The 40873-nt window shown below is 51.4% G+C and carries 36 protein-coding genes and 1 rRNA gene; 23 read left to right on the forward strand and 14 right to left on the reverse strand.

Annotated features, from left to right (window positions below; genetic code table 11):
• Positions 1 to 317 precede the first annotated feature (317 nt).
• Together argR and yhcN are read left to right on the forward strand one after the other, a co-directional pair.
• The gene (gene argR, locus OGY18_RS14780) at positions 318 to 788 is read left to right on the forward strand and encodes a transcriptional regulator ArgR (RefSeq protein WP_003025162.1); all 471 of its coding nucleotides are present in this window, start codon (positions 318 to 320) and stop codon (positions 786 to 788) included.
• 376 nt (positions 789 to 1164) lie between these two features.
• A complete protein-coding gene (yhcN, locus tag OGY18_RS14785) occupies positions 1165 to 1431 on the forward strand; it encodes a peroxide/acid stress response protein YhcN (RefSeq protein ID WP_003828812.1) in 267 nt (88 codons plus the stop codon).
• A 57-nt stretch (positions 1432 to 1488) separates the two neighbouring features.
• On the opposite strand, the gene OGY18_RS14790 is transcribed toward yhcN, so the two are convergent.
• The 4 genes from OGY18_RS14790 to aaeX all read right to left on the reverse strand — a co-directional run bounded on the left by OGY18_RS14790 (position 1489) and on the right by aaeX (position 5003).
• Positions 1489 to 1767, reverse strand: coding sequence for a barstar family protein (locus OGY18_RS14790; protein ID WP_003025168.1), 279 nt, complete (start codon positions 1765 to 1767; stop codon positions 1489 to 1491).
• Positions 1768 to 1886: 119 nt separating this feature from the next.
• Positions 1887 to 3854, reverse strand: coding sequence for a p-hydroxybenzoic acid efflux pump subunit AaeB (aaeB, locus tag OGY18_RS14795; protein WP_003828813.1), 1968 nt, complete (start codon positions 3852 to 3854; stop codon positions 1887 to 1889).
• A gap of 5 nt (positions 3855 to 3859) precedes the next feature.
• Positions 3860 to 4792, reverse strand: a complete 933-nt coding sequence (gene aaeA, locus OGY18_RS14800) for a p-hydroxybenzoic acid efflux pump subunit AaeA (RefSeq protein ID WP_003828814.1) — start codon at positions 4790 to 4792, stop codon at positions 3860 to 3862.
• Between the two features lie 7 nt (positions 4793 to 4799).
• Entirely contained in the window at positions 4800 to 5003 is a 204-nt protein-coding gene (gene aaeX, locus OGY18_RS14805) for a p-hydroxybenzoic acid efflux pump operon protein AaeX (RefSeq protein ID WP_003828816.1), read from the reverse strand.
• Positions 5004 to 5187: 184 nt separating this feature from the next.
• Here aaeX and aaeR point away from each other — a divergent pair, with 184 nt between their 5' ends.
• A complete protein-coding gene (gene aaeR, locus OGY18_RS14810; RefSeq protein WP_008785957.1) occupies positions 5188 to 6117 on the forward strand; it encodes an HTH-type transcriptional activator AaeR in 930 nt (309 codons plus the stop codon).
• Between the two features lie 86 nt (positions 6118 to 6203).
• Here the strand turns inward: aaeR and tldD are convergent, their stop codons facing one another.
• From tldD to csrD, 8 genes are all read right to left on the reverse strand, one after another.
• A complete protein-coding gene (gene tldD, locus OGY18_RS14815) occupies positions 6204 to 7649 on the reverse strand; it encodes a metalloprotease TldD (RefSeq protein ID WP_003025183.1) in 1446 nt (481 codons plus the stop codon).
• Between the two features lie 163 nt (positions 7650 to 7812).
• Positions 7813 to 11613 carry an AsmA2 domain-containing protein YhdP gene (gene yhdP / locus OGY18_RS14820; RefSeq protein WP_286553477.1) on the reverse strand — a complete coding sequence of 1267 codons (3801 nt, stop codon included), beginning with the start codon at positions 11611 to 11613 and terminating at the stop codon, positions 7813 to 7815.
• Positions 11614 to 11724: 111 nt separating this feature from the next.
• Positions 11725 to 13194 carry a ribonuclease G gene (gene rng / locus OGY18_RS14825; protein ID WP_003828822.1) on the reverse strand — a complete coding sequence of 490 codons (1470 nt, stop codon included), beginning with the start codon at positions 13192 to 13194 and terminating at the stop codon, positions 11725 to 11727.
• The gene (locus tag OGY18_RS14830) at positions 13184 to 13777 is read right to left on the reverse strand and encodes a Maf family protein (protein WP_048225746.1); all 594 of its coding nucleotides are present in this window, start codon (positions 13775 to 13777) and stop codon (positions 13184 to 13186) included. The genes rng and OGY18_RS14830 overlap by 11 nt, the downstream gene beginning before the upstream one ends.
• Positions 13778 to 13784: 7 nt before the next feature.
• Positions 13785 to 14273 carry a rod shape-determining protein MreD gene (gene mreD / locus OGY18_RS14835; protein WP_003025196.1) on the reverse strand — a complete coding sequence of 163 codons (489 nt, stop codon included), beginning with the start codon at positions 14271 to 14273 and terminating at the stop codon, positions 13785 to 13787.
• Entirely contained in the window at positions 14274 to 15296 is a 1023-nt protein-coding gene (mreC, locus tag OGY18_RS14840) for a rod shape-determining protein MreC (protein WP_003828827.1), read from the reverse strand. It abuts the gene before it with no gap.
• A 66-nt stretch (positions 15297 to 15362) separates the two neighbouring features.
• Positions 15363 to 16406 carry a rod shape-determining protein MreB gene (gene mreB / locus OGY18_RS14845; RefSeq protein WP_000913396.1) on the reverse strand — a complete coding sequence of 348 codons (1044 nt, stop codon included), beginning with the start codon at positions 16404 to 16406 and terminating at the stop codon, positions 15363 to 15365.
• A gap of 306 nt (positions 16407 to 16712) precedes the next feature.
• A complete protein-coding gene (csrD, locus tag OGY18_RS14850) occupies positions 16713 to 18653 on the reverse strand; it encodes an RNase E specificity factor CsrD (RefSeq protein ID WP_003828829.1) in 1941 nt (646 codons plus the stop codon).
• A 225-nt stretch (positions 18654 to 18878) separates the two neighbouring features.
• Between csrD and acuI the strand changes: the two genes are divergently transcribed.
• The 13 genes from acuI (at position 18879) to OGY18_RS14915 (ending at position 30195) form a co-directional block, all read left to right on the forward strand.
• Entirely contained in the window at positions 18879 to 19853 is a 975-nt protein-coding gene (gene acuI / locus OGY18_RS14855; protein ID WP_003828832.1) for an acrylyl-CoA reductase (NADPH), read from the forward strand.
• 119 nt (positions 19854 to 19972) lie between these two features.
• On the forward strand, positions 19973 to 20977 hold the full coding sequence (msrP, locus tag OGY18_RS14860) for a protein-methionine-sulfoxide reductase catalytic subunit MsrP (protein ID WP_003828834.1): 1005 nt from the start codon (positions 19973 to 19975) through the stop codon (positions 20975 to 20977).
• Positions 20978 to 21577, forward strand: a complete 600-nt coding sequence (msrQ, locus tag OGY18_RS14865) for a protein-methionine-sulfoxide reductase heme-binding subunit MsrQ (protein WP_126317327.1) — start codon at positions 20978 to 20980, stop codon at positions 21575 to 21577. It abuts the gene before it with no gap.
• A gap of 392 nt (positions 21578 to 21969) precedes the next feature.
• Complete coding sequence (gene accB, locus OGY18_RS14870; RefSeq protein WP_003025210.1) at positions 21970 to 22440, forward strand: acetyl-CoA carboxylase biotin carboxyl carrier protein; 471 nt, start codon at positions 21970 to 21972, stop codon at positions 22438 to 22440.
• Between the two features lie 10 nt (positions 22441 to 22450).
• Complete coding sequence (gene accC, locus OGY18_RS14875) at positions 22451 to 23800, forward strand: acetyl-CoA carboxylase biotin carboxylase subunit (RefSeq protein WP_003828838.1); 1350 nt, start codon at positions 22451 to 22453, stop codon at positions 23798 to 23800.
• Between the two features lie 107 nt (positions 23801 to 23907).
• Positions 23908 to 24150: a YhdT family protein gene (locus OGY18_RS14880; protein WP_016154721.1), complete on the forward strand. Its 243-nt coding sequence runs from the start codon at positions 23908 to 23910 to the stop codon at positions 24148 to 24150.
• A complete protein-coding gene (panF, locus tag OGY18_RS14885; protein ID WP_148361415.1) occupies positions 24140 to 25591 on the forward strand; it encodes a sodium/pantothenate symporter in 1452 nt (483 codons plus the stop codon). The genes OGY18_RS14880 and panF overlap by 11 nt, the downstream gene beginning before the upstream one ends.
• 11 nt (positions 25592 to 25602) lie before the next feature.
• Positions 25603 to 26484 (forward strand): 50S ribosomal protein L11 methyltransferase, encoded by an 882-nt coding sequence (gene prmA / locus OGY18_RS14890; RefSeq protein WP_003025221.1) that lies wholly within the window; start codon positions 25603 to 25605, stop codon positions 26482 to 26484.
• A 170-nt stretch (positions 26485 to 26654) separates the two neighbouring features.
• A complete protein-coding gene (locus tag OGY18_RS14895) occupies positions 26655 to 27389 on the forward strand; it encodes a carbonic anhydrase (protein WP_226804259.1) in 735 nt (244 codons plus the stop codon).
• A 298-nt stretch (positions 27390 to 27687) separates the two neighbouring features.
• A complete protein-coding gene (gene dusB / locus OGY18_RS14900) occupies positions 27688 to 28653 on the forward strand; it encodes a tRNA dihydrouridine synthase DusB (RefSeq protein WP_286553481.1) in 966 nt (321 codons plus the stop codon).
• Between the two features lie 25 nt (positions 28654 to 28678).
• Positions 28679 to 28975, forward strand: a complete 297-nt coding sequence (gene fis / locus OGY18_RS14905) for a DNA-binding transcriptional regulator Fis (protein WP_000462905.1) — start codon at positions 28679 to 28681, stop codon at positions 28973 to 28975.
• Between the two features lie 88 nt (positions 28976 to 29063).
• Complete coding sequence (gene yhdJ, locus OGY18_RS14910) at positions 29064 to 29948, forward strand: adenine-specific DNA-methyltransferase (protein ID WP_008785971.1); 885 nt, start codon at positions 29064 to 29066, stop codon at positions 29946 to 29948.
• An 82-nt stretch (positions 29949 to 30030) separates the two neighbouring features.
• Positions 30031 to 30195: a DUF2556 family protein gene (locus OGY18_RS14915; protein WP_003025279.1), complete on the forward strand. Its 165-nt coding sequence runs from the start codon at positions 30031 to 30033 to the stop codon at positions 30193 to 30195.
• A gap of 46 nt (positions 30196 to 30241) precedes the next feature.
• On the opposite strand, the gene envR is transcribed toward OGY18_RS14915, so the two are convergent.
• Complete coding sequence (envR, locus tag OGY18_RS14920; RefSeq protein ID WP_048225757.1) at positions 30242 to 30898, reverse strand: acrEF/envCD operon transcriptional regulator; 657 nt, start codon at positions 30896 to 30898, stop codon at positions 30242 to 30244.
• A gap of 412 nt (positions 30899 to 31310) precedes the next feature.
• On the opposite strand from envR, the gene OGY18_RS14925 reads away from it, so the two are divergent.
• The 7 genes from OGY18_RS14925 to OGY18_RS14955 all read left to right on the forward strand — a co-directional run bounded on the left by OGY18_RS14925 (position 31311) and on the right by OGY18_RS14955 (position 40704).
• Entirely contained in the window at positions 31311 to 32471 is a 1161-nt protein-coding gene (locus OGY18_RS14925) for an efflux RND transporter periplasmic adaptor subunit (protein WP_286553483.1), read from the forward strand.
• 11 nt (positions 32472 to 32482) lie between these two features.
• Positions 32483 to 35596 carry an efflux RND transporter permease subunit gene (locus tag OGY18_RS14930; RefSeq protein WP_286553484.1) on the forward strand — a complete coding sequence of 1038 codons (3114 nt, stop codon included), beginning with the start codon at positions 32483 to 32485 and terminating at the stop codon, positions 35594 to 35596.
• A gap of 270 nt (positions 35597 to 35866) precedes the next feature.
• A complete protein-coding gene (locus OGY18_RS14935; RefSeq protein ID WP_003025292.1) occupies positions 35867 to 36088 on the forward strand; it encodes a lipoprotein in 222 nt (73 codons plus the stop codon).
• A 460-nt stretch (positions 36089 to 36548) separates the two neighbouring features.
• A complete protein-coding gene (locus OGY18_RS14940) occupies positions 36549 to 37574 on the forward strand; it encodes an amino acid ABC transporter substrate-binding protein (RefSeq protein ID WP_286548217.1) in 1026 nt (341 codons plus the stop codon).
• Between the two features lie 69 nt (positions 37575 to 37643).
• The gene (locus OGY18_RS14945) at positions 37644 to 38825 is read left to right on the forward strand and encodes an amino acid ABC transporter permease (protein WP_148361412.1); all 1182 of its coding nucleotides are present in this window, start codon (positions 37644 to 37646) and stop codon (positions 38823 to 38825) included.
• Positions 38826 to 38834: 9 nt separating this feature from the next.
• Positions 38835 to 39938, forward strand: a complete 1104-nt coding sequence (locus OGY18_RS14950) for an amino acid ABC transporter permease (RefSeq protein WP_126319745.1) — start codon at positions 38835 to 38837, stop codon at positions 39936 to 39938.
• Between the two features lie 7 nt (positions 39939 to 39945).
• Positions 39946 to 40704 carry an amino acid ABC transporter ATP-binding protein gene (locus tag OGY18_RS14955; protein ID WP_126317321.1) on the forward strand — a complete coding sequence of 253 codons (759 nt, stop codon included), beginning with the start codon at positions 39946 to 39948 and terminating at the stop codon, positions 40702 to 40704.
• Between the two features lie 87 nt (positions 40705 to 40791).
• Here the strand turns inward: OGY18_RS14955 and rrf are convergent.
• Positions 40792 to 40873, reverse strand: a 5S ribosomal RNA gene (gene rrf / locus OGY18_RS27560); the annotation flags it as partial.

A 40873-nucleotide genomic window follows, 5' to 3' on the forward strand; every position in this document is an offset into this window, starting at 1 on the left:
GCTTTTATGCATTTAACTTACGTAAAATAAAACCTAAGTTACGTAATTCAAAACCACCCACACAGTAGAGCAACTTTCCAACAGGTGCTGACAATATACCCTACCCACCTCTCAAAACAACATCAATTTGATAACATTTAATTTACTTTTAACCTTATTTGCGAGCCGTGACACAGGCATGTTTCTTGATAACGAAATTTGATAAAATTCCGCTCTTTCATAACATTATTTCAGCCTTGAACAAGGCAGACTGTTTGCATAAAAATTCATCTGTATGCACAATAATGTTGTTTCTACCGCCATATTACGGGTGACTTATGCGAAGCTCGGCAAAACAAGAAGAATTAGTAAAGGCGTTTAAAGCGCTGCTTAAAGAAGAAAAGTTCAGCTCTCAAGGCGAAATCGTCCTCGCGTTGCAGGATCAGGGCTTTGATAATATCAATCAGTCCAAGGTTTCACGCATGCTGACCAAATTTGGCGCCGTGCGTACCCGCAATGCGAAAATGGAAATGGTGTATTGCCTTCCGGCTGAGCTGGGCGTACCCACGACCTCCAGTCCGCTGAAAAATCTGGTGCTGGATATCGACTATAACGATGCGGTTGTGGTTATTCATACCAGCCCCGGCGCTGCTCAGTTGATTGCACGTCTGCTGGACTCATTGGGGAAAGCGGAAGGTATCCTGGGTACGATTGCCGGTGACGATACCATCTTCACCACCCCAGCTAAGGGTTTTACGGTAAAAGATCTGTACGAAGCCATTCTGGAACTGTTCGAACAAGAACTGTAATACCGCCTCCCCGCCGCCTCGCGGCGGGGGAAAACACTCTCTTTTCATCCCCCTCCTTCTCTTTTCCACTGCTATTGATTTAACAAATGGTGCGTTTAACCATCAAAATACATTCACATGGTGAATATGCAGCCTTAAAAACGCACATTTTGCAAAATCAAGTATCTGCATGATTTAATTAAATTTAATTTGTACAAGCTGTTTAAAATACTCTTTTTAATTCCATTGAGTTATAAGAAATCATTTTCTTAATACTCAAAACCCAATGAAACAATTAGCGTGGTATTAATTTATCGGGTGATTAGTGTATACTTGATTTTGTGATGAGGGTCACGAAACATAGACCCCAATAAAAGAATTCGACGAGGTAAATATCATGAAAATCAAAACTACTATTGCAACCTTAAGCCTTCTTTCTGTTCTCTCCTTCGGTGCAAGCGCCGCGGTTACTCAGGTGAACTCACAAGAAGCACAGAATCTGCAATCCATCGGTAGCGTCTCCGTCTCTCAGATCGGTAGTTCACCAATGGACATGCGCCAGGCCATCGCCGCTAAAGCTGAAAAAGCAGGCGCCAGCAGCTATCGCGTCACCGAACTCCGTGAAGGTGCTCACTGGCACGCTACTGCAGAACTCTACAAATAAACCCTCGTCGTCTGAGTCCGACGACTTGCCCCCGCCTGCCGGGGGCTTTTTTATGTCTTACATTGAGTGACGCACGTTAAAACGCAACTGCCCTTCCAGCTCTTCTTCCGCTTCATCGAACAGTAAAATCAATGCGCCGTATCGCCTGCGTAGTTTGTCAGGCAAATGGACAAATTCAATTTCCAGCGGCAGCGGCAAGACTTCCCCGATCACCACCTCCCACAGAGAATCCAAATCAACCACCTTTTCCCGCGCCAGACCGAACGTGCGCGTGAACTCGCGATAGAAATCGCCCTGATCTTCTATCTCGTCAAAATCAAATGTATAGATGTTCATCTATAGCCACCATCCCGACGCCAGCTACTCTACAGACCGCCAATATTCAGGGGTCTCTCGCATTTTCAGGTAAGTATAGCCATAAAAAAACCGACGCTTTTAGCGTCGGTTTTCAACTCTTAATTACTGACCAGCGCATGCTGGTATTTGTGCAGCATCCCGCTGAGTCGTTTTACTGGCTCGGTAACCTGCGGTGGTGCTTGCCAGATAATTAATTTTTCCTGGTAGATATCAAGCTCCTCCAGTAACTGGCTAAAGTAGCGTCGGCGCTTGTCGTCATTTCCTGCTGAAATTACGTGATCGGCAGTTCGACGAAGCTGGCGATGGAATGCGGATAGATCCTCGTTTACCGGTACCGGCGCATCACGCAGGCGCTGGTGCGCGATGATCATCGTCAGCGCCAGGCGAAACTTAGCCAGATCGCCGGGAAACTTGTTCATCAGCAAAAAAAGCTGCTGATAAAGTGCCGGAAGATGATTTTCTTTACGACGGACTACGTTGGTGGTCATCGCTGAAACCGCCGCCGAGACAAACTGGTTGAGCAACACGCGGCCCGTTCTGTCACGAGAGTTATCACGCACCAGCAGAATGACGATAAACGCCAACACGCAGCCAACAATTTGCCCCAACGCACTGTCAAGGAACTGGCTAAAGTGAAAGGTCATCGGGTTATCCAGCACAATGATATTAATAGTGCTGGCCAGCGCCCCCATCGATCCCAGACGTCGTTTCTGTACCTCAATCCCCAGAAAGAATCCCAGCACCGCCAGGCTCAGGCACAGTAGGAACATACTTTGTTGCGTATTGGGGATAATCACCAGGAAATAGAGCGCTCCGAGCGGTAACGCTGCCAACGTCCCATAGATAAAGTCTATCGCCACCATGCGAGGATTTGGCAAACGCATTGCCAGCGAGGTGACGACCGCAATCATCACCATTGCGCCGCTGCCGGAGGTCCATCCGGTCCACAACCAGAATAAGGTTCCCAGCACACAAGAAAGCGTGGTACGCCAGAAGTTAACCATCGCATGATGACGCTCGGCAGACTCCACTTTCACCACCGGCTCACCTTGCAGGATCTCTTCTTCCGTAGCGCTAATCTTGGTATTACTCACCACACCACGTTTGAGCAGCAGGTAGCGCGTCGCAGCCCCCGCCCAGCTGTATATGGTGACCGGCGTTTCGCGCTCGCCAGTCCAGGCAATCACCCGACGCATCCGCTTCAGCTGTTTATGGACATCCTGCGCCGTTTCAACCGACGTATCGAACAACTCGCGGAAAGTATCAGTAATCAGTTCCGGTCGGGTGTTCTGAATAAGATAGGTTTCACAGGACTGCGTGATGAGCGTGAGCGACAGCGTGTTCAATGCTTTAAGCCTGCGGTTAGCACGCCCCCAGCGTGAAGACTCCATATTCAGGTTACTGCGCATACCTTCCAGCGCTGCCGTACGACGGACTAAATCGCCCCAGGCTTTATCCACAACCTCGCTGTCGCCGTGCTTAATGCACAACTGCATCAGTTGATATTGCGCCACCAGCAGGCTGTCCAGCTCAACATCAATCTCTTGTTTTATCGAACGGGGAGAGAAAAGCAGATCGGCCACAATGGCACAGACAATCCCCATCACAATTTCACTGCAACGTTCGAGCGCAAATTGTGGCGTCAGCAGCGGTTCAGCCTGAATGGTAATGACGATGATCAGCGCTGTATAGCCCGAAAGCCCCCAGGCATAGGAGTTCTCGATCTTCACCAGTGACGAGATCCAGGTACAAAAACCGGCCCAGATACAGCACACCAGTATCATCAATAACGGAGCGCGGATCATACTGATGATAATGATCAGTCCGGCAATACAACCGATAAATGTCCCGACAATACGCAGCATGCCGCGATAGCGAATAGCCCCTGAATAGGGTTCCCCACCCGCAGCAAAGGCCGGGCCTGCCGCCACAATAGCTGCAGTCAGCACCGCCCAACGCGGAGTCTCAAGTTGGAAGTGAAAACCAACGAACAGCGCCAGTACAATCGCGCATGCCAGTTTTACTGCAAAGCGGATATGCTGGTTGGCAATGGAGAAAATACCCATCGCGATTAACCAAACTCACGCAGGCGGTGCGCCATTTTACGGAAGAAGGACTCCTGGCTTGCATCACGGTCCTGCTTACCGGTAATGACAACGGTAGCCGTCGTCCCGGCAGGCCACAGAGTTCCCTGCTGCTCATCAAGGCGGATTCGCACCGGTACACGCTGCGCCAGGCGCACCCATTCCAGATTTGAATCAATGGTCGCCATACCTTTTGCATCCTGCGTACTGCTGGCATTTGTTACCCCCGCCGCCACGCTATCAACGGTGCCTTTTAAGACATTATTACTGCCAAGCGGGGTGATCTCAGCTCGATATCCAGGGCGAACGCCTTCCAGTTTGGTTTCTTCCATATAGGCCAGCACATAGAAAGAATGCTGTTTGACCAGTGCCACCGCTGTGGAACCACGCGTAATAAATTCGCCGCTATAGACGTTCAGGTTAGTGACCCAACCGTCAGCCGGTGCGCGAATGACGGTACGTTCCAGATCTAATTTTGCCAGGTCGCGGGTCGCTTGTGCTTTCGCAAGCTGGTGTAATACGGTTTGCAGGACGTTGTTTGACTGGTCAATCTCTTCACGAGACATGGCCTGCACGCCCAGGCGGTTACGACGGCCAGCCTCCTGGCGTTTTTCCTGGGCCAGAACCTGATAATAAGAAACATCAGCTTCGGCCTGCTCAAGGGCTTTCTTATAGCGTGGCTGATCGATGGTGAACAGAATCTGATCCTTTTTCACCAGTTGGTTATCATGGACGTTAACGTTGGAAATAAGACCCGCAACATCCGGCGCAATAGCGACAACTTCCGCGCTGAAACGCGCATCACGTGTCCATGGCGACTCGGTGTAATACACCCATGCGCGAAAAATAGCGATGAAGGCCAGAATGACCAGTACGAGAGTCGTGGCCGTACGGGAGAGTTTTTTTGTTAGTGTTTTCACTTCAACCTCAAACGAACAGGCGCGTTATTAAATAGAACAGGCAGCAATACAGCGCGGTGTTAAACAGAGCCGGATGCCAGACAAAATCATAGATGCCGGTTGGAACCAGCATCCGGCGCACCAGCCAGAAAATCGCCAGTGACAAAAGTAATTCGAAAAAAATCGGTGGGAAGGACAAACCAAACACCACGATAACGGGAAACAGACTCATGTTGACCTTGGTAACTTAAGAGAGTGCAGGTGATAGATTTTCTAGCGTATGTCACCGCAGAGAAGGGCAAGGATGAGCCAGGCGAGAGCGACATAGCTGTTATTTGAATAATAATATATTAACGTAACTGTTATGCTGTTATCTATATTATGTGATCTAAATCACTTTTAAGCCAGAGTGAACAATGGAACGATTAAAACGTATGTCGGTGTTCGCCAAAGTCGTCGAACTGGGCTCCTTCACCGCCGCCGCAAGACAGCTACAAATGAGCGTTTCATCGATAAGCCAGACGGTCTCCAAACTGGAAGATGAGCTACAGGTTAAGCTGCTAAACCGCAGTACACGCAGCATTGGGCTGACCGAAGCCGGTAAAATTTACTACCAGGGCTGCCGGAGAATGCTGCACGAAGCGCAGGATGTTCACGAGCAGCTTTATGCCTTTAACAACACGCCCATCGGCACACTGCGCATTGGTTGTTCTTCAACCATGGCACAAAATGTCCTCGCCGGATTGACCGCGACAATGCTGAAGGAATACCCCGGTCTGACGGTAAATCTGGTAACAGGCATCCCGGCCCCGGATTTAATCGCCGATGGTCTGGACGTGGTTATCCGCGTCGGTGCGTTGCAGGACTCCAGTCTGTTCTCGCGTCGCCTGGGCGCCATGCCGATGGTAGTCTGCGCGGCTAAAAGCTATCTCGCACAGTTTGGTGCCCCGGAGAAACCCGCCGATCTCAGCAACCACTCGTGGCTGGAATACAGCGTGCGCCCGGATAATGAATTCGAGCTTATCGCTCCGGAAGGAATTTCCACCCGTCTGATACCAGAGGGGCGTTTTGTGACTAACGATCCGATGACATTGGTGCGCTGGCTGGCTGCGGGTGCGGGCATTGCCTATGTGCCGCTAATGTGGGTGATCAATGAGATCAATCGTGGCGAAGTGGAGATCCTCCTTCCCCGCTACCAGTCGGATCCGCGTCCGGTCTATGCGCTATATACCGAAAAAGACAAACTGCCGCTCAAGGTCCAGGTGGTGATTAACTATCTGACGGAGTATTTTGTTGATGTAGCGCAGCTTTTTCAGGGGATGTACGGCCGGGGAAAAGAGAAATAAAAAGAGTATTGGCCGGATAAGGCGTTGACGCCGCGTCCGGAAAGATGCCCGATAGCACTAGTGCTTATCGGGCATACATCATGATGTTATGCAGTACCACCCACCGTCAGGTTATCCACCTTCAGCGTCGGCTGGCCCACGCCCACCGGCAGGCTCTGCCCTTCTTTACCGCACACACCAACCCCGTTATCCAGCTTCAGGTCGTTACCTACCATTGAAATCTGCTGCATCGCTTCGATACCAGACCCAATCAGCGTCGCGCCTTTCACCGGTTTGGTTACTTTACCGTTTTCAATCAGATACGCTTCAGACGTCGAGAACACAAATTTCCCGGAGGTGATATCCACCTGGCCGCCGCCGAAGTTAGGCGCATAAATGCCGTATTCAACGGATTCGATGATTTCCTGCGGCGTGGATTTCCCCGGCAGCATGTAGGTGTTGGTCATACGTGGCATCGGCAGGTGCGCGTAAGATTCACGGCGACCGTTACCCGTTGGCGCGACGCCCATCAGGCGTGCATTCAGTTTGTCCTGCATGTAGCCTTTCAGAATACCGTTTTCGATCAGCACGTTGTACTGACCCGGTGTGCCTTCATCATCAATAGCCACAGAGCCACGACGGTCCGCCATTGTGCCATCATCCACAACGGTACACAGTTCCGACGCCACCAGCTCACCCATGTGACCGCTGAAAACCGAGGTACCACGGCGGTTAAAGTCACCTTCCAGACCATGACCGACCGCTTCATGCAGCAGAACGCCAGGCCAGCCAGCGCCGAGTACTACCGGCAGCGTACCAGCAGGCGCTGCTACCGCGGACAAATTAACTAACGCCATGCGTACGGCTTCTTTCGCCCAAGCGTCAGCACGGACTTCACCATCAAGGTCGCCAAGGAAATAGTCATAGCCAAAACGACCGCCACCACCGCTGGCACCGCGCTCGCGCTTACCGTCCTCTTCGACCTGTACGCTTACGGACAGGCGTACCAGCGGACGAACGTCAGCGGCCAACGTACCGTCGGTCGCTGCTACCAGGATCAGTTCATAAACACCGGTCAGGCTGGCGGTGACTTCCTGGACGCGTTTGTCGGCGGCACGGGCCACGCTATCAACGCGACGCAGAATATCCAGTTTCTCTTCGCGGCTCATGCTCTGTAACGGATCAACCGAAGTGTAAAGCGCCTGATGCTCAACCGCTCCCAGCGTTTTTACTTTGCCGTCACCGCTGTCACGCACGATAGTACGGGCAGCATGAGCACTTTGCTCCAACGCCAGCAGGCTGATCTGGTCTGCATAGGCAAACCCTGTTTTTTCGCCGCTGATGGCGCGCACGCCAACACCCTGATCGATATTGTAAGAGCCGTCTTTAATGATGCGGTCTTCTAAAACCCAGGATTCGTGATAGCTCGACTGAAAGTAGAGATCGCCGTAGTCAAGACGGCGTTCGGCCAGTTGGCCCAGAATGGCGAACAGATCCTGATGTTTCAGGCCATTCGCCGCTAGCAATTGTTCACTTACCAGGTTCAGACTCATCGTTTTGGTACTCATTAGTTTCTGTTGTAGGCCTGATAAAACGCGCCAGCGTCGCCATCAGGCACTTCAATGCCGGATGGCGGCGTGAACGCCTTTTCCGGCCTACGGACTGCGGTAGAAGATCACTGTACTGAGATTGGGGCAATAACTCGCCCCCGTCAAATCATTGCTGGCTTTCTTTGCGCGGCTGACGCAGAACTTCGTTAATCTGCGGTTTATCGACCGGACCGGTGATGCGATAGCGCAGAATCGAAACTTTGCTCCACAATGGCCCCAGAACCTTACTGGCAGCAAACACCGCCGCGCCGACAATCGGGTTGACAGCAAACGCAGCGGCAACCCCTACGGTGGCAGAAATTTCAGGCGCGACAATGGCTTCCATATCCAGCTCCCGACGGACCAGGTTCACTGAGCCTTTCATCGCAATGTCTGCCTCCAGACCGTCCACCAGCGTGTCGTCGGTATGCATCACGCCATCTTTGATCCACGCCGTACTGCGAATCGAGTCGAAATAGAAACCTTCACTGAAGGTATCGCTAAAATCAAAACGCAGTTTACGTAGCAACGCATCAAAGCTCAGCAGTCGCAATAGTTGCCCCGCATGTCCGGTGCTGAGTTCAGTAAGCTCACCTTTGCCCAACCGGGTACGCAAAATCCCATTCAGCGAAGCTTCATCCGGATCCCATGGCGGGTTACGCCAGTGCAGGTCATACTCCACGTTGAACGAAGAGTTACGAATCGGGGTCGATACGCCAAAGAAACTGGCAGCGGAGTCAATTTTATTACCGCTCAGTTTACCCTTCAGTGACGTTCGTTCTTTGCCCGGCGCATTCACCCACACGCCATCGGTGGTCAGTCTGGCAAATCCCGTATCCAACAGACCGTTGCTCAGCGTTAGCGTGTCGCCTTTAATTGCTACATCGGCGTCAATACGCCCATATTTCTGTCCCCACATCCAGCACTCGGCACAGCGTAACTGAAGGTCCGGCCAGCCGCGGAAGCTGAAGTTGTCCACGGCGGAAAACGGCGAGGCTGGTGTGTTGCCCGGTGACGCTTTCGCCGCGCTGGGGTTGTAATAAAGATACTTAATATTGGCCAACCATGGCGCATTATTGCGCATCGCCAGCGTGGCGTTAATTTCACGACCCTGCGCCTGTACGATAGAGCCATTGCTCGCAGGCTCAGACACAATACTCAAATTATTCCACTGCTGACCGCCCAGGGATAACGATGGCGTACGCACGGTGATGCGTTGTGGGAAGTTGGCATTAGTGCCAACGTTATCCGCTGCGCCTTTTTGGAACAATGCCAGCCATTGCGCACCATCCATAGGGGGAAGATTAAGCTCAATGCCTTGCTGATCGGGTAACGCGGGCACAGTGCGGCTTTCCGACGTCCAGATAGCGCGGTCAAGCGTCAGTTTCTGATTCAGCAACCAGCGGCTGTTAAAGTGGTTCTTACTGCCAGCATTACCGGTCAGTTCAAAGCTGCGCAGATTGCCGTTAGCCTTAACGTTTACCGGCAACGCCTCACCGGCCGCTTTATTCAGCGGAGCAGGTAAGTGACTACTTACATTCTTCAGGTCACCCTTTAGCTCAATGTCGTAGGTCGGCCCGGCATGATACGGAAGATCGATACCCACCTTGCCATTCCACGCCATGCTGCCGCTTAAGGCATCGTTGACCTGCACCGGTAAAATCCCCATGCGGGTTGGCTGCCAGACGCCTTGCAGGTTCACGGCTACCTGATAGGCTTTCGCCCCTTCGGTGGTGGAGAAGTCGACGTTCAGCGGCTGATTAAACCAGTTCGCCGTCATCGGCTCGCTCTTCAGATCGCCGTTGATAAAGCTGAATTTACCATTCAAATTCTTCAGCGTGCTGTCGAGCGGTTTAATAAACAGGCTGTTATTACGCAGGTTGACGTCGCCTTTGGCGGTAACCAACGAGCCGTCTAGCGGAATATCAAGATGTAAGCGAGCATTCACATCACCGTCAATTTGCAACTGTTCCAGCGTGGCGCCGAGAGAATCCTTCAATGGTGTCTCATCAAAATAAGGTCCAACCGCCTTGCCTGGCCCATTGATATCGGCATCAATCAGCAGCTTTTCTTTTGCATAGTCGGGAATATTGGCCGTCAGGTTACTGGCCTTCACGCCGCCCAGATTGACGCTATCCGTCTTCATCCACAGGCCATCGTTAATGAAGTTTAGTTCGATATTAAGATCGGTTAGCGCAGGCCAGTCGGGCTGGAAAGCAAATTTCGCATTGCGTAGCGGCACCAGGACCTGAAACTGCCCTTCGTTGTGCAGATACGGGAACAGATTCGGGTTACCGCCATACACCAGCGTGGCGTTATCCGCCTCGCCGCCCTGAATAGCGCCGCTGAGGTAGTCAACCAGCTCTTTGCCCATCAGGTTTTCCGGGAAGTAGCGCCAGGCCTGAGAGCCATCGTCGGTGCTGATGCCTGCCAGAATGCCCAACCATGGCTCATCATCAGCCGGTTGCAGATAGCGAAAACCACCGTGCGCATGTACCGCTTTCGCTTTAACATCAATGTTGCGCCCGTCTAACTGGAAGCCTTTATCATTCTTCAGCCAGCTTAGCGTCGCCACGCCGTTCTCTATTTCCAGCGGCGCGCGGAAGACGGTTTCATACGGCATTTTTGCTTGTTTCATGGAGGCGGTAAGCGCACCATTTTCAACGCTTCCCGCAAGCGTACCGGAGAAATGTTCTGCCCCCGGCAGCAGCTTCCACTGTTTCCAGGCCAAATCGGTCCACGAGGACAGGAAGCGGGTTTTTTCTGTCGCCTGTAACGGGATATCCAGCGCAAGCACATCTATTTTGCCGCTGGGTTGCGTGGCCCGCCAGATATCACCCAGCGCAGGCGATAGCCTGGACACCATCGGACGCAGTCCTTCTAACCCGGCCAGTTCCAGATTACTGGCACGAATGCGTAGCTCATCACTGCGTTTGTTATTCTCGCCACCGACTTCCTGCTCAGGGATCCAGGCCAGCGTTAATGCCCCGCTCGGCCAGGGTTTATCATCCATGGTGATACGGGTATCGGGAATAGAGAATTGCCAGCCCGCCTCTTCACGGCTGATGTGCGCCGTCAGATTATCGACGGAGAGCGTGTGCTTACGATTTTCACCCAGCCAACTTGCCCCGCCTTTTTTTAGCCAGACATCGCCACCAGAAACGACGCCTTTGCTGATCGTCATCCATGCTTCCAGGCTAAAACGCGCGGTTTGCAGCGCGACATTATCCTGCATCCATTTGCCCAACCACGGTTTGACGTCGATGTCGTCTGCCTGCAGCCAGACCCGACCGTTATTCAACAGCCCTTCGTCATCACGCAGATCCATACGCACCTGCATAACGCCGTGCTGTCCGGTCAGGCTGGAGAGGCTGACCTGACCCTCGGCGCGATGCCGATTTTTACCGTTCAGCCAGGTAAGCTGTGGGATCGCCAGTTCAGCACGTTGACCTGAGAGGGTTATAAAGCTGATATGGCTGTCGCGTAGATCGAAATGATCAAACTGACGCAGGAAGAGATCGCTGAGATGGCCGGTTTCAATCCCATCTCCGCCCTCGCTGCGCTGGATAGGAGTATTGGTGCGCAACTGAAGTTGCCAGAAGGTGAGATCGCGAAACTGCCAGCGCATGTGCAGCAAACTTTGCCAGACATCCAGCGCCAGCGTGACGCGTTTTACCGAAAATTCTCCCCCATCTTTCAGCTGCGCATGGATATTACGCGCTTCAAGCGTAGGACCGAAATTTTGCCAGCTGGCAGAAAGCTGGCTGGCGGAAACAGGCAGACCTGTGGCGGATTCAATCTTGCCAAGAATGGCCGGACGCCAGCTATCAAGATGAGGTAACGCAAGGCGCAGTCCACTGACCAACAGCGCTGCGATGACAACGAATGCGGCTCCAGTGAGCAGTAAAATCCCCGGCAATCGCCTCACGCGCCTCTCCTTGTCTACCAAAAAATATGACTCACACCCCTTGAGTGAATATTGCCGGATAATGGCGCTTGCGCCTTATCCGGCTTACATACGCGGGTGCCACTACACGATTTACATCATGACGACGTCGAACTGCTCCTGGTTATACAGCGGTTCGACTTGTACTTTGACCTGTTTGCCGACAAAGATCTCAACTTCCGCCAACGCGTGTGACTCTTCACCTTTCAGGGTTTCAGCCACTGCCGGAGAGGCATAAACCAGGAAACGGTCAGAGTCATATGCATGGTGTACGCGCACGATTTCGCGCATGATTTCATAGCATACGGTTTCCACCGTTTTCACCGTACCACGCCCATGGCAGGTCGGACACTCGTTGCACAGTACATGCTCCACGCTTTCACGTGTGCGCTTGCGTGTCATCTCCACCAGGCCCAGCTGTGAAAAACCGTTAATGCTGGTTTTTACGCGATCCTTGCTCAGAGCCTGCTCCAGGGAGTGCAGCACCCGGCGACGGTGATCTTCATTATTCATGTCGATAAAATCGATAATGATAATACCGCCGAGGTTACGCAGACGCAGCTGACGAGCAATGGCCTGCGTTGCTTCAATATTAGTATTAAAGATAGTGTCGTCGAGATTACGATGCCCAACAAACGCGCCGGTATTGATATCGACCGTGGTCATCGCTTCGGTTTGATCGATTATCAGATAACCGCCGGACTTCAGCTCAACTTTGCGTTCCAGCGCGCGCTGGATTTCATTCTCTACGTCAAAGAGATCAAAAATAGGCTGGCGCCCGCTGTAATGTTCCAGCTTGCTGGTCATCTCGGGGATATATTCCGCCGTAAATTCCAGTAACGCCTCATAGGTCAGACGGGAGTCGACGCGGATGCGGTCAAGCTGCGCATCGGCAAAGTCACGCAACACGCGCTGTGCCAGTGCCAGTTCACCGTACATCTGGTAGCGCGTTTGTGGGCGCTTTTTACGCTCCATGACTTTCGTCCAGACGCGCTTCAGGTAGGCAGCATCCGAGGCAAGATCCTCTTCACATACGCCTTCCGCCGCCGTGCGAATGATGAATCCACCCTGCTCATCGCAGTAATCCGCCACCACTTTTTTCAGGCGTTCGCGTTCGGTTTCGCTTTCAATACGTTGGGATACGCCAACGTGCGAAGCACCCGGCATAAAGACGAGATAACGGGAAGGCAGCGTGATGTCCGTCGTCAGGCGTGCGCCTTTAGTTCCCAACGGATCTTTTACCACCTGCACCATCAGATCCTGACCCTGGCGCACCAGTTCAGAAATGTCGCGTACAGTGAACTGTTTTTGTTCTTCACCCGCCACGCATTCGGTGTGCGGCATGATGTCAGAAGCGTGAAGAAATGCGGCTTTATCCAGTCCAATATCTACAAAAGCCGCCTGCATACCCGGAAGTACACGACTTACACGACCTTTGTAGATATTGCCTACGATTCCGCGTCGCGCCTCACGTTCAATATGAATTTCCTGCAGAATACCGCCATCAATGTAAGCCACCCGAGTTTCCGATGGCGTTACGTTTACCAACAATTCAGCCGTCATGTTTATCCCTTTTCTCACGCAGTGCGTTAAAATTGGTCAGCAACTCATACGTTTCTACCAGCGGTAAGCCGACTACGGCGTGATAGCTGCCATTTATCTTCCTGACAAAACAGCCACCCAACCCTTGAATACCGTATGCACCTGCTTTATCCATTGGTTCACCGCTGGCAACATAGCCCGCGATGTCCTCATCGGTTAGTGCTCTGAATGTCACTTCCGTCACTACCAGGCAGTCCAGACTGTGCTGGCGATCTGCCAGTGCCACGGCCGTCATAACTTGATGCGTTTTGCCCGACAGTTTGCGCAGCATTGCTGCGGCATGGGCGGCGTCGTGCGGTTTTTCCAACACTTCGCCATTAAGGATAACGATGGTATCCGCACCCAATACCGGCAAATCGCGCTGTGCCAGTACTACGCCAGCCTGCGCTTTTTCGCGCGCCAGACGGGAAACGTACTGCTGCGCGCTTTCCTGCGGGTGCCGCTGTTCTTCAATCCCAGGGACCAGTCGTTCAAACGTAACACCAAGCTGAGCGAGCAACTCCTGACGACGTGGAGAACCTGAAGCAAGATACAGAGTATTCATATCAACCTTATTGCACCGCAAACTGCTGACGGACTTTACGCATCAGTAAGAATAGCCATGGCCAAAGCACACCATTCACTACACTACTCCAGAACACTTCAGGTCTGAAAGAGACGTTGATCACTAAAAACTCGGCCCAGAAAACAATAATATCCACGACCAGTGATAACAACATGACCACCAGCGCCTGTTGCCAGAGCGCGAGGTTTCGGAATAGCTGGAATTTCAGCGCGACCAGATAAGCAATGATACTCATCGACAATGCGCGCACGCCAAGCGTGGAGCCGCTGATGAGATCCAGTATGGCACCCACCACAAATCCCGTGCCCACATTTACGCGATGCGGCAGCGCCAGGATCCAATACAACAAGATGAGCAGCACCCAGTTTGGCCGGAAAACCAGAATGTCATCCGGCCAGGGCATGACTTGCAGCAACAGTGCAATAAGGAACGAGAGCCAAATCACCCAACGTCCCTGGCTACGATAGCTTGCCACTTACTGTCCTCCCGGCTTACGCGGAGCAGGTTGTGGCGGCGTGGTATCTGCGGGCGCTGGAGCCACGCCTGTTGCAGGTGCTGGCATCGGCGCAGGCGGTCCCATGGTATCTGGTGCAGGCAGAACTTGCGGCATCATTTGCATCAGACGTTCATTAGCAACGCGGTGTACTTCTTCCGGCGTCATCGGGTTTGCGCCATTACGATCGGCACCCCACAACAGCAGCAGATAGCGCAGACGCTGCAGACCCGCAGTCGGGCGAGCCTGAATCACAGTATAAGCGCGCTGAGTGTCCAGCTTAACGGAAGAAACAACAGCAACCGGATAACCTTCAGGGAAACGTCCACCCAGACCCGAGGTGACCAGCACATCGCCAACGCGAATGTCGGTGTTGGCCGGCAGGTGTTCGAGCTGAAGATCGTCGGTGCAACCGTTACCCGCAGCGATTACGCGGATATCATTACGCAGTACCTGAATAGGCAGCGCATGCGTCGCATCGCAAATCAGCAGCACGCGGCTGGTCAATTTAGCCACCGCCACGACCTGACCTACTACGCCTTTGTCGCTAATAACCGGCTGGCCTTCGTAGACGCCGTTAACGCTCCCTTTGTCGATCACGACCTGATCGCTGTAAGGGTCATTAACCGTTGAGATGACCTGCGTCACCATCTTTTGTTCGTCCTGACGCAATGGCGATCCCAGCAGCTCACGCAAACGCGCGTTCTCCTGTTTGTATTGCCCCAGCATCAGCAGTTCGCTGTTTTTCAGCAGCAGTTCCTGACGCAACGCCCGGTTTTCAAGTTCGAGTTGGTCACGCGAAGCCAGCGTTTGCGACACGCCGTCGAGTAATTCACGAGGACCATTTGAGATAAAGTAGAAAGGACTGACGGCGGTATCCATGTACGTTCGGATTTGACTAAACGTACCCAGGCGGCTGTCGGCAATAATAACGCCGAGCGCCACCAACACCGCCAGAATAAGGCGAATCTGTAGCGACGGGCCACGGCTAAAAATTGGCTTCATAGTCTATGCGTATTCTCGTATCAGAGCGGAAGGGCAACCCGCGGGGGCTACCCAACCTGCATCCGATTACTCTTCGCTGAACAGGTCGCCGCCGTGCATGTCGATCATTTCCAGCGCCTTGCCGCCGCCGCGCGCCACGCAGGTCAGCGGATCTTCAGCAACAACAACTGGAATACCGGTTTCTTCCATTAACAGACGGTCAAGGTTACGCAGCAGCGCACCACCACCGGTCAGCACCATACCGCGTTCGGAGATGTCAGACGCCAGTTCCGGCGGGCACTGTTCCAGTGCAACCATTACTGCGCTCACGATACCGGTCAGCGGTTCCTGCAGGGCTTCCAGAATCTCGTTGGAGTTCAGGGTAAAGCCGCGCGGAACGCCTTCAGCCAGGTTACGACCGCGAACTTCGATTTCGCGCACTTCGTCACCCGGATAAGCGGAACCGATCTCGTGTTTAATACGTTCTGCGGTCGCTTCACCGATCAGGGAACCGTAGTTACGACGAACATAATTAATGATGGCTTCATCGAAGCGGTCGCCGCCAATACGGACAGAAGAGGAGTAAACCACGCCATTCAGGGAGATAACGGCAACTTCAGTGGTACCGCCACCGATATCCACAACCATTGAACCGGTTGCTTCAGAAACTGGCAGACCCGCACCGATCGCGGCCGCCATCGGCTCTTCGATCAGGAAGACTTCACGAGCACCTGCGCCCTGAGCTGATTCACGGATCGCACGGCGTTCAACCTGAGTTGCTCCAACCGGTACACACACCAGTACGCGCGGGCTTGGGCGCATGAAGCTATTGCTGTGCACTTGCTTGATAAAGTGCTGGAGCATTTTTTCAGTCACGAAGAAGTCAGCGATAACGCCGTCTTTCATTGGGCGAATTGCAGCGATATTGCCCGGCGTACGACCCAGCATCTGCTTCGCATCATGACCTACTGCAGCCACGCTTTTCGGCGAACCGGCACGATCCTGACGAATGGCCACAACAGAAGGCTCATTCAATACGATGCCTTGTCCTTTTACATAAATAAGGGTATTCGCGGTACCCAGGTCAATGGACAGGTCATTGGAAAACATGCCACGAAATTTTTTCAACATACTAAGGGATAATCCTGAAAGCTGGGGCGGAAAACAAAATCCGCTTACTTTACCAACCACACGCAGCAGCGACAAGGCGCAAAAATCATCTGCTACGGTGAAAATTAGTGCAGTTCGTTTCCTTTGTTACAAAACCGGCCTGAGTCCATCAGGGCTGAATAAATCAGCAGCACTCCTCGCTTTTGTTTGCAACCTGTCAAAGGTCATTCACCTGCATGTTTGCTGTTACAACCTGGCGAGCAGGCAAGCACACCCCCAGAAGGCACAGCGCGCGTTATTCTACGTGAAAACAAATTAAACGGCAGGTTAAACCGAGTATCTTTGCGAATATTTTTTCACGTTAGTGTCAAGTGGTTGTGATGCGGCAAAAAAATCCCCTTGCCCACCTGCAACTCCGCGTTCTGTCAGCGTATGCCACTCACTACGCGAACGTACGCCCGTGGCGTAAACCTGCGTGGGTGTTCCCGAACAGGCCTCCACCAGGCTTTGAACCAGAAGCTGATTTTCCGTTCGCTTATCAATGTTCCTCACCAGACTTGGATGCAGCTTCAATAACTCAACGTTAAGCTCTTTGATCCAACTGGTGCTCACCAGCGTTAACCCCGCCTGCGTAACGGCAATACGCACGCCCAGCGCATTCATCAATCTGATGACGGGCTGTAACCGGCTGATATGTTGACAGACATCTGCCTCAGCAAGTTCAATAATTATGCGTTTGCGTAATGATTTTTCGCACTGCATCAGCGTATCACGCAGCCAGCGCTGAAAACGTGGACGAATAAGCGATTCAACCGTTGTCTGCATCGCCAGATTTTCCTGCGGCCAGTAGCCCAAAAGCAGGATCAGACGGCTTATCTGCAAACGGTCATATTCTTCTGCCAGACCAAATTGCAGGACCATCGGCATATATTCCGCCGAAATGACCTCTTCGTTGCCATCAAAAATACGGCACATCAACTCCCGATGGTGCACCCGGCCTTCACGCGTTACGGCAGGCTTTTGATAAATTCTCGGCCCGCCCCGGCTAAGCATCTGTTCGATAAGCGTTCGCCAGCGTACGTTGCCCCGACCTTTTTCCGGCAGCGAGTCATCATAGACCGACCAGCTATTTCCGCCCTGCAATACCGAATTCCGGGTGGCGGCTTCAGCATGATCCATCACTTGCTCCGGCGACTGACCGCTGCGGCAAACGCAAATGCCAATATGAACCATATCGGCACGATCGATCATTTTATTAGCCGGAAGTGCATCTACCGCTTTTAATAATTGCCCGGCAATGCTTTCCGCCTCTTTCAACGTGCGGTGTGGCAGCAGGATAGCAAAATCGCTACGGTGGTAGCGCGCCAGCAACGCGCCCGGATATCGCGTCATAAAAGTCGACAACAAATTGATCAGCGTCGAGATTTGTTCTTCTGCGAGGGTGATTCCCCAGCTATCGCGCAGCAGCGTAAAATCCGGCAGGCGCACCATCATCACGACTCCATGCGAGCCTACTTTTTCCTGATCTTCCAGCAGCGTGGCCAGTTGGTTATCAAAGAACAAGCGGTTGCTTAGCCCGGTTTTTGTATCCTGCGCGACATAGGAACGAATCAGCGTATCCAGGCGGCTGCGTTGCTCGCGGGCATTTTGAATTTCAGTCAGCAGCATATCGAGCGCACTGCTGGTACGCGCAGGCCATTCATAGACCGTTCCCCGCACGTTCGGTCCACGCTCGCCGTTCAGAATACGTGTGGAACGAATCTCCAGCAGTTCCTGACCTGAAAGCTGGCGCTGAAGCCAGCGCACAGACAAAAAGAGCATCAGAATAATGAAAGCAATGGCTATCGTGAGCGGTGCGGTGGTCAGTAGCGAATGGAAATAGTTACCCATTGGATCCTGATAAACCAGACGCAATGACATACCCGGATGCTTGACCAACGGTACGGTAATCTCGCGGTAGAGATTGTTCGTCCCTGCCGGTCGGTAGCTGCTGGTGCGTGAGTGGTCATACACCACATTTCCGCCCTGCAACAGTTCGATGCGCACGATATCAACAGAAACCATCAGCTCATCGATTTGCGGGGTTAACGTAACGACATCTCTGGAGACCAGATGCGTATCAATCGCCGTCGCGACCGCATGAACGCGCGTGGTGAACTTATATTGAATAGCGTTGTAGAAACTCAGCGAACAGCCGATCAGAGTCACGAAGATCGTTAACCCAGTAAGCAGCGTGACAAAAGCTGAAAATTTCGTCGTTAATCGCATCCTTGTGTTAACTCCGACAGTTATGAAACAGGCCTGAAAGTAATAAATCGACTCTAAAATGCAAAACTGAAGGCAAAATCCGTCAATTTATACAAACTGTGAGGGCATACTACCAAATCAGGTATATCTGGCAATTTATTGCGCAGAATCGGCATCATGTTTTGATTAGCGAGTATAGTCTTCATTATTAATTTTCCAATCCACTATACGAATTGAGGACAGGTTATGCAGGCTTTGATCTTAGAACAGCAGGACGGAAAAACCCTCGCATCCGTTCAACCCCTCGACGAAAATCAGCTACCGGAAGGCGATGTGACGGTGGATGTCCACTGGTCAAGCCTGAACTATAAAGACGCCCTGGCTATCACCGGCAAGGGAAAAATCATTCGTAATTTTCCGATGATTCCTGGTATCGATTTCGCCGGTACCGTGCGCGCAAGCGAAGATCCCCGTTTTCATGCGGGTCAGGAGGTTTTACTGACCGGTTGGGGCGTAGGTGAAAATCATTGGGGTGGACTGGCAGAACGCGCACGCGTGAAAGGCGACTGGCTGGTTGCGCTGCCAAAAGGGCTGGATGGACGTAAAGCCATGGTCATCGGTACCGCTGGCTTTACCGCCATGCTTTGCGTCATGGCGCTTGAAGATGCAGGAATTCGTCCGCAAGACGGTGAGATTGTCGTCACAGGCGCCAGCGGAGGCGTGGGCAGCACGGCCGTTGCGTTACTGCATAAGCTGGGTTATCAGGTTGCGGCGGTTTCGGGCCGTGAAAGCACCCACGACTACCTGAAAAGCCTGGGCGCAAACCGTATTCTTGGTCGCGATGAGTTTGCCGAGTCTCGTCCGCTGGAAAAACAGCTGTGGGCTGGCGCGGTGGATACCGTTGGCGACAAAGTTCTGGCGAAAGTCCTCGCGCAGATGAACTACGGCGGCTGTGTTGCCGCCTGCGGTCTGGCGGGCGGTTTCGCTCTGCCAACCACGGTGATGCCATTCATTCTGCGTAACGTTCGTTTGCAAGGAGTGGACTCGGTGATGACCCCGCCGGCACGCCGTGCAGAAGCCTGGGCGCGTCTGGTTAAGGATCTGCCGGAATCTTTCTATGCTCAGGCGGCAACGGAAATTACGCTGGCGGATGCGCCGAAGTTCGCCGATGCCATCATCAATAACCAGGTGCAAGGTCGTACGCTGGTGAAGGTGAAGTAACAGACCCTGGCGCAGAAATTTACACTTAATTAACGAAATTTCGCGGCACATCTACAGACTCCCTGCCATATTAACTACGCGTCCCCTGTCAGTTATGACGCGTAAGCCGGGAGTCTGTTATGAAGAAATTACGTCCATTTACAGAAGCCGACGTCACTGACGAGTCGGCTTTTTTTATGCAGCGTCGCCAGGTGCTGAAAGCATTAGGGATCAGCGCAGCCGCGTTGTCTTTACCCCACTCTGCGCAGGCTGACCTTCTGAGTTGGTTTAAGGGTAATGACCGCCCGCCCGCGCCCGCGGGAAAGCCGCTTAATTTCAGCAAGCCCGCCGCCTGGCAAAATTCGCTTCCTTTAACCCCAGCGGATAAAGTTTCTGGCTACAACAACTTCTATGAATTCGGTCTCGACAAAGCGGATCCGGCAGCCAACGCGGGTAGCCTGAAAACCGATCCGTGGACATTAAAAATCAGTGGTGAGGTCGCCAAACCACTCACTCTCGATCACGACACCTTGACCACCCGTTTCCCGCTGGAGCAACGGATTTACCGGATGCGCTGTGTGGAAGCCTGGTCAATGGTCGTGCCATGGATTGGCTTTCCGTTACATAAACTGTTGGCGCAGGTGGAACCCACCAGCAATGCGAAGTATGTCGCGTTCGAAACGCTGTACGCACCAGAGGAAATGCCGGGACAAAAAGATCGCTTTATTGGCGGCGGGTTGAAGTATCCCTATGTTGAAGGACTGCGTCTGGATGAAGCGATGCACCCACTCACGTTGCTTACCGTGGGGGTTTATGGAAAAGCCCTTCCGCCACAAAATGGCGCGCCCATTCGCTTAATTGTGCCGTGGAAATATGGATTTAAAGGCATTAAGTCGATCGTGAGTATCAAACTCACGCGCGAACGCCCTCCGACAACCTGGAATCTGGCCGCGCCCAATGAATACGGGTTTTATGCCAACGTGAATCCGCATGTCGATCATCCCCGCTGGTCCCAGGCCACCGAGCGTTTTATTGGCGCTGGCGGTATTCTGGACGTACAGCGTCAGCCCACGCTGATGTTTAACGGCTATGCCGAAGAGGTTGCGTCACTGTATCGCGGACTCAATTTGCAGGAGAATTTTTAAGTGCGTCTGACTGCAAAGCACATTACCGGGCTGAAAGTTTGCCTGCATCTTGCCGGTTTTTTGCCGTTTATCTGGCTATTTTGGGCGGTAAATCACGGCGGCCTGAGCGCCGATCCGGTCAAAGATATCCAGCACTTTACCGGTAGGACAGCTCTGAAATTCTTGCTGGCGACCTTGCTGGTCTCTCCACTCGCGCGCTACGCTAAACAGCCATTATTGATACGCACACGTCGCCTGTTAGGACTATGGTGTTTTGCCTGGGCAACGCTGCATTTAACCAGCTACGCGTTACTGGAGCTGGGCATTAATAATCTGGCGTTATTAGGGCGGGAATTACTTACGCGACCTTATTTAACATTGGGCATTGCCAGCTGGGTCATATTATTCGCCCTCACCTTAACGTCTACGCAGGCTGCACAGCGAAAGCTGGGTAAAAGCTGGCAGTATTTGCACAACTTCGTCTATCTTGTGGCGATCCTGACACCCATACATTATCTGTGGTCGGTAAAAATTATCTCCCCTCAACCGATTATTTATGCAGCGATCGCTGCGGTGCTGTTAGCGTGCCGTTACAAGAAGTTTCGCCAGTGGTGGCGGTAGTTTCACGATATGTGCAGTGCGTTGCAAAACACTGACGATCCGATTTTCTTTACATGTTAACGGTTGATTATCTTCCCTGATAAGACCAGTATTTAGCTGCCAATTGCTACGAAATAGTTATAATGTGCGACCTTGCTATCCTCGGTAGTGTTTTTAAGGCGCTGGAAGGGTGACAATCGCATATTGAAGGTATATTTTGTCTTTTACCCGAAAATGGCAGAAGATAGCCGCACAATGACTAACAAGTCTGGCAATCTCACTTAATGGCAGCAGCACTCAGTGCAGCGCCTGAGATGCGTGGCATCTTGTCACTCACTGTTATAAAAATGCTATACAGACGGCGGTAAAACGCCTGTCACAATCTCACTAAACAAAGAGTACGGAACCCACTCATGGATATTCGTAAGATTAAAAAACTGATCGAGCTGGTTGAAGAATCAGGCATCTCCGAACTGGAAATTTCTGAAGGCGAAGAATCTGTACGCATCAGCCGTGCAGCGCCAGCTGCAAGTTTTCCGATGATGCAACAGGCTTATGCTGCACCAGTGATGCAGCAACCAGCTCTGTCTAACGCTGTCGCACAAACTGCCTCTCCAAGTATGGAAGCTCCGGCAGCAGCGGAAATCAGTGGTCACATCGTACGCTCCCCAATGGTTGGTACGTTCTACCGCACCCCGAGCCCGGATGCTAAAGCGTTCATCGAAATCGGACAGAAAGTGAATGCGGGCGATACCCTGTGCATCGTTGAGGCCATGAAAATGATGAACCAGATCGAAGCCGACAAATCCGGCGTAGTTAAAGCGATTCTGGTAGAAAGTGGTCAACCGGTAGAATTTGACGAGCCGCTGGTCGTCATCGAATAACGAGGCGAACATGTTGGATAAAATTGTTATCGCCAACCGCGGCGAGATTGCCCTGCGTATTCTTCGTGCCTGTAAAGAACTGGGCATCAAGACTGTCGCTGTGCATTCAAGTGCGGATCGCGATTTAAAACACGTATTGCTGGCGGATGAGACGGTCTGTATCGGCCCGGCTCCGTCCGTAAAAAGCTATCTGAACATCCCGGCTATCATCAGCGCCGCTGAAATCACCGGCGCGGTGGCAATTCACCCGGGCTATGGCTTCCTCTCTGAGAACGCCAACTTTGCTGAGCAGGTAGAGCGTTCTGGCTTTATCTTCATCGGCCCGAAAGCCGACACCATCCGCCTGATGGGCGACAAAGTGTCTGCAATCACCGCGATGAAGAAAGCGGGCGTACCGACAGTCCCAGGCTCTGACGGCCCGCTGGGCGATGACATGGACGCTAACCGCGCTCATGCTAAACGCATCGGCTACCCGGTTATCATCAAAGCCTCCGGCGGCGGCGGCGGTCGCGGTATGCGCGTCGTGCGCAGCGATGCCGAACTGGCACAATCCATCTCCATGACCAAAGCGGAAGCGAAAGCCGCTTTCAATAACGATATGGTCTACATGGAGAAATACCTGGAAAACCCACGCCACATTGAAATTCAGGTGCTGGCTGACGGTCAGGGTAACGCGATTTATCTGGCAGAACGTGACTGCTCCATGCAGCGTCGTCACCAGAAAGTTGTCGAAGAAGCACCAGCGCCGGGCATTACCCCGGAACTGCGTCGCTACATCGGCGAGCGTTGCGCCAAAGCCTGTGTTGATATCGGCTATCGCGGGGCGGGTACTTTCGAGTTCCTGTTCGAAAACGGCGAGTTCTACTTCATTGAGATGAACACCCGTATTCAGGTTGAACACCCGGTAACCGAAATGATCACCGGCGTTGACCTGATCAAAGAGCAGCTGCGCATCGCAGCGGGCCAACCGCTGTCCATCAAGCAGGACGAAGTTGTGGTTAAAGGCCATGCGGTTGAATGCCGTATCAACGCCGAAGACCCGAACACCTTCCTGCCAAGCCCGGGTAAAATCACGCGTTTCCACGCGCCGGGTGGCTTTGGTGTGCGTTGGGAGTCCCATATTTACGCAGGCTACACCGTACCTCCGTACTATGACTCAATGATCGGTAAGCTGATCTGCTATGGCGAAAACCGCGACGTAGCGATCGCCCGTATGAAAAACGCATTGCAGGAACTGATCATCGACGGTATCAAAACCAACGTTGATCTACAGATCCGCATCATGAATGACGAGCATTTCCAGCACGGTGGAACCAATATCCACTATCTGGAGAAAAAACTCGGACTTCAGGAAAAGTAAGCGTGCGTTAACCGAAAAGGCCGGAAATTCCGGCCTTTTGTTTTTCTCCCCTCCCGCACGTGCCATAAGGTACAATCCCCGCTTTCTTTATCCACAAGGGACAAAAAATGGACGCTCGTTTTGTTCAGGCCCATAAAGAGGCGCGCTGGGCGCTGTGGCTAACCCTTTTATATCTGGCCACATGGTTAGTGGCCGCTTACTTACCTGATTCAACGCTGGGTTTTACCGGCTTACCGCACTGGTTCGAAATGGCCTGCCTGTTAACGCCGCTGGTTTTTATCGTGCTGTGCTGGGCGATGGTAAAGTTTATCTATCGCGACATTCCGTTGGAGGATGACGATGCAGCTTGAAGTTATTTTACCGCTGGTCGCCTATCTTCTGGTGGTATTCGGTCTCTCAGTTTATGCCATGCGTAAGAGAGTTACCGGTACCTTCCTGAATGAATATTTCCTTGGCAGCCGCTCCATGGGCGGGGTCGTGTTAGCGATGACGCTAACGGCAACCTACATTAGCGCCAGCTCGTTTATTGGCGGTCCTGGTGCCGCTTACAAATACGGACTGGGATGGGTGCTGCTGGCGATGATCCAGTTGCCTGCCGTCTGGCTGTCGCTGGGTATTCTCGGCAAGAAGTTCGCGATTCTGGCACGCCGTTATAATGCTGTTACCCTCAACGATATGCTATTTGCGCGCTACCAGAGCCGCCTGCTGGTATGGCTGGCAAGCCTCAGCCTGTTGGTCGCGTTTGTCGGGGCAATGACCGTACAGTTTATTGGCGGCGCACGTTTGCTGGAAACCGCAGCGGGTATCCCCTACGAAACCGGTCTGCTGATTTTTGGCGTCAGTATTGCATTGTATACGGCGTTCGGCGGATTTCGCGCCAGTGTACTGAACGACACCATGCAGGGCATGGTGATGCTGATTGGTACTATCGTTTTGCTGGTCGGCGTCGTTCATGCTGCCGGTGGCCTTAGCAATGCGGTGGTAACCCTGCAGGCTATCGACCCTAAACTGGTCTCGCCGCAGGGCGCTGATGACATTTTGTCACCCACGTTTATGACCTCATTCTGGGTGTTAGTATGCTTCGGCGTGATTGGCCTGCCGCATACGGCGGTACGCTGCATCTCTTATAAAGACAGTAAAGCGGTACACCGCGGCATTATCATCGGCACCATCGTAGTGGCGATCCTGATGTTTGGTATGCATCTGGCGGGTGCCCTGGGACGGGCGGTAATCCCTGACCTGACGGTACCGGATCTGGTTATCCCTACGCTGATGGTCAAAGTCCTGCCGCCGGTCGCTGCCGGGATTTTCCTCGCCGCGCCCATGGCCGCGATCATGTCGACGATCAATGCCCAATTGCTGCAAAGTTCCGCTACGATCATTAAGGATCTGTACCTGAACCTTCGCCCGGAACAGCTGGAAAACGAAACCCGGCTGAAGCGCATGTCGGCAGTGATTACCCTGCTGCTGGGCGCGTTACTGCTGCTGGCCGCCTGGAAACCGCCAGAGATGATTATCTGGTTGAATCTGCTGGCGTTTGGCGGGCTGGAAGCCGTTTTCCTGTGGCCGCTGGTGCTGGGCCTCTACTGGGAGCGGGCAAACGCGTCAGGCGCATTGAGCGCGATGATCGTCGGCGGCGTGCTTTATGCTCTACTCGCCACCTTTAACGTTCAGTTCCTGGGCTTCCACCCAATCGTGCCCTCGTTACTGATAAGCTTGCTGGCTTTCCTGATAGGCAACCGTTTCGGTTCCGCCGTCCCGCAAGCCGCCATATTGACTACTGATAAATAAAGAGTTTTGCCATGCCATGGATCCAACTGAAACTGAACACGACCGGTGCCAACGCTGAAGAGTTGAGCGATGCGCTGATGGAAGCGGGCTCCGTTTCCATTACTTTCCAGGATACGCATGATACGCCGGTGTTTGAACCTCTGCCGGGCGAGACTCGCCTGTGGGGTGATACCGACGTTATCGGCTTGTTCGATGCAGAAACCGACATGAAAGAAGTGGTTGCCATCCTGGAACAGCATCCGCTGCTGGGTGAAGGCTTCGCGCATAAAATCGAACAGCTCGAAGACAAAGACTGGGAACGCGAATGGATGGATAACTTCCACCCGATGCGCTTTGGTGAACGTCTGTGGATTTGCCCAAGCTGGCGCGATGTCCCGGATGAGAATGCTGTCAACGTGATGCTGGACCCGGGTCTGGCATTTGGCACAGGCACGCACCCCACTACCTCTCTGTGCCTGCAATGGCTGGACGGTCTTGATCTTAACGGTAAAACGGTTATCGACTTTGGCTGCGGCTCCGGCATTCTTGCCATTGCGGCACTGAAGCTGGGTGCGGCGAAAGCCATTGGCGTGGATATCGACCCGCAGGCGATTCAGGCCAGCCGTGATAACGCCCAGCGTAATGGTGTTTCTGAGCGTCTGGAGCTTTATCTGCCGAAAGACCAGCCAGAGGCGATGAAAGCCGACGTGGTGGTCGCCAACATCCTTGCTGGCCCATTACGTGAACTGGCTCCGTTAATCAGCGTACTGCCCGTTGAGGGCGGTTTGCTTGGGCTTTCTGGTATTCTTGCCAGCCAGGCGGAAAGCGTCTGTGAAGCCTATGCCGATCTCTTTACGCTCGATCCGGTTATCGAGAAAGAAGAGTGGTGTCGTATTACCGGCCAGAAAAAATAATCCCTTCCGGCGTGGTTATCTGACCACGCCATTTTCAGACAATTGACCAGCATACCGACACTTTCCTCAGCGATATAATAATCAATTGATTTTGTTATTTTTTATATTGAGTTTCGTTGAGTAAACGTATGCGTTTCAACTGTTTTACAACAACTTTGCTGGCAGCATGCATGATGCCACTGACCACGCTGGCCGTACCATGGGGATATACCGAAGAAAACGGCCCCGCACGATGGGGAGAAATCAGCAAAGCGTATGCAACGTGCCAGACAGGCATAAACCAATCCCCCATAGACATCCAGACCACCACAACCAGTAAACTCGGTCTCCCCGCGCTAAACATGCAGTACGTCGATGGCCCAACTAGATTTCGGAGCATTAACCATACGTTGCAAGCAACGATGAGTAGTTACGCATCTAATTCTATTGAAATTGATGAAACGCTTTATTATTTAAAACAATTTGATTTTCACGCCCCGAGTGAACATACCCTCAACGGTAAAACCTATCCGCTGGAGATGCAGTTGCTCCACAAAAATCAATCCGGAGACATTGCTATTGTGGCGGTTATGTTTGACGTGGGTGAACAGAACCAGGCGATTCAAAATTTGTGGGAGTCCTTTCCAACCATGGAGGACAGCAGCATGGACATCTTCTCGCCGGTCGATATCCACCAGCTTTTACCCGATAATAAAACCTACTGGCGCTACCGTGGTTCGTTAACAACGCCTCCCTGCACCGAAGGCGTCACCTGGTCTGTCCTGAAAACGCCTGTTGCTCTTTCTGCCGAACAGTTGGATAAATTTCACTACATTGTTGGGCCAGCAAACAATCGCCCGCTGCAGCCGTTGAATGAACGCAAGATTACGGACAGCTATTCTGGGGATACCGAGATCCTGTACTAAAATGAGGTAGCGATCACACAATGACGAGGTAATTTGCCGATTAATTCAGCAGAATATCTTGTCAGTACCGTCTGCAGCTAAAGAAAAAATGAGAAGTTACGCAAAATTATATGTGTATATAAAATCGACACATTTTTATAATGCGATGATTTATATGATTAAATATTTTCATACGTTCACATTTACGGCAATTCATTGATCCACCTCAGTGGATTGGTCAAAGTTTGGCCTTTCATCTCGTGCGAAAAATGCGTAATATACGCCGCCTTGCAGTCACAGTATGGTCATTTCTTAACTCATGCGCATCGGACAATACCAGCTCAGAAATCGCCTGATCGCAGCACCTATGGCTGGCATCACTGACAGACCATTCAGGACGCTGTGCTATGAGATGGGAGCAGGATTGACAGTATCCGAGATGATGTCTTCTAACCCGCAGGTTTGGGAAAGTGACAAGTCTCGTTTACGGATGGTGCACGTTGATGAGCCAGGAATTCGCACGGTGCAAATTGCCGGTAGTGACCCTGTTGAGATGGCCGATGCCGCACATATTAACGTGGAAAGCGGCGCCCAAATTATTGATATCAATATGGGGTGTCCGGCTAAAAAAGTGAATCGCAAGCTCGCAGGTTCAGCCCTCTTGCAGTACCCGGATTTAGTGAAATCAATACTAACCGAGGTCGTCAATGCAGTGGACGTTCCTGTCACACTCAAGATTCGCACCGGCTGGGCTCCGGAACACCGTAACTGCGTAGAGATTGCCCAACTGGCTGAAGACTGTGGCATTCAGGCTCTGACCATTCATGGACGCACCCGCGCCTGTTTGTTCAATGGAGATGCTGAGTACGACAGTATTCGGGCAGTTAAGCAGAAAGTTTCCATTCCGATTATCGCGAATGGCGACATTACTGACCCGCATAAAGCCAGAGCTGTACTCGACTATACGGGGGCGGATGCCCTGATGATAGGACGTGCAGCTCAGGGAAGACCCTGGATCTTTCGGGAAATCCAGCATTATCTGGACACTGGGGAGCTGCTGCCCCCGCTGCCTCTGGCAGAGGTGAAGCGCTTGCTTTGTGCGCACGTTCGGGAACTGCACGACTTTTATGGTCAGGCAAAAGGGTACCGAATTGCGCGTAAACACGTATCCTGGTATCTCCAGGAACACGCTCCGGATGACCAGTTTCGGCGCACATTCAACGCCATTGAAGATTCCAGCGAACAGCTGGCGGCGTTGGAGGCATACTTCGAAAATTTTGCGTAAACAGAAATAAAGAGCTGACAGAACTATGTTCGAACAACGCGTAAATTCTGACGTACTGACCGTTTCTACCGTTAACTCTCAGGACCAGGTAACTCAAAAGCCCCTGCGTGACTCGGTTAAACAGGCACTGAAGAACTATTTTGCTCAATTGAATGGTCAGGATGTTAACGATCTCTATGAGCTGGTACTGGCTGAAGTAGAACAGCCCCTGTTGGACATGGTGATGCAATACACCCGCGGTAACCAGACCCGTGCTGCCCTGATGATGGGCATCAACCGTGGTACGCTGCGTAAAAAACTGAAAAAATACGGCATGAACTGATACTAATCAGTTAAATGTTTGTTTTAAAAGGCGCTACTCGGCATGGGGAAGCGCCTTTTTTATTGACGTCACACGGGAGGCTTTGGCGATGAACGCGAGATGTGAACCTGTCTATTTTGGCGATGAATCTAAAAAGATAATCCTGGGTGACGCGCTAACTGAACTGAAAAAACTGCCGTCTGAAAGTGTCGAACTCATTTTTGCTGACCCTCCTTATAACATCGGGAAAGACTTTGACGGGATGGTGGAATCCTGGGACGAAGAGGCCTTTCTGGCGTGGTTGTTTGAGTGCATCGACGAGTGCCATCGCATCCTCAAACCACACGGCACCATGTACATCATGAACAGTACGGAGAACATGCCGTACATCGACCTCAAATGCCGCCCGCTTTTTACCATCAAGAGTCGTATCGTGTGGTCATACGATAGCTCAGGGGTACAAGCCAAAAATTACTTTGGTTCGATGTATGAACCGATCCTGATGATGGTAAAAGATCAGAAAAACTACACATTTAATCGTGACGATATTCTGGTTGAAGCCAAAACTGGCGCTAAACGCGCGCTAATAGACTACAGAAAAAACCCGCCGCAGCCATACAATCAGAAAAAAGTGCCGGGCAATGTCTGGGAGTTCCCACGCGTACGCTATCTGATGGACGAATACGAAAACCACCCCACCCAGAAACCCAAAGCCCTCCTGGAGCGTATAATTCTGGCGTCCTCGAACCCAGATGACAAGGTACTCGATCCGTTCGCCGGCAGCTTCACCACCGGTGCTACCGCCGTGGAATTGGGTCGCAAATTTGTCGGGATTGAGATCAATACTGAATACGTAAAAATGGGGCTCAGAAGACTGAGTATCGGTTCTCATTTTTCAGAAATTGAGCTTGCCAAGGTGAAAAAACGTAAGACAAAAAACCTGTCTAAAAAGAGTCGATTGACGGCAAAGAGTGGCGATCTTTCAACAAAGTAAAGGCATTGTAAGTCTGCTTTTCAGCTTAAAAATTTCGTGTATATTCCCTGCACGCTTGGGCATGAATACACAGGGTTTAGGAATGATTCGCAAGTATTGGTGGCTGGTTGTTTTTGCGGTCTTCGTTTTTCTTTTTGATGCGCTGCTCATCCAGTGGATAGAGCTGATGACAACAGAGCACGACAAGTGCCGGAATATGAACTCAGTGAATCCCCTTAAGCTGGTCAACTGCGTCGACCTCGAATAGCACCTCAGGTAATGCTTCGACAGCCGTCAGCCTCTGGCGGTAAAAACTATCCGACCTGGTTTTCACTCTGCATTAATTGCATGACGCTACCGTCTGGGCTTAACATTTTTAGTACATTATCAACTAATACTGGAGCTTGCCCATATAGATCATAACTCACTGGATTCATTAACCAGTTTTTTATAATTCCGCTAAAACTACCGTGCAGAATAATGATGATGACATCTAAATCAAGAGTGGTGGCAATCAGATTGTCATCTACACACTTTTGCAGGGAATCACGAATGCTTTGATGACTGATACCTATTTTATCGCGAATAGCCTGCTCAGATATCATATCGTTATGAAATTCACACTTATGATATAAAATCTGCATTAATGCCTGCTGACGAGGGTTCTCTGCAATATATTGTAACCCCACCACAAACTTTTCTCGCAATCGCTGTAAAGGGTTATCACCCCAACGACCAATTAGCTTGTCCTGAATCAGATCGCGTAAAGGTGGTTGTTGTAACCATAGCTCATTAAACAGTTGAGTTTTATTTTCGAAATGCCAATAGAGCGCGCCACGCGTCACGCTGGCGGCATCCGCAATGTCGTTTAGCGTCGTATTGCTTACGCCACGTGCGGCAAACTGTACAATTGCTGTTTCTATCAGGTGCTGCCGCGTTTTGAGGGCATCAGCTTTCGTTTTTCTGGCCATGGTCCCGACTGTCTGAGGTAGAGTAGAGAATGATTAATTTTCTTATCTAATATTTGCGATACGGAACAAATGTATCACTTAGCATTTATTTAAACGAGTTCTAAAAAATATTATTACGGACTTCGCACACGAATAAACAAAATGAATACCAACAACAAATATATTCATAAACCAAATGCTTATTTCAATTTGTGTTTATGCGAATCATAGTATTGCTATTAACACCACAATGAAACAGCTGTCGATTAATCTTTTTTTGCTTTTACGTGCCGTGTATCGCGCCCATAAATAAGTATTGCTTACATCGCAAGCTAATAATTTGTAGGATAGCCAACTATTATTTTTCTTGTGCGCGTTATCGCCCCTGCGTTACCCGGTTAATAACGAGCGTTCGGTTTTTTAAGGAATAGAAATGACGAAAAATGCCAGGTTTTCACTCCTGCCCTCATTCATCATCGTCTCCGCAGCATTACTCGCCGGTTGTAACGATCAGGGAGAAACACAAGCTCATCCCACAGAACCGCAGGTGACTGTCCATGTCGTCGAAAAGGCTCCTTTAGCCGTAACGACCGAATTACCCGGGCGCACAACGGCATTCCAAATTGCAGAAGTTCGTCCCCAGGTCAGCGGGATAGTGCTTAAACGGAATTTCACTGAGGGAAGCGATATTGAATCCGGACAGTCACTTTATCAGATCGATCCCGCGACTTATCAGGCTGACTATGACAGCGCCAAAGGTGAACTGGCGAAGAGTGAAGCGGCTGCTGCAATCGCGCATTTAACGGTAAAACGCTATGTGCCGTTGGTTGGCACCAAGTACATCAGCCAGCAAGAGTACGATCAGGCAATTGCTGATGCCCGTCAGGCCGATGCCTCCGTGATCGCGGCAAAAGCGGCGGTCGAAAGCGCGCGTATCAATCTGGCCTACACCAAAGTGACATCGCCAATTAGCGGACGCATCGGTAAATCTAACGTCACCGAAGGTGCATTAGTCACGAATGGCCAGGCTACAGAGCTTGCTACCGTTCAACAGCTCGATCCCATTTACGTCGACGTGACACAGTCCAGTAACGACTTTATGCGCCTCAAACAGTCCGTTGAACAAGGGAGCCTGCATAAAGACAGCGCCAGCAGTACTGTCGAACTGGTAATGGAAAATGGTCAGTCATACCCGCTAAAAGGCTCTTTGCAGTTTTCCGATGTGACGGTTGATGAAAGCACCGGCTCAATCACCCTCAGAGCCGTGTTCCCTAACCCACAGCACACGCTGTTGCCGGGCATGTTTGTGCGCGCACGCATTGATGAAGGCGTCCAGCCGAATGCCATTCTCGTTCCGCAGCAGGGGGTAACGCGTACGCCTCGCGGCGATGCCACCGTAATGGTCGTTAACGACAAGAGTCAGGTTGAGTCTCGCGCAGTCGTTGCCGCACAAGCTATTGGTGACAAGTGGCTCATTAGCGAAGGCCTGCAACCGGGTGACAAAGTTATCGTGAGCGGCTTACAGAAAGCACGTCCAGGCGTTCAGGTTAAAGCAACCGCCGATACCGAAACCCCTGCCACGAAAGCCCAATAAGGTAACCGGACATGGCTAACTTTTTTATCAGGCGTCCTATCTTTGCCTGGGTATTGGCTATCATTCTGATGATGGCGGGTGCTCTGGCAATCATGCAACTGCCCGTGGCACAGTACCCGACCATTGCGCCTCCTGCGGTCGCTATTTCTGCCACCTACCCTGGTGCGGATGCACAGACGGTTCAGGATACAGTCACACAGGTTATCGAACAGAATATGAATGGTATCGATAACCTGATGTATATGTCCTCCACCAGCGACTCGGCCGGGAGTGTGACTATTACGCTGACTTTCCAGTCCGGTACCGATCCCGATATCGCGCAAGTGCAGGTGCAAAATAAACTGCAGCTCGCCACTCCGCTACTGCCGCAAGAAGTTCAGCAGCAAGGGATCAGCGTCGAGAAATCCAGCAGCAGCTTTTTGATGGTCGCGGGGTTTGTTTCTGACAACCCACAAACCACACAGGATGACATTTCCGATTACGTCGCCTCGAACGTTAAAGACTCAATCAGCCGTCTGAATGGCGTGGGTGACGTGCAGCTGTTTGGTGCACAGTACGCCATGCGCATCTGGCTGGATGCAAACTTATTGAATAAATATCAGCTCACGCCGGTTGATGTGATCAATCAGTTGAAGGTACAGAACGATCAGATTGCCGCAGGTCAGTTAGGGGGGACGCCTGCATTACCTAACCAGCAGCTGAACGCTTCTATCATTGCGCAAACGCGACTGAAAGACCCTGAAGAGTTCGGCAAAGTGACTTTACGCGTGAACAGCGATGGTTCGGTTGTTCACCTGAAAGACGTCGCGCGTATCGAGTTGGGCGGGGAAAACTACAACGTCGTGGCGCGTATTAACGGTAAGCCTGCATCCGGCCTTGGGATCAAGCTGGCAACCGGGGCAAACGCGCTGGATACCGCGAACGCTATTAAAGCCAAGCTGGTTGAACTGCAACCATTCTTCCCGCAGGGAATGAAGGTGGTCTACCCGTACGACACGACGCCATTTGTGACCATCTCCATTCATGAAGTGGTAAAAACGCTGTTTGAAGCGATCGTGCTGGTGTTCCTGGTCATGTATTTGTTCCTGCAAAACATCCGGGCAACGCTCATTCCGACCATCGCCGTACCTGTCGTATTGTTGGGCACATTTGCCGTGCTTGCTGCGTTTGGCTACTCAATAAACACCCTGACGATGTTCGGCATGGTACTCGCCATCGGCCTATTGGTCGATGATGCGATAGTGGTGGTGGAAAACGTAGAACGCGTGATGATGGAAGATAATCTGCCGCCCAAAGAGGCGACGGAAAAATCCATGTCACAAATACAGGGGGCATTGGTTGGTATTGCCATGGTGCTTTCTGCGGTATTTATCCCGATGGCCTTCTTTGGCGGTTCAACCGGGGCTATCTATCGGCAGTTTTCCATCACCATCGTTTCCGCCATGGCGCTTTCAGTACTGGTCGCGCTGATCCTGACTCCCGCACTTTGTGCAACGCTGCTGAAGCCAGTATCAGCTGAACATCACGAGAAAAGAAGCGGTTTCTTTGGCTGGTTCAATGCCAAATTCGATCACAGCGTCAATCACTACACCAAAAGCGTCAGCGGTATTGTGCGTAAAACCGGGCGTTATCTGGTCGTCTACCTGATAATCGTCATCGGAATGGCGGTTCTGTTTATGCGCCTGCCGACCTCCTTCCTGCCAGAGGAGGATCAGGGTGTGTTTATGACAATGATTCAACTTCCGGCAGGCGCTACGCAAGAGCGCACCCAGAAAGTACTGGATCAGGTTACTCAGTACTACCTGACCAATGAGAAAGCTAACGTCGAAAGCGTCTTCACGGTTAACGGTTTTAGCTTCAGCGGTCAGGGGCAAAACTCAGGTCTGGCATTCGTTAGCCTCAAGCCCTGGGATGAACGTAGCGGCGAGGAAAATAGTGTTGAAGCGGTCATTGCACGCGCCACACGCGCGTTCAGCCAGATCCGCGATGGGTTGGTCTTCCCCTTCAATATGCCCGCTATTGTTGAATTGGGTACCGCAACCGGCTTCGATTTCGAGCTGATCGATCAGGGCGGTCTGGGGCATACGGCGTTGACGCAAGCGCGTAACCAACTGCTGGGGATGGTGGCTAAACACCCCGATCTGTTGGTTCGCGTTCGTCCTAACGGACTGGAAGATACTCCGCAGTTTAAGCTGGATGTTGATCAGGAGAAAGCACAGGCGCTGGGGGTATCGTTGTCGGATATCAACGAAACTATCTCCGCATCACTGGGCGGCTATTACGTTAACGACTTTATTGACCGTGGCCGCGTGAAGAAAGTTTACGTCCAGGGAGATGCAAAATACCGCATGCTGCCAGCGGACATCAATAATCTGTATATCCGCAGCGCCAATGGCGAAATGGTTCCGTTCTCTGCGTTCAGTGCATCACATTGGATTTATGGTTCACCGCGACTGGAACGTTACAACGGTATGCCATCCATGGAAATACTGGGCGAAGCAGCACCAGGGCGAAGCACTGGTGAAGCAATGGCGCTGATGGAAAGTCTGGCGGAAAAACTGCCAAACGGTATTGGTCATGACTGGACGGGGATGTCCTATCAGGAAAGGCTGTCGGGTAACCAGGCGCCTGCGCTGTATGCCATCTCGCTAATCGTTGTCTTCCTTTGCCTTGCCGCATTGTATGAAAGCTGGTCTATTCCTTTCTCGGTGATGCTGGTTGTACCGCTCGGTGTTGTGGGCGCATTGTTAGCAGCATCACTGCGTGGGATGAATAACGACGTGTATTTCCAGGTTGGCTTACTAACCACTATCGGCCTCTCGGCTAAGAACGCTATCCTGATCGTCGAATTTGCCAAAGACCTGATGGATAAAGAAGGCAAGGGGTTGATTGAAGCGACGCTGGAGGCATCGCGTATGCGTCTTCGTCCTATCCTGATGACATCCCTGGCCTTTATTCTGGGGGTTATGCCTCTGGTTATCAGTCACGGAGCAGGTAGTGGTGCGCAGAATGCGGTCGGTACAGGTGTTATGGGAGGAATGCTGACCGCAACATTGTTGGCTATCTTCTTCGTCCCCGTCTTCTTTGTTGTCGTAAGACGGCGTTTTAGTCGGCACAACGATTAATTTGTAAAATAAAGGCGTCTACGGACGCCTTTTTCACCTACGATGCTCCTCTTTATTTATTAGTAAGATAGCCATTTATTTCATTTAAACTATCCCTCTAAACTCGCCTGCGACCTTTCTTTTTATCCATTATTTTTACAATCCACATGAATTGAGATTATTCCTCATGTCAGTCCTTTTTTAAGAAGTGGTAAAATAATCACCGAGTTCGCAGATGGCTTAGCGTTTGTCTTTGCTTAATTAGCGAAACGCTTATTTTGAGGTAACACCATGAAAAGATTAATATCCGTTGCATTGCTTACCGCATTCCTGGCTGGCTGTGCACACGATTCTCCTTGCGTACCTGTATACGACGATCAGGGGCGCCTGGTTCATACCAATACCTGTATGAAAGGCACTACCCAGGATAACTGGGAAACAGCCGGAGCCATCGCCGGTGGTGCTGCAGCCGTTGCCGGACTGACACTTGGGATTGTCGCTCTGACCAAATAAATCATCTCAAAAGCGCGGTTATTACCGCGCTTTTAGCAATAAGCATAAAATCTACATATAAGACAAAACGTTGCTTAATAGTGCCTGGCATATAATAAAATTATTATAGAGTTCCCTCACACATCCACGATTTGAAATTAGCATTTTTTCTGTTTTTCGTAACACCACAATTTCTTTTCATTATTCTCACGCCATTAATATTAACGCCAGAAATCGTTATCACGCGTCCTGTCTGATTTTTAAATTTTTTGCGCCGAAATGTGGCTTACGTTTCAATTTTGCACCACTTCAGGGCGCTGCATTTATTTTTTCCTGTCTACACTCTGCATATTGCGTCGAATAATCAGGCGCAAAAAACTGGCACTACCTTTGCTTAAAAGTGTATGGCCAAAGCCACAGACAGGTAAAAGACGTTTTCAGAACGTTTCCATAACAATAATTCCTCCACACAGGATGCTCTATGAAAAAGATGATAATCGCCAGCCTGGCTGCGGCCGGTGTGCTGCTTGCTGTTGCAAATCAGGCACATGCCGGCGCAACACTTGATGCCGTAAAGAAAAAAGGGTTTGTGCAATGTGGGATCAGCGACGGCTTGCCTGGCTTTTCTTACGCCGATGCAAGTGGCAAGTTCTCGGGTATTGATGTTGATGTATGTCGTGGCGTTGCCTCCGCCGTATTTGGCGATGATAGCAAAGTAAAATATACCCCGCTCACCGCCAAGGAACGCTTTACCGCATTACAGTCTGGTGAAGTCGATCTGCTCTCTCGTAATACCACGTGGACCTCTTCTCGTGATGCCGGTATGGGCATGTCCTTCACTGGCGTAACGTATTACGACGGCATTGGTTTTCTTACCCACAATAAAGCAGGCCTGAAGAGCGCTAAAGAGCTGGATGGCGCAACGGTCTGTATTCAGGCGGGAACCGATACCGAACTGAACGTGGCCGACTACTTTAAAGCCAACAATATGAAGTACACCCCCGTCACTTTTGACCGCTCGGATGAATCAGCCAAAGCTCTGGAATCTGGACGTTGCGACACGCTGGCTTCCGACCAGTCTCAGCTGTATGCCCTACGCATCAAGCTGAGCAATCCTGCGGAGTGGATCGTCCTGCCAGAAGTTATTTCTAAAGAACCGCTGGGACCTGTCGTACGTCGTGGGGACGATGAGTGGTTCTCCATTGTTCGCTGGACGCTGTTCGCCATGCTGAATGCGGAAGAAATGGGTGTTAACTCGAAAAACGTCGATGAAAAAGCGGCTAATCCAGCAACACCGGATATGGCACACCTTTTGGGTAAAGAAGGTGATTATGGCAAGGATCTGAAGCTTGATAACAAATGGGCCTACAACATTATCAAGCAGGTTGGTAACTATTCGGAGATCTTTGAACGTAACGTTGGATCGGAAAGTCCGCTGAAGATCAAACGTGGACAGAACAACCTCTGGAATAACGGTGGCATTCAATATGCGCCACCGGTGCGCTAATGCGTAGTGATGTAACGGGCGCCGCAACTGCGGCGCTCAGCCCAGAGTCATAGTTACTGAGGTTTTCTTATGTTCCATCGCCGCTCAACCGTAAAAGGATCGTTATCCTTTTCTAACCCTGCGGTCCGCGCCTGGTTATTTCAAATACTCGCCGTCATTGTGGTTATCAGCATTGCGGTCTATCTCATTCATAACACGATAAATAACCTGAACAATAGCGGTATTACCTCGGGGTTTTCTTTTCTCGATCGCAGCGCCGGATTTGGTATTGTCCAGCATCTGATTGATTACGAGCAAGGCGATACGTATGGTCGTGTCTTTGTGGTCGGCCTGCTCAATACGCTGTTAGTTTCTGCATTGTGTATTGTTTTCGCATCAATTCTCGGTTTCTTTCTCGGACTGGCACGCCTGTCAGATAACTGGTTATTGAGAAAACTCTCGACGATCTACATCGAAACGTTCCGCAATATACCGCCGCTGCTGCAGATCTTCTTCTGGTATTTCGCCGTATTACGTAACCTGCCCGGCCCACGCCAGGCTGTTAACGCACTGGATTTGATGTTCCTGAGTAACCGGGGGCTCTATATTCCGGCCCCGCAAATGGGAGAAGGTTTTTTTGCCTTTTGCACCGCTGTCGTTATCGCTATCGTCGTCACCATCGGGCTATTTCGCTTCAACAGAATGCATCAGACCAAAACCGGTCAGCTACGTCGGACCTGGCCAACGGCTCTGGCGTTGATCGTACTTTTACCGGTGATTTCACAGTGGATGTTTGGCGCTGCGCTTCACTGGGATATTCCCGCGCTCCGTGGTTTTAACTTCAGTGGCGGTATGGTGCTTATTCCTGAACTGGCGGCACTAACTCTGGCGCTTTCGGTATATACCTCGGCATTTATTGCAGAAATTATTAGGGCAGGCATTCAGGCCGTTCCTTACGGCCAACATGAAGCCGCACGCTCGCTGGGTCTACCAAATCCGGTGACGCTACGCCAGGTAATCATCCCACAGGCGCTACGCGTCATCATTCCCCCACTGACCAGCCAGTACCTGAATATCGTCAAGAACTCTTCTCTTGCAGCCGCCATTGGCTACCCGGACATGGTTTCACTGTTTGCCGGCACGGTACTCAATCAAACAGGGCAAGCCATTGAAACGATCGCCATCACCATGTCGGTATACCTGATCATCAGTCTAAGTATTTCTTTGCTGATGAATATTTATAACCGCCGTATTGCACTGATTGAGCGCTAAGGAGCCATGATGACAAAAGCACTGCTGTCTCACCCCTCGCGCCAGCGCAGCAATCCGGCAAGCCGCAGTCTACTCTGGGTGCGTAAAAACCTGTTCTCCAGTTGGTCAAATAGCCTGCTCACCCTGCTATGCGTATGGCTGATTTGGTCATTTCTTCCACCACTGTTGAACTGGGTATTTTTTCAGGCCAACTGGGTCGGCTCTACCCGGGCAGACTGCACCAAAGCGGGAGCCTGCTGGGTGTTCATTCATGAACGCTTCGGGCAATTCATGTATGGGCTTTATCCCCACGATCAGCGTTGGCGCGTAAATCTGGCCCTGATGATTGGTCTGGTTTCTATTGTTCCGATGTTCTGGAAAACCATTCCTCACCGTGGCCGCTATATCGCCATCTGGGCAGTCATTTATCCGATTGTCGTCTGGTGGCTGATGTACGGTGGTTTTTTCGGGCTTGAACGCGTAGAAACGCGGCAGTGGGGCGGATTAACACTGACGCTTATTATTGCATCCGTGGGGATTGCAGGCGCGCTTCCATGGGGCATTTTACTGGCGTTGGGACGTCGTTCCCATATGCCAGTCGTGCGGGTTTTATCCGTCATTTTCATTGAGTTCTGGCGCGGTGTACCGCTGATTACCGTTCTGTTTATGTCCTCGGTCATGCTTCCTCTGTTTATGTCCGAAGGAACCAGTATCGACAAGCTTATCCGGGCGCTGGTCGGCGTTATTCTTTTCCAGTCGGCCTATGTCGCAGAAGTGGTTCGCGGAGGGTTACAGGCCCTACCAAAAGGTCAGTATGAAGCCGCAGAATCACTGGCGCTAGGTTACTGGAAAACTCAGGGGCTGGTCATTCTTCCGCAAGCCCTCAAGCTGGTTATCCCTGGCCTGGTTAACACGATTATCGCTCTGTTCAAGGATACCAGCCTGGTCATCATCATCGGTCTGTTTGATCTCTTCAGTAGCGTACAGCAGGCAACTGTGGACCCTGCGTGGCTGGGTATGTCGACGGAAGGATATGTTTTTGCCGCACTGATCTACTGGATCTTCTGTTTCAGCATGTCGCGTTACAGCCAGCATCTGGAAAAACGTTTTAACACCGGGCGTACACCGCACTGAGGAATTTATGAGCCAATTATTAATGCCGTCTACCGACTCGATGATTACACTGGAAAACGTCAACAAATGGTACGGACAGTTTCATGTCCTGAAAAACATCAACCTAAAGGTAAAACAGGGAGAGCGCATCGTATTATGCGGGCCTTCCGGTTCGGGTAAATCGACAACTATCCGCTGTATTAACCATCTTGAAGAACATCAGCAAGGACGCATTGTGGTGGATGGGATTGAACTCAATGAAGACATCCGCAATATTGAGCGCGTCCGACAAGAAGTCGGCATGGTCTTTCAGCACTTTAATCTCTTTCCTCATTTAACTGTCTTGCAAAACTGCACACTGGCGCCTATCTGGGTGCAAAAGATGCCGAAAAAAGAGGCTGAAGTACTGGCAATGCACTACCTTGAGCGGGTCCGCATTGCCGAACATGCGCATAAATATCCCGGGCAAATCTCTGGTGGACAACAACAGCGCGTGGCCATTGCACGCTCGCTGTGTATGAAACCCAAAATCATGTTATTTGATGAACCCACATCAGCGTTGGATCCTGAAATGGTAAAAGAAGTGCTGGATACCATGATAGGTCTGGCGCAATCGGGTATGACCATGCTATGTGTAACCCATGAAATGGGCTTTGCCCGCACAGTAGCTGACCGGGTGATCTTTATGGATCTTGGCGAGATTGTGGAACAGGCACCACCGGATGAGTTTTTTGCTCACCCCAAATCGGAACGCACTCGCGCGTTTTTATCGCAGGTTATTCATTAAATATATATGCCGGATACAGTTCCGGCTGATTTTCGCGTATAAATGCAAAAAGGCCATCCGAAAGGATGGCCTTTTCACTTATTTGATGTCTGGCAGTTCCCTACTCTCGCATGGGGAGACCCCACACTACCATCGGCGCTACGGCGTTTCACTTCTGAGTTCGGCATGG

Source organism: Citrobacter sp. Cpo142 (assembly GCF_030332425.1).
Classification (GTDB): Bacteria; Pseudomonadota; Gammaproteobacteria; order Enterobacterales; family Enterobacteriaceae; genus Citrobacter; species Citrobacter portucalensis.

Bases quoted from the DNA above. Each gene is read 5' to 3' on its own strand.
- argR (WP_003025162.1), top strand. From the start codon at position 318: ATGCGAAGCTCGGCAAAACAAGAAGAATTAGTAAAGGCGTTTAAAGCG.
- yhdJ (WP_008785971.1), top strand. From the start codon at position 29,064: ATGAACGCGAGATGTGAACCTGTCTATTTTGGCGATGAATCTAAAAAG.
- OGY18_RS14940 (WP_286548217.1), top strand. From the start codon at position 36,549: ATGAAAAAGATGATAATCGCCAGCCTGGCTGCGGCCGGTGTGCTGCTT.
- panF (WP_148361415.1), top strand. From the start codon at position 24,140: ATGCAGCTTGAAGTTATTTTACCGCTGGTCGCCTATCTTCTGGTGGTA.
- mreB (WP_000913396.1), bottom strand. From the start codon at position 16,406: ATGTTGAAAAAATTTCGTGGCATGTTTTCCAATGACCTGTCCATTGAC.
- tldD (WP_003025183.1), bottom strand. From the start codon at position 7,649: ATGAGTCTGAACCTGGTAAGTGAACAATTGCTAGCGGCGAATGGCCTG.
- OGY18_RS14955 (WP_126317321.1), top strand. From the start codon at position 39,946: ATGAGCCAATTATTAATGCCGTCTACCGACTCGATGATTACACTGGAA.
- aaeB (WP_003828813.1), bottom strand. From the start codon at position 3,854: ATGGGTATTTTCTCCATTGCCAACCAGCATATCCGCTTTGCAGTAAAA.
- prmA (WP_003025221.1), top strand. From the start codon at position 25,603: ATGCCATGGATCCAACTGAAACTGAACACGACCGGTGCCAACGCTGAA.
- aaeR (WP_008785957.1), top strand. From the start codon at position 5,188: ATGGAACGATTAAAACGTATGTCGGTGTTCGCCAAAGTCGTCGAACTG.
- OGY18_RS14935 (WP_003025292.1), top strand. From the start codon at position 35,867: ATGAAAAGATTAATATCCGTTGCATTGCTTACCGCATTCCTGGCTGGC.
- OGY18_RS14925 (WP_286553483.1), top strand. From the start codon at position 31,311: ATGACGAAAAATGCCAGGTTTTCACTCCTGCCCTCATTCATCATCGTC.
- OGY18_RS14830 (WP_048225746.1), bottom strand. From the start codon at position 13,777: ATGAATACTCTGTATCTTGCTTCAGGTTCTCCACGTCGTCAGGAGTTG.
- envR (WP_048225757.1), bottom strand. From the start codon at position 30,898: ATGGCCAGAAAAACGAAAGCTGATGCCCTCAAAACGCGGCAGCACCTG.
- acuI (WP_003828832.1), top strand. From the start codon at position 18,879: ATGCAGGCTTTGATCTTAGAACAGCAGGACGGAAAAACCCTCGCATCC.
- OGY18_RS14945 (WP_148361412.1), top strand. From the start codon at position 37,644: ATGTTCCATCGCCGCTCAACCGTAAAAGGATCGTTATCCTTTTCTAAC.
- aaeX (WP_003828816.1), bottom strand. From the start codon at position 5,003: ATGAGTCTGTTTCCCGTTATCGTGGTGTTTGGTTTGTCCTTCCCACCG.
- OGY18_RS14880 (WP_016154721.1), top strand. From the start codon at position 23,908: ATGGACGCTCGTTTTGTTCAGGCCCATAAAGAGGCGCGCTGGGCGCTG.
- csrD (WP_003828829.1), bottom strand. From the start codon at position 18,653: ATGCGATTAACGACGAAATTTTCAGCTTTTGTCACGCTGCTTACTGGG.
- accC (WP_003828838.1), top strand. From the start codon at position 22,451: ATGTTGGATAAAATTGTTATCGCCAACCGCGGCGAGATTGCCCTGCGT.
- OGY18_RS14790 (WP_003025168.1), bottom strand. From the start codon at position 1,767: ATGAACATCTATACATTTGATTTTGACGAGATAGAAGATCAGGGCGAT.
- mreC (WP_003828827.1), bottom strand. From the start codon at position 15,296: ATGAAGCCAATTTTTAGCCGTGGCCCGTCGCTACAGATTCGCCTTATT.
- dusB (WP_286553481.1), top strand. From the start codon at position 27,688: ATGCGCATCGGACAATACCAGCTCAGAAATCGCCTGATCGCAGCACCT.
- yhcN (WP_003828812.1), top strand. From the start codon at position 1,165: ATGAAAATCAAAACTACTATTGCAACCTTAAGCCTTCTTTCTGTTCTC.
- OGY18_RS14915 (WP_003025279.1), top strand. From the start codon at position 30,031: ATGATTCGCAAGTATTGGTGGCTGGTTGTTTTTGCGGTCTTCGTTTTT.
- msrP (WP_003828834.1), top strand. From the start codon at position 19,973: ATGAAGAAATTACGTCCATTTACAGAAGCCGACGTCACTGACGAGTCG.
- fis (WP_000462905.1), top strand. From the start codon at position 28,679: ATGTTCGAACAACGCGTAAATTCTGACGTACTGACCGTTTCTACCGTT.
- OGY18_RS14950 (WP_126319745.1), top strand. From the start codon at position 38,835: ATGACAAAAGCACTGCTGTCTCACCCCTCGCGCCAGCGCAGCAATCCG.
- OGY18_RS14895 (WP_226804259.1), top strand. From the start codon at position 26,655: ATGATGCCACTGACCACGCTGGCCGTACCATGGGGATATACCGAAGAA.
- OGY18_RS14930 (WP_286553484.1), top strand. From the start codon at position 32,483: ATGGCTAACTTTTTTATCAGGCGTCCTATCTTTGCCTGGGTATTGGCT.
- accB (WP_003025210.1), top strand. From the start codon at position 21,970: ATGGATATTCGTAAGATTAAAAAACTGATCGAGCTGGTTGAAGAATCA.
- rng (WP_003828822.1), bottom strand. From the start codon at position 13,194: ATGACGGCTGAATTGTTGGTAAACGTAACGCCATCGGAAACTCGGGTG.